This is a genomic window from Ruegeria sp. R14_0, from assembly GCF_017743975.1.
GTDB lineage: Bacteria > Pseudomonadota > Alphaproteobacteria > Rhodobacterales > Rhodobacteraceae > Ruegeria.
In genome coordinates, this window is record NZ_JAGHRC010000004.1 from 346,030 (window position 1) to 403,700 (window position 57,671).

The 57,671-nt window shown below is 57.8% G+C and carries 49 protein-coding genes and 1 pseudogene (2 of these 50 only partly in view); 36 read left to right on the plus strand and 14 right to left on the minus strand.

Translation table 11 applies throughout. The annotated features are described in order from the left end of the window. The 4 genes in view from J7416_RS13900 to J7416_RS13915 are tightly spaced (at most 4 nt apart) and all read left to right on the plus strand, a layout consistent with a single transcriptional unit that may run on beyond the window. On the plus strand, positions 1-754 hold the 3' portion of the coding sequence (locus J7416_RS13900) for an aminotransferase class III-fold pyridoxal phosphate-dependent enzyme (RefSeq protein WP_209225523.1). Its footprint begins 536 nt before the window's first position; 754 of the gene's 1,290 nt are visible here — the last part of the coding sequence; the start codon falls outside the window, past its left edge; it ends in the stop codon at positions 752-754. After that, a complete protein-coding gene (locus J7416_RS13905; protein WP_209225525.1) occupies positions 751-3,147 on the plus strand; it encodes an FAD-dependent oxidoreductase in 2,397 nt (798 codons plus the stop codon). Before J7416_RS13900 ends, J7416_RS13905 begins: the two co-directional genes overlap by 4 nt. Then, positions 3,147-5,558 (plus strand): FAD-dependent oxidoreductase, encoded by a 2,412-nt coding sequence (locus J7416_RS13910; protein WP_209225526.1) that lies wholly within the window; start codon positions 3,147-3,149, stop codon positions 5,556-5,558. The genes J7416_RS13905 and J7416_RS13910 overlap by 1 nt, the downstream gene beginning before the upstream one ends. 4 nt (positions 5,559-5,562) lie before the next feature. Next, positions 5,563-7,233: a thiamine pyrophosphate-binding protein gene (locus J7416_RS13915; protein ID WP_209225527.1), complete on the plus strand. Its 1,671-nt coding sequence runs from the start codon at positions 5,563-5,565 to the stop codon at positions 7,231-7,233. A 13-nt stretch (positions 7,234-7,246) separates the two neighbouring features. Here the strand turns inward: J7416_RS13915 and J7416_RS13920 are convergent, their stop codons facing one another. Continuing rightward, on the minus strand, positions 7,247-8,257 hold the full coding sequence (locus tag J7416_RS13920; RefSeq protein ID WP_209225529.1) for an AraC family transcriptional regulator: 1,011 nt from the start codon (positions 8,255-8,257) through the stop codon (positions 7,247-7,249). Between the two features lie 142 nt (positions 8,258-8,399). Between J7416_RS13920 and J7416_RS13925 the strand changes: the two genes are divergently transcribed. From J7416_RS13925 to J7416_RS13935, 3 genes are read left to right on the plus strand one after another with little or no spacing between them, the layout of a single operon-like run. Next, positions 8,400-9,797, plus strand: a complete 1,398-nt coding sequence (locus tag J7416_RS13925; protein ID WP_209225530.1) for an amidohydrolase family protein — start codon at positions 8,400-8,402, stop codon at positions 9,795-9,797. A gap of 26 nt (positions 9,798-9,823) precedes the next feature. Continuing rightward, complete coding sequence (locus J7416_RS13930; RefSeq protein WP_209225532.1) at positions 9,824-10,588, plus strand: DUF3299 domain-containing protein; 765 nt, start codon at positions 9,824-9,826, stop codon at positions 10,586-10,588. Further along, positions 10,585-11,766 carry a carbohydrate porin gene (locus J7416_RS13935; protein WP_209225534.1) on the plus strand — a complete coding sequence of 394 codons (1,182 nt, stop codon included), beginning with the start codon at positions 10,585-10,587 and terminating at the stop codon, positions 11,764-11,766. Before J7416_RS13930 ends, J7416_RS13935 begins: the two co-directional genes overlap by 4 nt. A 22-nt stretch (positions 11,767-11,788) precedes the next feature. Here J7416_RS13935 and J7416_RS13940 read toward each other — a convergent pair. Next, a pseudogene (locus J7416_RS13940) lies at positions 11,789-12,307 on the minus strand (SLC13 family permease); the annotation flags it as partial. 74 nt (positions 12,308-12,381) lie between these two features. Here J7416_RS13940 and J7416_RS13945 point away from each other — a divergent pair. After that, the gene (locus J7416_RS13945; protein WP_209225537.1) at positions 12,382-13,020 is read left to right on the plus strand and encodes a cupin domain-containing protein; all 639 of its coding nucleotides are present in this window, start codon (positions 12,382-12,384) and stop codon (positions 13,018-13,020) included. A gap of 6 nt (positions 13,021-13,026) precedes the next feature. On the opposite strand, the gene J7416_RS13950 is transcribed toward J7416_RS13945, so the two are convergent. Then, complete coding sequence (locus tag J7416_RS13950) at positions 13,027-14,229, minus strand: aromatic ring-hydroxylating dioxygenase subunit alpha (RefSeq protein WP_209225539.1); 1,203 nt, start codon at positions 14,227-14,229, stop codon at positions 13,027-13,029. A 107-nt stretch (positions 14,230-14,336) separates the two neighbouring features. On the opposite strand from J7416_RS13950, the gene J7416_RS13955 reads away from it, so the two are divergent. Both J7416_RS13955 and J7416_RS13960 read left to right on the plus strand, forming a co-directional pair. Beyond that, positions 14,337-16,766 carry an FAD-dependent oxidoreductase gene (locus tag J7416_RS13955; RefSeq protein WP_209225541.1) on the plus strand — a complete coding sequence of 810 codons (2,430 nt, stop codon included), beginning with the start codon at positions 14,337-14,339 and terminating at the stop codon, positions 16,764-16,766. Positions 16,767-16,777: 11 nt separating this feature from the next. Next, positions 16,778-17,989, plus strand: a complete 1,212-nt coding sequence (locus tag J7416_RS13960; RefSeq protein WP_209225542.1) for a Xaa-Pro peptidase family protein — start codon at positions 16,778-16,780, stop codon at positions 17,987-17,989. A 58-nt stretch (positions 17,990-18,047) separates the two neighbouring features. Here J7416_RS13960 and J7416_RS13965 read toward each other — a convergent pair whose 3' ends face one another. The 4 genes from J7416_RS13965 to J7416_RS13980 all read right to left on the minus strand — a co-directional run bounded on the left by J7416_RS13965 (position 18,048) and on the right by J7416_RS13980 (position 22,643). After that, entirely contained in the window at positions 18,048-19,232 is a 1,185-nt protein-coding gene (locus J7416_RS13965) for an SRPBCC family protein (protein ID WP_209225544.1), read from the minus strand. Between the two features lie 329 nt (positions 19,233-19,561). Next, positions 19,562-20,221 (minus strand): hypothetical protein, encoded by a 660-nt coding sequence (locus J7416_RS13970; RefSeq protein WP_209225546.1) that lies wholly within the window; start codon positions 20,219-20,221, stop codon positions 19,562-19,564. Between the two features lie 3 nt (positions 20,222-20,224). Next, positions 20,225-21,625, minus strand: coding sequence for a selenium-binding protein SBP56-related protein (locus J7416_RS13975; RefSeq protein WP_209225548.1), 1,401 nt, complete (start codon positions 21,623-21,625; stop codon positions 20,225-20,227). A gap of 148 nt (positions 21,626-21,773) precedes the next feature. Continuing rightward, positions 21,774-22,643, minus strand: coding sequence for a LysR family transcriptional regulator (locus tag J7416_RS13980; protein WP_209225549.1), 870 nt, complete (start codon positions 22,641-22,643; stop codon positions 21,774-21,776). Between the two features lie 159 nt (positions 22,644-22,802). Here J7416_RS13980 and J7416_RS13985 point away from each other — a divergent pair, with 159 nt between their 5' ends. The 3 genes from J7416_RS13985 to J7416_RS13995 are packed head-to-tail and all read left to right on the plus strand — an operon-like array spanning position 22,803 to position 26,867. Continuing rightward, complete coding sequence (locus tag J7416_RS13985) at positions 22,803-23,918, plus strand: Zn-dependent alcohol dehydrogenase (RefSeq protein ID WP_209225551.1); 1,116 nt, start codon at positions 22,803-22,805, stop codon at positions 23,916-23,918. Continuing rightward, positions 23,911-25,335: an MmgE/PrpD family protein gene (locus tag J7416_RS13990; protein ID WP_209225553.1), complete on the plus strand. Its 1,425-nt coding sequence runs from the start codon at positions 23,911-23,913 to the stop codon at positions 25,333-25,335. The genes J7416_RS13985 and J7416_RS13990 overlap by 8 nt, the downstream gene beginning before the upstream one ends. After that, complete coding sequence (locus J7416_RS13995) at positions 25,332-26,867, plus strand: trimethylamine methyltransferase family protein (protein WP_209225555.1); 1,536 nt, start codon at positions 25,332-25,334, stop codon at positions 26,865-26,867. Before J7416_RS13990 ends, J7416_RS13995 begins: the two co-directional genes overlap by 4 nt. 16 nt (positions 26,868-26,883) lie before the next feature. Here J7416_RS13995 and J7416_RS14000 read toward each other — a convergent pair whose 3' ends face one another. After that, positions 26,884-27,273 (minus strand): RidA family protein, encoded by a 390-nt coding sequence (locus J7416_RS14000; protein ID WP_209225556.1) that lies wholly within the window; start codon positions 27,271-27,273, stop codon positions 26,884-26,886. Positions 27,274-27,401: 128 nt separating this feature from the next. Here J7416_RS14000 and J7416_RS14005 point away from each other — a divergent pair, with 128 nt between their 5' ends. The 7 genes from J7416_RS14005 (at position 27,402) to J7416_RS14035 (ending at position 34,730) form a co-directional block, all read left to right on the plus strand. Next, positions 27,402-28,100: a glutamine amidotransferase gene (locus J7416_RS14005; protein WP_209225558.1), complete on the plus strand. Its 699-nt coding sequence runs from the start codon at positions 27,402-27,404 to the stop codon at positions 28,098-28,100. Then, positions 28,097-28,891 carry a creatininase family protein gene (locus tag J7416_RS14010; protein ID WP_209225560.1) on the plus strand — a complete coding sequence of 265 codons (795 nt, stop codon included), beginning with the start codon at positions 28,097-28,099 and terminating at the stop codon, positions 28,889-28,891. Before J7416_RS14005 ends, J7416_RS14010 begins: the two co-directional genes overlap by 4 nt. Then, positions 28,888-30,138, plus strand: coding sequence for an amidohydrolase family protein (locus J7416_RS14015; protein ID WP_247744286.1), 1,251 nt, complete (start codon positions 28,888-28,890; stop codon positions 30,136-30,138). Before J7416_RS14010 ends, J7416_RS14015 begins: the two co-directional genes overlap by 4 nt. Beyond that, positions 30,135-31,541 (plus strand): FAD-binding oxidoreductase, encoded by a 1,407-nt coding sequence (locus J7416_RS14020; protein ID WP_209225561.1) that lies wholly within the window; start codon positions 30,135-30,137, stop codon positions 31,539-31,541. Before J7416_RS14015 ends, J7416_RS14020 begins: the two co-directional genes overlap by 4 nt. A gap of 9 nt (positions 31,542-31,550) precedes the next feature. Then, the gene (locus J7416_RS14025; RefSeq protein WP_209225563.1) at positions 31,551-32,435 is read left to right on the plus strand and encodes a TauD/TfdA family dioxygenase; all 885 of its coding nucleotides are present in this window, start codon (positions 31,551-31,553) and stop codon (positions 32,433-32,435) included. A gap of 88 nt (positions 32,436-32,523) precedes the next feature. Next, positions 32,524-34,185, plus strand: coding sequence for an ABC transporter substrate-binding protein (locus J7416_RS14030; protein WP_209225565.1), 1,662 nt, complete (start codon positions 32,524-32,526; stop codon positions 34,183-34,185). 53 nt (positions 34,186-34,238) lie between these two features. Then, on the plus strand, positions 34,239-34,730 hold the full coding sequence (locus J7416_RS14035) for a DUF2165 family protein (RefSeq protein ID WP_209225566.1): 492 nt from the start codon (positions 34,239-34,241) through the stop codon (positions 34,728-34,730). Positions 34,731-34,750: 20 nt separating this feature from the next. Here J7416_RS14035 and J7416_RS14040 read toward each other — a convergent pair whose 3' ends face one another. Beyond that, complete coding sequence (locus tag J7416_RS14040; RefSeq protein WP_209225568.1) at positions 34,751-35,629, minus strand: LysR substrate-binding domain-containing protein; 879 nt, start codon at positions 35,627-35,629, stop codon at positions 34,751-34,753. 99 nt (positions 35,630-35,728) lie between these two features. Here J7416_RS14040 and J7416_RS14045 point away from each other — a divergent pair, with 99 nt between their 5' ends. Together J7416_RS14045 and J7416_RS14050 are read left to right on the plus strand one after the other, a co-directional pair. Further along, positions 35,729-36,478: an SDR family oxidoreductase gene (locus tag J7416_RS14045; protein ID WP_209225570.1), complete on the plus strand. Its 750-nt coding sequence runs from the start codon at positions 35,729-35,731 to the stop codon at positions 36,476-36,478. A gap of 18 nt (positions 36,479-36,496) precedes the next feature. After that, on the plus strand, positions 36,497-36,886 hold the full coding sequence (locus J7416_RS14050; RefSeq protein ID WP_209225571.1) for an ectoine synthase: 390 nt from the start codon (positions 36,497-36,499) through the stop codon (positions 36,884-36,886). Between the two features lie 49 nt (positions 36,887-36,935). Here J7416_RS14050 and J7416_RS14055 read toward each other — a convergent pair whose 3' ends face one another. Continuing rightward, entirely contained in the window at positions 36,936-37,526 is a 591-nt protein-coding gene (locus J7416_RS14055) for a TetR/AcrR family transcriptional regulator (protein WP_209225573.1), read from the minus strand. Between the two features lie 117 nt (positions 37,527-37,643). Here J7416_RS14055 and J7416_RS14060 point away from each other — a divergent pair, with 117 nt between their 5' ends. Beyond that, positions 37,644-38,591, plus strand: coding sequence for an alpha/beta hydrolase (locus tag J7416_RS14060; protein ID WP_209225575.1), 948 nt, complete (start codon positions 37,644-37,646; stop codon positions 38,589-38,591). Between the two features lie 62 nt (positions 38,592-38,653). Here the strand turns inward: J7416_RS14060 and J7416_RS14065 are convergent, their stop codons facing one another. Beyond that, positions 38,654-39,334: a GntR family transcriptional regulator gene (locus J7416_RS14065; RefSeq protein ID WP_209225577.1), complete on the minus strand. Its 681-nt coding sequence runs from the start codon at positions 39,332-39,334 to the stop codon at positions 38,654-38,656. Positions 39,335-39,457: 123 nt separating this feature from the next. Between J7416_RS14065 and J7416_RS14070 the strand changes: the two genes are divergently transcribed. The 10 genes from J7416_RS14070 (at position 39,458) to J7416_RS14115 (ending at position 47,838) form a co-directional block, all read left to right on the plus strand. Then, positions 39,458-39,964, plus strand: a complete 507-nt coding sequence (locus J7416_RS14070; RefSeq protein ID WP_209225578.1) for a TRAP transporter small permease — start codon at positions 39,458-39,460, stop codon at positions 39,962-39,964. Positions 39,965-39,967: 3 nt separating this feature from the next. After that, on the plus strand, positions 39,968-41,254 hold the full coding sequence (locus J7416_RS14075) for a TRAP transporter large permease (RefSeq protein ID WP_209225580.1): 1,287 nt from the start codon (positions 39,968-39,970) through the stop codon (positions 41,252-41,254). 19 nt (positions 41,255-41,273) lie between these two features. Continuing rightward, positions 41,274-42,284, plus strand: a complete 1,011-nt coding sequence (locus J7416_RS14080; RefSeq protein ID WP_209225582.1) for a DctP family TRAP transporter solute-binding subunit — start codon at positions 41,274-41,276, stop codon at positions 42,282-42,284. A gap of 21 nt (positions 42,285-42,305) precedes the next feature. Continuing rightward, complete coding sequence (locus J7416_RS14085) at positions 42,306-43,274, plus strand: C-terminal binding protein (RefSeq protein WP_209225583.1); 969 nt, start codon at positions 42,306-42,308, stop codon at positions 43,272-43,274. A 43-nt stretch (positions 43,275-43,317) separates the two neighbouring features. Next, positions 43,318-43,968, plus strand: coding sequence for an RraA family protein (locus J7416_RS14090; RefSeq protein ID WP_209225585.1), 651 nt, complete (start codon positions 43,318-43,320; stop codon positions 43,966-43,968). A 65-nt stretch (positions 43,969-44,033) separates the two neighbouring features. After that, the gene (locus J7416_RS14095) at positions 44,034-45,224 is read left to right on the plus strand and encodes an L-dopachrome tautomerase-related protein (RefSeq protein ID WP_209225587.1); all 1,191 of its coding nucleotides are present in this window, start codon (positions 44,034-44,036) and stop codon (positions 45,222-45,224) included. Positions 45,225-45,285: 61 nt separating this feature from the next. Further along, on the plus strand, positions 45,286-46,203 hold the full coding sequence (locus tag J7416_RS14100) for a sugar kinase (RefSeq protein WP_209225588.1): 918 nt from the start codon (positions 45,286-45,288) through the stop codon (positions 46,201-46,203). 3 nt (positions 46,204-46,206) lie between these two features. Continuing rightward, the gene (locus J7416_RS14105; RefSeq protein ID WP_209225590.1) at positions 46,207-46,911 is read left to right on the plus strand and encodes an SDR family oxidoreductase; all 705 of its coding nucleotides are present in this window, start codon (positions 46,207-46,209) and stop codon (positions 46,909-46,911) included. 14 nt (positions 46,912-46,925) lie between these two features. Continuing rightward, positions 46,926-47,453: a 2,4'-dihydroxyacetophenone dioxygenase family protein gene (locus J7416_RS14110; protein WP_247744287.1), complete on the plus strand. Its 528-nt coding sequence runs from the start codon at positions 46,926-46,928 to the stop codon at positions 47,451-47,453. Next, entirely contained in the window at positions 47,431-47,838 is a 408-nt protein-coding gene (locus J7416_RS14115; RefSeq protein ID WP_209225592.1) for a methylglyoxal synthase, read from the plus strand. Before J7416_RS14110 ends, J7416_RS14115 begins: the two co-directional genes overlap by 23 nt. 169 nt (positions 47,839-48,007) lie before the next feature. Here the strand turns inward: J7416_RS14115 and J7416_RS14120 are convergent, their stop codons facing one another. Beyond that, positions 48,008-51,328 (minus strand): adenylate/guanylate cyclase domain-containing protein, encoded by a 3,321-nt coding sequence (locus J7416_RS14120; protein WP_209225593.1) that lies wholly within the window; start codon positions 51,326-51,328, stop codon positions 48,008-48,010. A gap of 507 nt (positions 51,329-51,835) precedes the next feature. Here J7416_RS14120 and J7416_RS14125 point away from each other — a divergent pair. Next, positions 51,836-52,582 (plus strand): methyltransferase domain-containing protein, encoded by a 747-nt coding sequence (locus J7416_RS14125; RefSeq protein ID WP_209225595.1) that lies wholly within the window; start codon positions 51,836-51,838, stop codon positions 52,580-52,582. 40 nt (positions 52,583-52,622) lie between these two features. Here the strand turns inward: J7416_RS14125 and J7416_RS14130 are convergent, their stop codons facing one another. Then, positions 52,623-53,594: a helix-turn-helix domain-containing protein gene (locus tag J7416_RS14130; RefSeq protein WP_209225597.1), complete on the minus strand. Its 972-nt coding sequence runs from the start codon at positions 53,592-53,594 to the stop codon at positions 52,623-52,625. A gap of 270 nt (positions 53,595-53,864) precedes the next feature. Between J7416_RS14130 and J7416_RS14135 the strand changes: the two genes are divergently transcribed. Beyond that, the gene (locus tag J7416_RS14135) at positions 53,865-55,523 is read left to right on the plus strand and encodes a sulfatase-like hydrolase/transferase (protein ID WP_348540274.1); all 1,659 of its coding nucleotides are present in this window, start codon (positions 53,865-53,867) and stop codon (positions 55,521-55,523) included. Positions 55,524-55,788: 265 nt separating this feature from the next. Then, positions 55,789-56,646: a tyrosine-protein phosphatase gene (locus J7416_RS14140; protein ID WP_209225598.1), complete on the plus strand. Its 858-nt coding sequence runs from the start codon at positions 55,789-55,791 to the stop codon at positions 56,644-56,646. A 416-nt stretch (positions 56,647-57,062) separates the two neighbouring features. Here the strand turns inward: J7416_RS14140 and J7416_RS14145 are convergent, their stop codons facing one another. Next, positions 57,063-57,671, minus strand: partial view of a DUF2950 family protein gene (locus tag J7416_RS14145; protein WP_209225600.1) — the 3' portion only. Its footprint extends 282 nt past the window's final position; the window shows 609 of its 891 coding nt (coding positions 283-891); its start codon lies beyond the right edge, outside the window; the stop codon is at positions 57,063-57,065.

Here is a 57,671-nt window from a genome sequence, read left to right on the forward strand (position 1 = left end):
GGAAAGTGCGCTGCAGGACGAACGTATTGGCACGGTCATCATTGAAGTATCCGGCGCGAATTATGGCTGCGTGCCTATGTCCACCGATACGCTTCGGGCGTTGCATGACGTGGCGCGGGCGGCTGGCGTGGTGCTGATCTTCGATGAGATCATCACTGGCTTTCGCTGGTCACCCGGCGGGCGACAGGCCCGAGACGGGATTGTTCCGGACCTTACCACTCTGGCCAAGATCGTTACCGGCGGATTGCCGGGGGGTGCCCTTTGCGGTCGCGCGACGATCATGGAACTGTTGAGCAATGCCACGGTACGCAATGGGCTGGGTCCGGCTGTCAGTCACAAGGGGACGTTCAACGGCTCACCTCTGGTGGCGGCGGCGGCCTGTGCCGCGATGCCCCTCTTGGCCAGCGGCGATGCGCAGGCGCAGGCCGATGCCATGGCCACGCGAATGCGGGATGGCATAAACGCTGCGATGTCAGAGCTTGGAGTTGCTGGTATCGCTTATGGCGAAAGCTCGATCTTCCATGTCTATTTTGGTGCTGAAAGCGTGGACGGGCTCAGCCCGGCGGAAATCCGAGGGCTGCCCAAGCCAACCGTCAAGGCTTATCGCGACGGTATGCTGTCGCGCGGGGTGGATATTATGTCCTACACCTCTGGTCTGACCTCTGCCGCCCATACGCCCGAGTTGATCGACGAGGCTCTGGCTGCGTTCCACGCAACTCTTTGCGACATGATCCGCGACGGAGTAGTGCAATGACCCTTCCCTCAGCTGCGCGCACCGTTGTGATCGGTGGCGGCGTCATCGGCTGCTCAATCGCGTATCATCTGGCCCGAGAGGGGCGCAAAGACATCGTGGTGCTGGAACGCTCAAAGCTGACTTCGGGGACCACGTGGCATGCGGCCGGGCTGGTGCGACGCCTGCGGCCTTCGGCGACGCTGACCAAGCTGATCAACTACTCGATTGACCTCTATGGCGCGCTGGAAACCGAGACGGGCCAGGCCACCGGCTGGACCCAAACCGGATCGCTGACGCTGGCCACCAATCCGGACCGTCTGACCAACATCAAGCGGCAGGTCTCGCTTGGTCGTGCCTTTGGGTTAGAGGCCGAAGTGGTCGATGCCGCCCGCGCCAAACAGCTTTGGCCGTTGATCGAAACAGATGACGTGATCGGAGCGGTCTGGTCCCCTGCGGACGGTCGGGTGAACCCTTCGGATGTGGCGCTGGCGCTGTCGAAGGGTGCACGGGCACGAGGGGTTCAGATTTTCGAGGATACCGCCGTGACGGGCCTGCAAAAAAAGGGTGGGCGCATCTCGGGTGTCGAGGTCGGGGACCATGTGATTGAGGCCGACGAAGTGGTTATCGCCTGTGGTCTTTGGTCCCGCGAAGTGGCGGCGATGGCGGGCGCGCATATGCCGCTTTATGCGTGCGAACACTTCTATATCCTGACCAAACCGCTGGCCGAGGTGCAGGCGCTTGGCAAGGGCGCACATCTGCCGACACTCAACGATCAGGACGCGTTCCTCTATGCGCGCGACGATGTCGAAGGGCTGCTGGTGGGCTGTTTCGAACCCCACGCCAAAGGAATTTCCACCCGCGACCTGCCCGCAGATTTCAGCTTTGATCTGCTGGACGAGGACTGGGACCACTTCATGCCGATGATGGAAAACGCCCTGCGCCGAATTCCTGCACTGGAGCGAGCCGAGGTGCGAATGCTGCTGAATGGCCCCGAGAGTTTCACCCTCGACAGCCAGTTCATGCTGGGCGAAAGCCCCGAAGTGCCGGGCTTGTTCCTGATGGGTGGCATGAACTCGACCGGCATCGCTCTGGCCGGCGGCGCGGGCAAGGCGATGGCCGAATGGATCATCGCGGGCGAGCCGACGATGGAGCTGAACGAGGCTGACATCCGCCGCTTTAGCCCCGAAATGAACGTGTTGGACGCGTTAGAGGCCCGCATCCCCGAGGTTCTGGGCCGGCACTATGACAACCCCTATCCGGGGCGGGCAATGGAGACGGCGCGTGGTCAGAGGCGTTCGCCCATTCACGCCGGGCTTGTTGCGGCGGGCGCGCAGTTCGAAAGCCGGGGTGGCTGGGAACGGGCGGTGCATTTCGGCGGCGAGGCCGCGCATTTCCCGTTGTCATTCGGTGTGCCCGCGTGGCGCGCTCAGGTTGGGATTGAGGTCGAAGCCTGCCGCAATGGGGCGGCTATTCTGGATCTATCCGCCTTTGGCAAGATCATGGTGCAGGGCCCCGATGCCTGCTCGTTTCTCAACCATCTTTGCGCGGCGCAGATGGACATCCCCGAAGGGCGTATCGCCTATACCCAGATCCTGAACGCGCGCGGCGGGGTGGAAAGCGACCTCACAGTGCAGCGTCACGGGTCCGAGACCTATCTGCTGATCGTCGGTGCGGGCGAAGTCGTGCGCGACCTCAAGCGCATACGCGAAACCCGCGGTGATTTCCGCGTTGAGTTCACCGACGTGACCAGCGGTTATGCCATTCTGGGCTTGGCAGGTGCCAAGGCGCGTGCCGTGTTGCGAGCGACCTCGAACACACCCGTGCCTGACCTGAAGAGCTTTCACTTCGCGCCGGTGGAAATCGGGCTGGCGCGGGGCTGGGCCGGGCGACTGAGCTTTACCGGCGAAGAAGGTTTCGAACTGTACATTCCCACCGACATGGCCATGACCGCCTATGAGGCACTGCTGGACGCCGGGGCCAGTCATGCGGGGCTATATGCCAGCGGCAGTTTGCGGATCGAAAGTGGGTTCCGTGCCTTCGGCCATGAACTGACCCCCGGCACCACGCCGCATGAGGCCGGTCTGGGTGCGTTCTGCGCCATGGGCACTGGGTTTGTCGGGGAAGAGACGCTGCGCGATCACACACCCGCGCGCCGGATTGTATCGCTGCTGTTCGACGACCCGGATGCGATTCCAATCCATGACGAGCCGGTTTACTTTGGCGGTGCGGTCGTTGGGCAAATAACCTCGGCCGCGTGGAGCTACCGTTTCGGGCGCTCTGTTGCACTGGCGATGATCAACGCGCCGCTCGATCAACTGGCCGCGAACAGGGTCGTCGCAGGGTTCGAAGTCGAAATCGCCTGCACACGCTACAGCGCCCGTGCGGCGCTAAAACCCGCCAAAGAGGCGTTCTAATGACTGACACCACGCGCACCATACAGGTTGCCATCATCGGCGGCGGGATCATGGGCGTTGCGGCCCAATTCCAGCTGGCTGAAAACGGCTGGACCGATACGATCCTGTTCGAAAAGGCCGAGCTGACCTCCGGGTCGACATGGCACGCCGCAGGTCAGATCGCCCATGCCGTCGGCAGCAGGATCGCGGGCTGGATCAACAAGACCTCAATCGAGACCTACAAGCGCGTCGAGGCGGAAACCGGCCAAAGCATCGGCTGGCACGAGGTCGGCGGCTTTCGGATCGCCACCACGAATGACGAAGTCGACTGGATGAAGTCGATCATGGGTGTCGGGAAACTGCTGGACCTGCCTATGGAACTGGTCGGGCCGGACGACGTTGCCAAAGGCAATCCGTTCTACAGAACCTCTGACATCAAGGCTGCAGTTCAAACCTTTGAAGACGGCCATATCGACCCATCCGGCGTCACCGTGGCGCTGGCCGCCGCCACCCGCGCGCGCGGAGCAAAGATCGAGCGGCACAACCGCGTCATCGGAGCCTCGCGCAAGGGAGACATGTGGTTGCTGAAGACCGAAAAGGGTGATGTGCTGGCCGAACACGTGGTGATCGCCGCAGGGTCTTATGCCAATCAGGTCGGCGAGTGGTTCGGCCTGAAAATCCCGTCGGTGTCATGCCTGCATCACTATCTGGTCACGGATACGGTGCCCGAGTTTCTGGACCGCCCCGAACTGCCGGTCATGCGCGACAATGCCTTTGGCGGCTATATCCGACAGGAACAGAAATCGGGCCTGATCGGCATCTACGAGGGCCATGTCTGCCCCACGGTCTGGGAAATGCCGCAGGGCGCGCCCTGGGCGGCAGAGAATGAGCTGTTTGAGGCCGACTACGACTCGATTGGCGATTTTCTGATGGTGGCCTTCGACAAAATGCCCATTCTGGCCGATCTGGGGATCAAACGTGTGGTGCGCGGGGCAATCACCCATACGCCGGATGGCGGGATGCTGGTCGGCCCGTCCGGCGCGCCGAATGTCTGGCTGTCCTGCGGGTCGTCCATTGGCCTCGCCTGGGGCGGCGGGGCTGGCAAGGTGTTGGCCGACTGGATGGTACACGGCGAAACCCAGATCAACACCCGTGGCATGGACCCACGCCGTTACGGAGACTTCAGCACTGACACTTTCATCGTCGAGCGCACCAAAGACGAGTTCATGCGCCGCCACGACACGCCCTGCCCCGGCAAACAATTCGAAAGCCTGCGCCCGCTGAACCGCCACCCGCTCTATGACCGGCTGGCCGCCAAGGGCGCGGTATTCGGCGAAGTGGCGGGCTGGGAACGCCCGCGCTATTTCGGTCAGGTGGGTGAGGTTGAACAGATCGGATGGGGCCACCAAAACTGGCACGTCAACGCTATGGCCGAGGCCAAGGCCACGCGCGCCGCTGCCGGAGTTATCGACCTCTGCGCCTTTGCCCAGTTCGAGATCACTGGCAAGGATGCGGGCACTTTGCTTGACCGGCTGTCGGCCAACAAAATCCCGACGCGTGACGGGCGGATCAGCCTGAACCATCTGCTGACAGACAAAGGACGGTTCGAGACTGAGATCACCATCTGGCGCATCGCTGAAGATCGGTATTTCACCGGCTCAGCCATTGCGCGCGCAAACCCGGATTTCGACTGGATCAAGTCCTACATCCGCCCCGGCGAAGACGTCCAGATGACCAATCTGTCATCCAATTGGGGGATGCTCGCGCTGTCCGGCCCTGCCGCGCGCCGGATCATGGCAGAGCTGACAGAAGCGGACCTCGGCAACGCAGCTTTCCCTTGGCTGTCGGGGCAAGAGATCGCAGTAGCAGGCATCCCGTGCTATGCGTTGCGCGTGTCCTTTGTCGGTGAACTTGGGTGGGAATTGCATGCGCCGCTGGACCGGATCGCGGCACTCTATGATGCGCTGTTCGAAGCTGGCACCAAGCATGGGTTGGTCGATCTGGGCTCTTATGCGTTCAACGGAATGCGGATGGAAAAAGCCTATCGCGCAAGCGGTGAGCTGACCACCGATGTCGGCCCGTTCGACGTCGGGTTAGACCGCTTTGTGCGCGCCGAGGAGCGTGATTTTGTCGGCAAAGACGCCCTGTTGGCCCGCCGCCCGGACTGGCGGTTGTATTACGCCGAACTTCATGCCGACGACATCGATATTCACGGCGGAGAGCCTGTTTTGCTGAACGGCACGCCCGTTGGTCTGACCACTTCGGGCGGGTACGGGTACACGGTCGGAAAATCGCTTGGCTGGCTGTTCGTGCGAAACGGAACCCCGCGCGACGGGCTGAGCGTGCAGATCCTGAACCGCTCAATCCCTGTAACCGTTCATGACGACGCCATTTTTGACCCGCAGAACCTGCGCCCCCGATCCGAGGACTAAGACCATGACCAACATCACTGGCGGCGAGGCCGTCTATCGCGTGCTCAAGGCCAACGGGATCGACACAGTGTTCGGGCTGTTGGGTGGTTCAATGCTGGAACTCTATGACGCCATGTATCAGGGCGGCGAGGTTGCCTATGTCGGTGCGCGTGATGAGCGTGCTGCCGGGCATATGGCGGATGCCTGGGCGCGGATGACCGGCAAGCCCGGCGTCGTTCTGGGCGCGCAGGCCGGGCCGGGCGTGGTCAATATCGTGACGGCCGTGGCCGAGGCACAGTTGGCCTATTCCCCGCTGGTGGTCATTGCCGGGGCGGTCACGCGGGCCGATCAACACAAGGATACTTTTCAGGAGGTCGATCAGGTGGCGCTATTTGCCCCGATCTGCAAACGCTCGGTCATGGTCACCGACCCGTCGCGCCTTGCGCCCATGCTGGAAGATGCGATCCGGCTGGCCAACTCGGGCCGTCGTGGGCCGGTCGTTTTGCACGTGCCGCGCGATCTGTTTGCGGCCGAGATGCCCGCAATTGAGCCTGCGCCGGTGAACATCGCCCGCCCCGGACCTGCGTCGCCCGCAGACGTGGCCGCGATTGCGGATCTTTTGCAAGGCGCAAAACGCCCGGTGATCTTTGCAGGCGGCGGTTTCAAGTGGGGCCAGGGGCGCGACGCCCTGACTGCTTTGGCAGAGGCGTTGGAGATACCGGTCGTCGCCTCGACCGGTCATGCCGACGTAATGCGCCACGGCCATCCGTGGTTTGCGGGGCAAGCTGGGCCACGCGGCAACCGGGTCGCCAGCCGTCTGACGAAAGAAGCCGATGTGCTGGTCGTTCTGGGCGCGCGGCTGGGTTTCAACTCGACCTTCCACAGTAATGATTACGTGGGGGCCGAGACCCGCATCGCCCAAGTGGACATCGATGGATCGGCGGTCGGGCGTTACTTCCCCGCCGAGATCGCGGTGCAAGCCGATGCGCGCCTGACGGCTGAAGTATTGACCGCGGCAACGAAGCCTGATTGCGATGCTTGGCGCGCACAATTCAAGGCCGACATGGATAGTCTGCGGGCCGAACGCGCGGAAGAGGCCGCAATCGAGACTCTGCCGATGCATCCCCGCCGCGCGCTGGCCGAGCTGCGCGAGGCGCTGCCCACAAACGCGATCGTCACGCTGGATACCGGCAACACCTGCCTTCAGGCTGCCGACCGCCTTGCTCATTACGAGCCAATGTCACTGATCACGCCACTCGATTTTGGTCTGGTCGGTTTTGGCCTGTCTGCCGCGATTGGTGCCAAAGCGGCAACGCCGGATCGACCGGTTGTGGCGATCATGGGCGATGGCGCTGTGGGCTATTCAATGATAGAAATCCAAACCGCCGTTTCGAACGAATTGCCAGTGGTTATCGTAGTTCTGGACAACCAGGCCTGGGGGGCCGAGAAAGCCTATCAGCAAGAGTTCTATGGCGGCCGTCTGCTGGGCGCCGAAATTCAAAGCCCGCGCTATGACAAATTCGCAGAACTATGCGGTGGCAAAGGCATCTGGGTTGATGGTCCGGGCGGCATGGGACCGGCACTGACAGAGGCCATAGAGTCCGGGCAAACAACTGTCATTCAGGCCAAAATTGATCCCGGTGCGCTTATGACACTGCGCAAGGATCTGTTCAAATCGCCGCAGAAAGACGCCTGAGCGCATTGCGGACCTACGACTGAGAGTTTGCCCGAAAAGCCGTTGGCGTCATACCCGTCTGACGCTGAAAAAAGCGCGTGAAATGGGACTTGTCCGAGTAGCCCAGTAGCAGCCCAATATCCCCAACGGTCTTGTTTCCGTTTCTGAGGTATTCCTTGGCGACGTCGATTTTCAGGCGTTTGACCTCGCGCGGCATCGTTGTGCCCTGTTGCCTGAGTGCCTTAACAAGCCGGTCCGCCTGAATACCCAACAGGTCCGCCACAACCTGCGGTCCCAAATCCGGCTCATCCAATTTGTCGCGCAAAACGGACCTCATCGCGGCAACGACCGTGACCTGCTCGTCCGGAGGCGCGCTGACATCTGGTTTGGAAGCGGTCTCTGGCGTCAGATTGATGAACAACCAGCTGACGGGAAAAGTGATTTGCATCCCCGGGCTGGTGCCCAAGCCGACCTCGACGCCCTTGTAGTCGATCGGCAAACCATTGATGTACCTGCTTTCCCACCGCACGACCGATGCATCCCACGACTTACCAACCACGGTTTGCAGAAGACGGATGTAGATAGCCGCTCCGAAACCTGTGACTTGTATGGGCGGCACGGCAGGTTCCTGTTGCCGCTCAATCCGATAGGTCGCTTTGTCTGCATCCACGATCAGTCTGTGACGAACCGAGCTGGATTCCTGCGGGACAAGCCGAACGAAACGGGTGAAAAATTCAAAAAGCGTATTTGACGTTTGCTGAGACTGCGCAAATGGAGGCCAGCTCTGCAAATCGAATGTTTCCCCGACATGAAGACCCAGGTATCGGTCTCCTGCTAAATCTGAAAAGGCATTCAAAAGGCCGTAGACTAGTTCCGAATGCACATAGACCGACGGGTCCGACAATAGCTCGGCTTTCAGCCCAACCTGATCCAGCGCGGGCTGCGGATCTATCCTGCGCTCTGTGAGATATTGCAGGAAAGGCCCCGCCAATGCCAGTCGGACAAAGCCTTCGCTGTGGTCTTGAGGGGAGGAGTTGAACGGCATGTCAGCCACCTTCAGCTTGAACAAAGCGTCGGGCCAGTTGCCATTTTTGACCCCATAATCGGACAACGTAGTGAAAAAGTGGCAACCGGACCAGACTTTTACAAGCTAATATTAGATAAATATGAATGTAATAAGGTGTATCATGCCCGCATTGCGCAGCTCACTGTTTTCGGTGTCGTTCATTGCAGCGACTTTATCGTTTACCCTGCCCGCCTCGGCTCAGGACGAGACGGCCCCTCAAACGCTATTCACCAACGTACATGTCTTCGATGGCGTGAATGAACAACGTATCGAAAACGCTAGCGTTCTGGTCGAGGGCAACCTGATCAAGTCTGTCTCGGCGGATACGATCGAGGCCCCCAATGCGACCGTGATTGACGGAGGTGGGCGCACTTTGTCCCCGGGTTTTATTGAGAACCATGCACATCTGATGTTGCCGGGGCCAACCTTGCCCGCAATGGAGGCCAACAGCACTTGGGAAGATCTCGCTATTCATGGCACACAAATGGCCGAGATGTACCTAATGCAAGGTTTTACAACCGTCAGGGATGCAGGTGGTGCCAATGGAGGCCTTCGCCGCGCGATCGACGCGGGAACTATTGTTGGGCCGCGCTTCTATCCCGCGGCGGCCTTCCTCAGCACGCGGGGTGGCCATGCTGACTTTGCAAACTTCACCGCGCCAGTGGGGCAGTCATCGAATTTCAGCCGCCTGAACATGGCGCAAGAAGTCGACAGCGTTTCCGAGATGTACAAGTTTGCCCGTAACAACTTTCGGATGGGAGCGACACAACTGAAGTACATGCAGTCAGGTGGCGTGGTTTCGGCCTTTGATCCGTGGCAATTGCTTGCGGGATCTTCGGCCGAACTGGAAGCTGCAGTTCAAGTCGCCAACGAGTATGAAAGTTACGTCATGGCCCATTCCTACCGGAAGGAAACGATCATGGCTGCGTTGAATGCCGGGGTCCGGTCGATTGAACATGGTTTCATGTTTGATTGTGAAATTTCCGCGTTGATGTCGGAGAAAGGGGCTTACATTACAACCAACCTGACCGCGTTTGATCCAAATCTCTTTGACATCCCTGCCATCCGCGATGTCCCAGCCAGCCTAAGAAAGGCACAATCCGCAACAAAGGCTTTTGGCGATTACATCAAAAATATGAATGAATGCCCTGCCAAAAGGGGGTTCCACACGGATTGCGTGGGTTCTGTTGCTGCCTGCAATGTTCAAATTGCCTATGAGAAACACCTCAATAACGAGTTCTTTGGCTCCCATGCCTCATTGGTTGCAATGACATCAACCGGGGGCGAAATCGCCTCTTTGACTGGACCGTTCATGAACCCTTATCCCGAGGGCAAGCTTGGCGTTATCGAAGAAGGGGCCTATGCGGATATTCTGCTAATCGATGGCAACCCGCTTGAGGATTTCTCGGTCGTCGGCACGGGCGACCAGTGGTTCGGAGCTGACCCGAGACCAGAGAGCCCCGAAACCATTCGACTGATTATGAAAGATGGTGTGATATACAAAAACACGCTGGAATAATCGGGAAAGACAGCCGGAGAGTGGCTATGGGCAATTGGTTTCGTTTCGCAGTGTTCGCGGCAATGGTCTGGTACGCGCAACCCGCCTTTGCGACACCGGGAACGGTGCTTGACTGGACAGACCTGCCGGATCCGTCCGTTCAGGTCTTTGAAGACCCCTATCGCGATCTTGGTCCGGAACAGTTCGATGATCTCCTTTACGTCGTTCGCTTGCGCGGCCGGCTGCAGCAGGATGCTGGCAGCGTCGAGGACAGGCAGAAATGGCAAGAGCTTCTGACCGAGACCGAGGACGCCTTGGCGGAAGGCGGAATTGATGTCGACTGGCTGCTGGATCAGCGAGAGGTCGTGACCGAACGGCGCAGGAAAGCGGGCACCTATGGAAACCCGCAAATCGACGGTCAAACAGTCACTATGGCGGGGTTTGCCATTCCGGCCCCCGCCGACCCGGACGGGCGACCGGTGGCTTATCTGGTACCAGAGCGCGGCATGTGCAGCCATTTGCCCCCGCCCCCGCCCAACCAGATGATCCGTGTACGATTGAACGACGATTGGACACCCAGCTATTTCCACGAACCCGTACGCCTTACAGGCGTCCTGACCATCGCACCGTCCGAACAAAGCATGATGGTCGTGGATGGATATATGCCCATGCACGCGACCTTTCAGCTGGACACGGACAGCGTTGAAACGCTGGAAATGCAGGGCGACCAGCTGGAATGGAGCGACAGCGCGGCCGACCGCTTTCGCGCCGCACGACACCGTAAAACAGGTGGAGCACAAACATCCCAATGATAAGGCCCCTGATTGCTGCGCTTTTGACCTTGGCGTCCATCCAAGCGGCCTCGGCCCAAGGTCTGTCCGGGCCTTCCTCTGTCGGGGCAGAGCTTGAGCCCGGAGATGGCTTGACCGATCCGCAATATCGTTCGGATTTTCCACGCAACATCGCACCGGGTTGGTTCAACTGGAAAGACCGGCTGGCTGAAAACGGGTTCCGTTTCAACTTTGACTATCTGGCACTGGGCCAAACGTCGGATGCCGATCTTGGAACAGGCGAAGCAGCTGGCGGTATCGCAAGGTTTTACGGAAACTGGCAGGCGACCGACCACGGCTCTGTGACGTTCAAGATCGAGCACAGGCACAGTTATACGGATGTGGCCCCTCAGTTCCTTGGACTGAATGGGGGTGCGTTGTCGATCACAGGGACGGCGTTTAATGACTCCGGCTTGCTTCTCAGCAACCTGTTTTGGACGCAGAGGGCCAGCAACGGGGCCTGGACCCTTCAGATCGGGCAGATCGACGTGACGGATTTCGTTGATATCTATGGTCTTGTCAGCCCTTACAGCGGGTTTCAAAACCTTGCCTTTAACACCAACCCAACGATCAACACGCCAAATCAGGGTTTGGGTATCGCCGGGGGCCTTAAGCTCAACAGCAACCTGTACCTTGTGGCCAGTTTGGCCGACGCAAACGCTGATCCGTCAGATCCCAACTTTGACGTTTTCAGTGACGGCAACCTCTTTAAATCGCTCGAGCTTGGGTACACGTCCGGGTTTGATCGCATCTATTTTGACAACATCCATCTGACGCTCTGGCATGCCGATGCCGCCGAAGATGGCTCGCGCGCTGAAGACTATGGCGGGGCGTTCTCAGCCGCCTGGTTTATTGACAATAAGTGGATGCCGTTTTTCCGCGCTGGGGTGTCCAAGGGGACTGCAGCACTCTACCAGAGATCGGTTTCAACCGGCATAGGCTATTATGGTCGAAACACTGACCTTGCGGGGGTGGGCCTGAACTGGGCCGAAGCGCGCGGGATCAGCGGTGATCAGTTCACCGTTGAGGCTTTCTATCGTTTCTCGATCTCGCCGGGTCTGCAGATCACGCCGTCTGTGCAGTTCATCTCGAACCCGCTGCAAAACCCAGATCAGGACAGTATCGCACTCTTCGGCCTTCGAACCCGCATCGTGTTCTGAGGCCGTTTTCCTCGCGCCTTGATTATACGGCAACGACGAGGACAATCAGGAACAGCAGGGTCATGACCCCACCGACCTTGGTGAAATCCGCAACCGAGTACCCGCCCGGTCCCATGATCAGCGCGTTAACCTGATGCGTCGGGATCAGGAATGAGTTCGACGTCGCCAATGAGACTGTAATGGCAAACAGGGCGGGATCGGCCCCAAGCCCAAACGCAATGTTGACCGCCAGCGGCACCAACAGCACAGTGGAACCCACATTGGACATCAGCAGTGTAAACACCGTGGCCAGACCGGCGATGGCGGCCTGAGACACCCAGATCGGTGCGTCGCCCAACAGTTTCAAAACTTGCTGCGCGATCCATTCAGCCGTCCCGCTTGACTGTACCGCCACCCCAAGGGGGATAAGACTGGCGAGCAGGAACACCGTGGACCAGCTGACAGCATCATAGGCGTCGTCGATCGTCAGCACGCGGCTGACAATCATCCCGGTTGCTCCGACCAGCAAGCAGACCGACAGGCGCACACAACAAATTACCAGCCGCTTTTTCCGTTGCCCGATTGTTGCTGCCGAACCGCGCCCAGAATATACAAGGCGTTGTCGAGGAGTAACAAATGGCGGAAAAATCAAAGTCGGAGGCGACCGCGCGGGGGAAATTCGCTGGGCGCAACGCAGGCATCGGTCACGAAATCCGAGCAATGCGGCGCGCCATGGGAATGACGCTGAACGACTGTGCCGAGGCAGCCTCGCTTTCGGTAGGATTCCTCAGCCTTGTCGAACGGGGTCAGAAACAACCCTCGCTGGAAGCCCTGCAACGCATCAGTGCCGCCTTGGGCATCGAAATCGGCTGGTTGTTCCCGCCCTCGCCAAACGATGATCCGATCGAAAACCAGTATATTGTGCGAAAAGGGTTCAGACGCCGCATCGACTATTCGCGGTTGTCGGGCACTGATTATCTTGGCGAGGTCGACTATCTGCTGTCTCCGTCAGTCGACGGTCAACTGGCCATGTCCCTGATGCAGTTTTCCCCCGGAGGCCATTCCGGTGACAACCCCTTGTCCCATGAGGGCGAGGAAGTCGGCTATGTGCTTGCCGGTCAGCTGACCCTTGAGGTGGATGGCCATACATTCGTGTTGGAGGAAGGCGATAGTTTCGGTTTTCCCGGACACAAGCCGCATCGGTATTGCAACAAAGGAACGGCCGAATTGCAGATCATCCACACCAACACGCCGGTCATCATGAAGGCCCGTTGAACTGGGTTACGCCGGTAAATCGTCGCCGTCCGCCATCAACTCAATGATCTTTTGCGAATAGCTGAGCGTTGGTCCCTCCCAATGCGGTGAGAGACGGCCGCCATCATAGCCGGAACATCTGCGCCCCTGCTGCAGCCCTTTCAGAACAGAAATATCCTCTTTGTTCAGGTCGTCCCACATATTGATGAGATCGGTACGCTCTTTTTCGTACCTCTCACCCGTCGCTGCTTCGTCACCGATAACGAACACATGCAGTTCTTCCCGGCAATGGTCGGGCGCTTCGGGATAGGCGACAAGCACCGTGAACTGGTCCGGGTAAATCTCGACTGCGAAATGCGGCATGGTCAGGAACCATTGCCCTTTCATGCTGTCCTCTTCCGAGAGCGCGGGATAGTGCGGCAGCCCCATGCCGCGCCCTTCTTCGAGTTTCGGAAAGCGATAGCCGTTCACGAACGTACTGCGCCGCCATTCTCCGGACCAACGCACATCCATCGGCGCAAACTCGAGCAAACGGGGGTGAAGGGCGAAGACGTGGTAGCCCTCCATGTAGTTTTCGTAGACCAGCTTCCAGTTGGCCTCGACTTCGAAATCCCGTTTCCCCGCCCAACGGATAGCGGACAGGTCATACCCCCTGAGTTGGTCCAGAACGGGCTTCATCCAAACGTCCAGTGGCTCAGCCGTGCCCGAGATATTGACGAACAGGCAACCAAAGAACTCCTCAATCCGAACCGGGATCAGGTTCAGTTTGTCTCCGCCGCCATCCTTGAAAATCCCGGCTTCATTCGGGCCGTCAAAATGCGGGCGGGCGCGCAGTTTTCCATCCAGCCCATAGGCCCAACGGTGATAGGGGCATGTGAGCGTCGCCTTTTTGCAGGGTTCGGTAACCAACTGCATGCCCCTGTGGCGGCAAACGTTCTGAAACCCCCGAATGACACCGTCGCGCCCGTGGACCAGAACAATCGGCGTACCGGCGATTTCGATCGGTTTCATGGCGCCCGGTTCGGCAATCTCGGCCCGCGCGCCCGCAAACACCCAGGATCGCCGAAAGATCAGTTCCTGCTCCATCTGGAACCATTCTTCGGACCAGTAGGCTTGGTTGGGCAGGCCCGCGGCCTGATCAATGGATCGAAACAGCTGTGCGTATCCTTCTTCCCCGAGGATACGACGCATTCGGTCAAGGTTGGTCTCCTTGGGGACTGCTCCGTTCATTTTCCGTCTCCGAATCAAGTCGCCCATCCGAAAATACCCTTTTGGAAAAATTATGGACAAAAATTTTTCCTTGAGGAATGGTTTTCGCAGGATGCGGGGAGTTGAAAATGATGGATTCGGCTCGAGTGGTCGTAATTGGCGGCGGCAACATGGGGGCCAGCGTGCTGTATCATTTGGCCAAAGAGGGATGGACCGACGTTGTTCTGATCGAAAAGGCCGAACTGACCTCTGGGGCGACCTGGCATGCCGCCGGGCTGGTCAGCCGGATGACACCGGGTCACGCGTTAGGGGTTTGTCACGACTATGCGGTCGATCTGTACAAGACCATCGAGGAAGAGACCGAACAGGGTGTCAGCTGGCACAATTGCGGATCCTTGCGGGTGGCAGCAACTGAGGATCACCGCGCCTGGCTGATGCACACGCGTGATGCGGTTCTAGCGCGGGGGCAAGACTGTCACTGGGTTAGCCCGGAAGAGATCGCCGCGCTGAACCCGATCTATGACACGTCCCATATCATCGGGGGGATTTACACGTCCGATGATGGCCATGTGGACCCGTCCGGCACGTGCCAGGCCATGGCCAAGGGCGCTCGGATGCGCGGAGCCAAAGTCATACGTCACAACCGGGTGACGGATGTGCAGCAGTTGCCTTCGGGCGAGTGGAAAGTGGTGACCGAACAGGGCGATATTCTGTGCGAGCATGTGGTCAACGCGGGCGGCTACCACGCGCGCCAGATCGGTGCCTTTAGCGGGCTGGACCTGCCGATTGTTCCGATGCAGCACCACTACGTGGTCACGGATACCGTGCCCGAGTTCGAAGCGATGGGCCATGAAATACCTGTCACCCGCGACGACTATTTCACCGGCTATCTGCGCCGCGAACAGGGTGGCGCATTGATCGGGCTGTATGACACCCATGATGCACTGGCCAAATGGCGCGACGGCTGCCCATGGGACAGCGAGAATGAGCTGTTCGAGCCGGATTACGACCGGATCACGCCTTGGCTGGAGAAGTGCTTTGAACGCTATCCGGCACTAATGGAGCGCGGCATCAAGCGGATCGTCAATGGTGCGATCACCTATACCCCGGACGGGCACCCGCTGGTCGGGCCCGCGCCGGGGCTGCGCAATCACTGGCTGGCTTGCGGAGCGACGGTGGGCATTGCCTGGGGTCCGGGCCTGGGCCGGGCGTTGGCGCAGTGGATGGTGCATGGCACCGCCGATATCTCGATGCGTGGCTTTGATCCGCGCCGTTTCCATGGTCGCGTGGACGATGAGTATGCCTATCAGCGCTGTCGCGAAAACTACATGACACGCCTGTCCCTGCCCTACCCACAACTGCAGTACGAAACCTGCCGCGAGATCCGCAATTCCGGGGTTCATGGCCGCACCAAGGCCCTGCATGCGGTGTTCGAAGAAGCCGGCGGCTGGGAGCGACCCCGCGTCTATGGCAAACCCGAATGGGCGGGTAAGGAACCGCAATCGTGGAAGCGCGGTCCTTCCTGGGAGGCGGCGGTCGCCGAGGCCCGTGCCGTGCACGAGCGCGTCGGCATCGGCGACTTTTCGGCCTTCTCCAAGTTTGAGGTCACCGGGCCGGAAGCCGAAGCCTTTCTGAACCGTCTCTGCGCCAACCGAATGCCGAAAAAGTTTGGCGGCACTTGTCTGACGCTGCTCTTGAACGAACAGGGCACGATTGAAGGCGAGGCGACGATCGCTCGGTTGGGTGAGGATCGGTTCTGGTTCGTCACGGGTGGCCCGTCCGAGCGGCGGGTCTGGGACTGGATCACCGTGCATCAGCGCGGGACCGAGGATGTGACGGTCAAGAATCTGTCTGACGATTGGGGCATTCTGACCGTGGCCGGTCCGAATGCGCGTGAGGTGCTTGCCCCACTGAGCGGTGCTTCGTTGAACAATGCCGATTTCGGCTGGCTCAAGGCGCGCGAGATGACGGTCGCGGGCGTGGATTTGATCGCGCTGCGTCTGTCTTTCTCGGGCGAATTGGCGTGGGAGTTGCACGCGCCGATGGATCAGCTTGGCAAGCTCTGGGATGCACTTTGGGACGCGGGCCAACCGCATGGCATGGTGCCCTTCGGCTCAAAAGCACTTGAGATGATGCGGATGGAAAAGGCTTATCGCGGGGGTCACGAACTGACCAATGACGCCAGCCCCGTCCATACCGACCAAATGCGGTTCGTGAAGTTCGACAAGGATTTCGTAGGCAAACAGGCGCTGGCGAAGCTGGCCGAAACGGGCAGCTCTTCGGTCATTGCCTATCTCGATATCGAGATAGAGGGCACCGATGTTCTGGGCGGTGAAGCGGTCTATCTGAATGGCGCGAAGGTGGGCTCGATTTCCTCTGGCGGTTTTGGCCCGGTGACCCGGCGCAATCTGGGGTTTGCCTTCGTCAATCCCCATGCGGCCATGCCTGGCACCGAATTGAAGGTGATTGTATTTGGCCAGATGTACAAGGCAACTGTGCTGGCCGATGCGGTGTTGGACCCACAAAACCTGCGTCTGCGCGATGTGGCAGCAATCTGAAAGGCGGCGACATGACCGATCACAACTCTAGTGCCGATTTTGCCAAGGCCGTTTTACCCCCACCGCAGATCGACTGGCCAAAGCTCAACGATTACCGCATGGGCCGCATCCGCGAGGCGATGGCGGAACGGGACGTGGAACTGGCGGTCATCACCAATCCGCTGACCATGCGTTATGCCGTGAATTACCACGAATACATGCAGTTTCAGGCGCGTATCCCGCTGATGATGCTGATGGTCTTTGCCGATGGTCCTGTGGTGTTCAGCGGGGCGTTCATAAAGGATCTCGACCATGTGACCGAATACATCCCGATGTTCGGTCTGGCGCCGTTCCTTGCGGGTTTTGACCAAACGGAGAATACGCGCAAGTTCGTGGATTTCGTCAAAGGTCGGTTGCAGGGCAAAGGGCGCTGCCGTGTTGCGCTGGACCGGTTGGATGCCTCAGCCGTGCAGGGGCTCATGCAGGCGGGTTTCGAAGTGGTCGACGCCCCCGGCTTTCTGGAAAAGGCGCGCTCGATCAAATCGGCCGAAGAGGTCGAGCTGTGTCGCTATGCCATCGACGTTGCCCAGTTGGGCATTTCCCGGATGCATGAGGCGTTTCAACCCGGCATTTCGGAGAACGAACTGTGGAGCATTCTGAGCCAGGTCAATATCGCCCATGGCGGCTTGTGGTCTGAGGCGCGCATGCTGGCCTCAGGCCCGCGCACCAATCCGTGGCTGCAAGAGGCCGGAGAGCGGCGCGTTCAGCAAGGCGAACTGCTTGGGTTCGACACCGACATGGTCGGCCCGTTCGGTTATATGTCCGATATCTCGCGCACCTGGTATTGCGGCGACGGCAAAGCCCCGGATGAATTCCGCGATCTGTTCAAACGCGCGCTAGACGAGATCGAACACAACAAGGCCAATGTCCGCCCTGGCGTGACGTTCAAAGAGTTGGTGGACAAGAGCTTCCGCCACCCCGAAGAGTTCGTTGCCCACAGATACCCCTGCATCATGCATGGCGTGGGGATGTGTGATGAATACCCCTATGTCCCTTATCCCCAGGATTGGGATGACATTGGCTATGACGGGATCATTGAGGAAAACATGATGATCTGTGTCGAGGGTTATGTCGGGTCTGATCGCGGCGGAAGCGGCGTAAAGATCGAACATCAGTTTCTGGTAACGGCCGATGGGCTCGAACAGCTCGACACCTATCCCTATGACGAAAACCTGCTACGTTAACGGCGGGTATCGGGATTCCCGCCGCTCCTCGTGCCTTGCAAGAACAGGTGTTGCTCCGTCACTTCATGTATCGGGTTACGCAGCTTTGGAAGTAAGTCAGCGGAGATTCTGCTCCTGCGCCATTGGCCAGATCGGCCACACCGTACATCGGCGAATGCAGTGAACGCTGCATCTTTTCCGCGACGTAGACGTCTTCGGTTTGGAAATCGTTGGTTTCCAGCGGATGTTTGGTCCAGTGAGAGGATTTGATCATCCCGCTTTGCTTGTCATACCCCGGCATATCCTTGACCGAGCCACGCATCGACATCCACGATTTGGCCGCCCAGACACGCGCGTGCAACAATGTGACCTCAGCACTGACAGGCTCCATTATGGACACCGAGAATGACCATGGATTGGCCACGATCAGTGTTGTCGGAAACAGCATGTAAACGCCGCCATAGCCTTCCTTTTCGGCATGGGGGATCTTTTTGGACCGCCACTTGTCCATATTGCGGGTGACAAAGTTCGGCGTCCTCGACCGGGCCATTCCGTTTTCCGTGGAATACCAGACCTGATTGTCGCCATATGCATCCCAGATATTCTTGTCCTGGGTCGGACCACCAAGCGTGTTCTCATGCAGATAGGCCAGGTGGTATCCGTCGATGGCGTTCTCGAAGAAAACCTTCCAGTTGCACTGCATCTCGTAGGTGACGGTCTCGCCGAAATCCACCAATTCATTGCTGGTGATGTCGTGTGGCCAGACAACATCCTGCACACCACCCAACCAATCAGAGATGTCCTGGTCGGGCTCTGGATTGACGAAAACCAACCCTTTGAACACTCCGACTGAGGCGCGGTGCAGGCCATTGGCTTTTTTGTCCAGATCAGGGAAGCAGCTTTTCTGGTCCGGAACGCCGCGCAAAGCGCCGTCAAGGCCAAAGGTCCAGCGGTGGTAAGGACAAACAATGGTCTTGCCCGTGTTGCCGCAGCCGCGATCTACCAATTCGGTGCCCCGGTGGCGGCAAACGTTGTGAAAGGCGCGCAGCTCACCGTCATTACCGCGAATGGCCAGCAAGGTATAATTGCCGACCTTGGCGGTGAAGTAGTCGCCGGGTTTCGCGAGATCAGATTCAATCCCCGCAAAGCCCCACGTTTTGGAGAACAGATTGCGGTTTTCGCGCGCGAACCACTCTTCCGATGTGTACGCTTCGGGTTTGAGTATCTGGAATGCCTCTTCTGGCATTTTGTCTTGATCAAGCATGTCTGGTTGTCCTCGAAGTACGTTCAGATTTCATATTGTCTTTTTCGACAATTAAAGTCACTAGGCGTGGCGTAAAAACACGAAAAAAGGTGTCTGTCGCGCGAAAAAAGGGGATTGCGAGGCGTTGTTGGAGACCTTCGGATCCCGCACGGCGCAGGATCAAGTGCTGTCCTTCATACACAAAATGGATAAGCCACCGCTTGGAACTCCCTGCCCCCAGTGCTCGGCTTCTGACCCTTCGTCACGACATTTCTGAGGCAGCGCGAAAACTGTCATTCGACTGCGACGGCAACGTATCTGGCTATTGGAATGGCGCGCTCGTCCCTGCGCTAGTGAACAAACAACAACGAAATTGATCCCACAAGGATCAGGCTCAGCGCCCACACTACGTCCAGGTTAAACCACCCTTTTGAGAGAAACCGCAGGCCCAGCCAATGATACACTCCGAACGCAAGCAAGCCGCCTGAGACTGTCATGGCGAGGGTGTGGGCCAAGGCGACACCAACTGCGATTTTGGCGTTGCCAGTCATCAGATCAGCCGCGGCCGCATGGCCTGCATCAGTGGCTATCGTGCGACAGATACCCAGATAGATTGGGACCAACATCAGCCCCGCACCATGTGCCATCGCCGCCAGAAACGACCAGAGCGCAAGCCGCGACGGAGGGACCCGCGCAAGAATCCGGGGGTGACGCCGGTTGAACAACAGATAGACGCCCAGTCCGATTACGAGGCAGGCCGCAAAGATCTGAATATCACGCTGCCATTCGGCCAGAAATAGTAGCGCGGTAAAGGGAAACAAAATGGCGGCCATCGCAACAAGATGCCCGACCGCCAGCGCGATCAAAGCCTTGAACAGACTGTTGCGGCTCTTGTCCATCAGCGCCGCAGACACGGCCAGGGGCCAACCCATGCCCGGATTGACCCCGTGATAAATGCCCGAGGCGACAACAGCCCACCACAGGGCTGTTGCCGTGTCTAATCCGTCCACGCGTCAGACAGACGGGTAGCAGAAGCTGTCGGTTGAGCAGTCTCCGCCCTCCAGTCGGATCTGGTGGCTGCGATAGCCTTTGGGGAACTCGACATAGAAATCCTTGTCCAGTTCCAGGCCTCCGTTTTCTCCGACATTGGCCATGACCATTTGCCCGCCCTCATCGTCCGGGTAGAACTGATCGTCCCATGTCGAATACAGCGAGTTGGTCCAGTAGACCCGCTTGCCATCCCGGCTGATCTCAACCATCTGAGGGCCATAGGCAAAACCCTTGCCGTTCGGGTGCTTCGCTGCGCGCGCAATCCCGCCAAGCTCGACCTTGCCGGTCAGCTTGGGGTTCATCGGGTCAGACACATCATACTGATGCATTTCACCCTGACCCCAGCAGGCGACGTAGAGATACTTGTCGTCCAGACTCAGATCGATGTCGGTGACCAACGGGGGTACGGCCTCAAAGCCCTGCAACAAGGGCGGAAGGTTCTCGGCTTTCTCAGGCCGCGGATCAATTGTGATCGTCTTTTTCGCCTCAAAGGTTCCGTCATCCTTCTGCCACCAGGTGAATATCGCACCCTGAAGGTTCGTGGTGTCCACGACGACACCGCAGAATCCATAATCCTTTGCCGGGTCATGAGCGGGCCGGATTTCCAAAGCCATCTGGTGGTTCTCACCCAGGTCTATGGTTTGTACGTTTCGGCGTTCGCGCAGGTTCCAGAAATGAATCTTGTGACCGTATTTGTTGGACAGCAAATCCTCGGCCACGATCCCGTTTTCAAACTGGGGCGGCAGCCCCCATTCCGAGCTCACCATGTAGTCGCGTGGAAGGTTCCACCAGAAATCATAGTGTTTGTCCTGTTCACCGCGATCCATCTCGTAACGGCCGAGGATATCAAACGTTTCGCAATCCATGATGAAAATACCCGGAGGGCCATCCGTGCCATCGGCACCGCCACCGCCGAGCGTCGAGACATAAATCCCCTCGGGACCGCAGTGGATTGTGTGCGGGCGGGAATAGCCCGTTTTGGCGAATACCTCTTCGGGTTCGATGATCTTGTGAATCTTCGCCTTCAGCGGTTCCTTTACGTCGATCACGTAGATGCGAGAGGACCGGATGCCCGGCACGATCAGATACCTGCGTTCCAGAAAGGCGTGCCCGGTCAGGGGCGAAAGCGCAGAAGAACACGCGTTCCAGCCAAAGTGGTGAAACTCATCACCCTTATTGGGCATGATAAGCTGATGGACGATCTGGCCGTAGGTCTTCGATTTCGGATCAACATCCACAACGGCCAGGCCATCCGGCTGCGAGCCGTCGGGGCTGAGCATCAATGTGAAAGCAAGCGTTTCCGCGGGTGCCTCCATAGCAAGTTTCGGTGTTGCGTGAAAAGTCGGGTCAGGTCTCAGGTTCATATCTGGCTCCTCCCAGGCCGCGGGCACCAGACCTAAACCAAGTCTTGTCTGGAATCGCCCAGATCACAGAATGCCACATATTCAAGATTCGCAGAAACACCACGGACTCCGAGCGTCGTTTCGGCCCTTTCAAACGGCGTGCTTTTGCTTAGGCAGACACCCAATCGAGGAACGTGACAGCAGAAGGTTTGTCCGAGGCGCGCGGCATAAGGCATCCGAAATACCCGCGCAGTGTTTCAATACGTCGGTCTGTGATCGGGGCCAGCTGTCCAAGGTCGAAATGATCCTGCAACAGCGTCTCCCACCCCAGGATGACGCCATCGCCGTTCAATGCCGCCTGCAGATAGACCATGAAGCTGGTGAATTTCTGATCGGTCGTCGGCGGCTGTACCGAGATGCCAGTACCATCGAAAAAGGTTGCCCAGTCGTTGCCGTGTATACCCATCGTCAGGCACAGCAGGTTTTGCTGAGCCAGCGCCTCAAGGTCATCACCGATTGAGGCCGCAAGGGCGGGCTTTGCGACGGCGACCATGGACTCGTGAAAGATCAGGACCTTGCGCGTGCCCGGTAAGCGGTCCGGATGATTGAAGGCAATCACGACATCAGTATCTGTGTCATAGGCGTCATTCTGATCCCTTGAGATCAACTCGATCGAGATATTCGGGTGCATGGCACGAAACTCGGGCAATCGTTTCATCAGGTAACAACTGGCAAAGCCAATGGTTGTGTTGACGGACACACATGATTGGTCCGGTCTTTGGCGCACTTGTTCCAGAGCGCCGCTGACCTGCATGATGCCGCCCGCGAGAGCGCGGTAAAGGACCTCTCCCTCTCGCGTGAGAGTTGCAAAGGGTCGAGTTCGTTTTAAAAGTTTGACGCCCAGCTCGGCTTCCAACTCGGCCACGCGGCGACTGATCGCTGGCTGCTGAACATTCATCTCGCGCGCTGCACGCGTGAAGTTTCGATGCCGCGCGACTGACTCAAAAGCCGTAAGAAGTTTCCAGTTTAGTGCCGCCATTTTATTCCCCCAGGGAATGGCAATTATAAGATTTTCCGAGGTTCTTTTGATGAATAAGGCAAAATAGTCTTCTTCAAAAGTCCCATCATTCCTATTGGAGTGAACAATGAACTCTCAAAAAACGCGCGCGCCGCACATGTCATCCGAATGGTCCTCGCCATGAAGTCCCGGGCGGCCGTGATGTACAGCAAGGCCGAACCTCTTGTCGTGGAAACGTTGGACTTGGCACCACCGCGCAAGGGCGAAGTGCTGGTTCGCATGGGGGCGGCTGGGGTTTGCCATTCCGACTATCACGTGATCTCAGGTCAGGCCCAACATGAGCTGCCGGTCGTCTTGGGTCATGAAGGCGCCGGTCAGGTGGTTCGTCTGGGCGAAGAGGTGACTGACCTTGCTGTCGGTGACCATGTGGTGTTGAGCTGGATCCCCTATTGCGGCGATTGCTTCTTTTGCAGGCACGAGCAAACCCACCTGTGCAAGGCCTACGAAACGCCGCTTTGGGACGGCACGATGATGGACGGGACATGCCGGTTGTCCAATTCAGATGGTCCGGTGCGTCATCTGTCGATGCTGGCCTGCTGGGCGGACCACGTGGTGGTGCCCCAGGAAAGCTGCGTCCGCATCGACAAGTCCGTCCCGTTCGAGGTTGCCGCCCTGCTGGGTTGTGCAGTTACCACGGGCGTTGGGGCCGTGCTGAACCGCGCTCGGGTCAAGCCACGATCAACGGTTGCCGTTATTGGCGCAGGCGGTGTTGGCCTGTCGATCATCATGGGCGCAAAGCTGGCTGGTGCGGGCAGGATCATTGCAATTGACGCCTCCCCCGATGCCGAGGCCAAAGCGCGTGAACTCGGGGCCACGGACTTCGTCCTTGCTGACGAGGACGTCGGTGCCTGTATCAAAGAAATGACAGTACACGGCGCGGATCATGTGTTCGAGGCGGTCGGAAAACACGCCCTGCAACGGGCCGCTTTAGCGTACTGCCGCCCCGGTGGGCAGGTAACCTTTGTAGGACTGGATGCCAATGACGCAAGCATAGACCTGCCCACAACAGACATTACCCGGGCCGAGATCACTGTCACCGGCTCCATCTTTGGGTCGGCCTGCACAACACGCGATTTTGCGACCTATGCGCAGCACTATTTGAACGGCGACCTGCTAATCGACCGATTGATCGGGCGGCGCTATCGGCTTGATCAGATCAATGAGGCCATCGCTGATATGCTGGCTGGAAAGGCGGGGCGTGGCGTAATCATGTTTGATGAGGCCGCACATGACTGAGAAGCACGAAGGAGCTTTTTTTGCAGGCGAGATCCCGAGCATACCCGGATCGCAAACTGCTTCAGGCGCGGAACCCGCTCTGGTCAGGTTGGCCCGCTTCGTGGCACAAGACCTGCTGGACGCAGATCCCGCCACACTCGCCATATTACGCAGTGGCGTGATTGACGCCTTGGGCTGCATCCATGCGGGTGTGCAAACAGATGTCGCCCGCCTTGCGCGAGAGGGTGTTAGGGCCATGGCCTCGATAGGTCCTGCAACCGTGATCGGCACGGACATGACAACCAACCGACCTCAGGCCGCGTTCCTAAACGCGGTCGCGGGACATGCGCTAGACTTTGATGATTGGGAAATTCCCGGCAACGCGCACCCGACCGTGGTTCTATTGCCTGCCTTGCTGGCGATGGCCGGACCCCAGACCAACGGAGCGGACCTTGCGCGGGCGTACCTTGCGGGCTTCGAAGTAATCGCTCGGTTAGGCGAGGCGATGAATTTTCAACACTACGATGCTGGATGGCATTCCACTGCAACGCTGGGTGCACCTGCCACCGCCGCCGCCTGTGCACGCTTGATAGGATTGTCGGCGTCTCAAACGGCACATGCCATGTCCTTCGCCATCAGCGCCGCCAGCGGGTATACCTGCCAGTTTGGCTCTCACGCCAAACCAATCCAGGCCGGTTTTGCTGCCCGCGCCGGGGTTGAAGCAGCGTGCCTTGCACAGGCAGGCTTGACCGGCCAGCCGCATGTTTTGGACCACGCACGGGGCAGCGCTGCGTTGATGGGCGGATTGAATACTGAACGGATGAACGCCGCCCTCGATAAACTCGGCACTGGCTATGCCTTGACTGAACATGGGTTGGTTCTGAAGCCCTGGCCAAGCTGTGGCTACACGCATCGCCTCATGACCTGCGCGGTACGGATGCAAGCGAGGCTTTCGCCGGGCAGGATCAAGCAGATCGACCTGCATCTTCCGGATTTCCACGCTGCCGTGCTGCCATTTGGCCAACCGACGAACCGCCCCGAGGCCTTGTTCAGCGCGCCTTTTGTGGTGGTGATGGGGTTGCTGCATGGTGGGTTGACGCTGTCCGATCTCGAGGCCGGAGTTTGGAACGACCCCAAGGTGGCTCGTCTGATCGCGAAAACCAAAATGCGCGCCTTTGCGCCGATCCGTCCTGACCTGAACTATTCGGAAAAAGACCCCGACCGGATCGTTGTTTCGCTGACAGATGGAAGGGTTATCGAGGACGCCTGCGCCTATCCTTTGGGCGCACCGCAGGCACCTATGAGCGACGCTCAGATTTGGGAGAAGTTCCGTGCCAATGCCGGTCCGTATTCGGATGATTGGGCGGCCAAGTTGTGCGATTGGCCCGAACACCCGGATATTGCCACCCTTTTGATCCACGAAGGAGTCCAATCATGAGCAGGTCAAGATCTGGCCGCGCGGCGCGGCATGCCGAACGACAGGGCGGCGCAGGTTCCGGTGCCAGCGAAGCCATCTGGCCCGGCATCGAAGGCGGGCGGTATCGTCCGATCCCGGCCCACGGGATCGAAGCCATCCACCAGACCGCCCTGCGCATTCTGGCCGAGGTCGGGCTAGCCAGCGCAACTCCGCGCTGCATTGAAACGGTCACAACTGCGGGTGGGTCCGTTTCCGAGGCTGGCAGATTGATGTTTCCGCCAGAGCTTATCGAACGCACGCTTGAATCCGCGGGACGTGGTTTCAAGCTGTTTGGACAACGTCCGGAATACGATCTTGATCCAAGCGGGACGCGTATTCATCTGGGCACCTCGGGCGCGGCGGTTCATATCGTCGACAGCAAGACGGGTCAGATACGGGACAGCACTCTGGCCGATCTGCACGACATGGCGCGGCTGGCACAGGCGCTGCCGAACATCCACATGTTCCAACGCACGGTCGTGGCACGCGACATCGAGGATACGCATGCGATGGAGTTGAACACGGCCTATGCCTGCGCTGCCGGGACGGCCAAACCGATTGGTACGTCCTTCAGCTCCGTCGCAACCATGCAAACGGCGGTTGAGATGTTTCATATGATCGCCGGCGGTGAACAGGCATGGCGTGAAAGGCCCTTCTGTTGTGTTTCGACCTGTTTTGTCGTGCCGCCCCTGACATTCGCCGAAGAAGCGCTTGGCATCATCGAATGCGCCGCAGAAACCGGCACACCGCTGAAACTTGTCTCGGCAGGTCAGGCCGGGGCAACCAGCCCTGCCCCGCTTGCGGGTGCAGTCGCGCAGCAAACGGCCGAAGTGCTGGCCGGGCTGGCCTATGTGAACCTGCTGAACCCCGGACACCCTGCGCTTTTCGGCGCTTTGCCCTTTGTCAGCGATCTGCGCACGGGGGCCATGTCCGGGGGCAGCGCCGAGCAAGGTGTGTTGATGGCGGCCTGTGCCCAGATGGCGCAATATTACGGCATTCCTTGCGCCGTCAGCGCAGGAATGACGGACAGTAAAATGCCCGACTTTCAGGCAGGATACGAAAAGGGCATCACCGAACTTCTCAGCGCATTGGCTGGCGCGAACCTGATCTACGAGGCGGCTGGTATGTACGGGTCGCTTCTGGCAGCCAGTAAGGAAAGCTTTGTCCTCGACAACGACATGATTGGTTCGGTCATGCGAGCGGCGCGCGGTTTCGAGATAAACGAAGACGCGCTCGCCTTTGACGTCATCCGCGAGGTTTGCCTAAACGGCCCTGGCCATTTCCTGGGCAGCGGGCAGACTTTGGGGCGCATGCAGAGCGATTACTTCTACCCCGAACTTGCGGATCGTGCGACGCCGCAGGCCTGGGCGGATGCCGGCGCACCATCGACACTTGAGGCCGCGCGCACGCGGACCGAAGAAATCCTTGCTGGCGATGCCAGTCCAGTCTTCGGCGCTGAAACGACAGCAGCAATCTTTCTGAGGTTTCCTGAGATTTCGGCAAGATGGGGTTGAGGTCCCGGCGCTTGCGTTAGGGAGCTGCCGCCAGAACCTCGACTTCGACTTTGAATTCTGGTCGGGTAAAGCCGCTGACAATCAACAGGGTTGAGCTTGGCAAGCGGCTGGTCAACGCAAGAAATTCATCACGGGCGCGCATGTAATCCGGCATAAAGGACCGATCGGTGACAAAGGCGCTGACATGCGCAACGTCGCCTGCGCCCATGCCTGCTGAGCCAAGTATTTTCTCGATGTTTTGAAAGCAAATCACCGCCTGATCATAAGCGTCTTCGGGAATGGTTCCATCCAGGCGAATCCCCAATTGGCCAGAGGTTTGCACCATCCTCCAGTCGCCAGGAATTTCGACGCCATGCGCATAACGCGCGAACGGCGGCGGCATGTCTGTTGGGCTTAACGCTTTCATTTTCCATACTCTTTTTCGCTGTCAAATTAAGCTTGCGAGTTTGGATATTCTTTGCAAGTCTTAAAGACATTCTCTGGCACGGATATTCCAAGGGCCACGTAAAACCACTGTCGTTCAAGGAGGGCGATATGGGCAAACGTGTTCTTTTGGTGCGTCATGGGAATGAACCCGCCGATGATCGAATTGTCACCTGGCTTGGCCGGGAAGGCTTTGAAATTGACAGCCGAAAACCCTTTGATGGCGACCTTTTGGGTGAACCGGATGAGGATCTGGCCGGCACGGTTATCTACGGCGGAAACTTCAACGTCTATGAAACTGGCAAGCACCCGTTTTTGAACGAAGAGTACCGTTGGATCGGGGCGTGTCTGGATGCTGACATCCCAATGCTGGGTATCTGTCAGGGCGCACAGCAGATTGCCTATCATCTGGGCGCTTGGGCCGGAGCACCAGAATCCGAGTGTTTTGAGTTTGGGTATTACAGAATTGATCCGGAACCCTCGGAATCCGGATTTATGCCTGGGCCCCTTTGGGTCACGCAGGCGCATTATCATACATTCGACCTGCCGGTGGGCGCGACCCGTCTTGCCAGCAACGACAACTATGCGAACCAGGCATTTCGATACGGCGACAAAGTGTTTGGTTTTCAATTTCACCCCGAGGTTACGGTCGCTGGGTTCCAACGATGGCAGGAGGCCAAGTGGGGCGTCTACGGGAGACCCGGCGTTCAGAACCGCGAAGAACAAACCCGGCTGATGAAGCAGCACGACCCAGCGCAAGCCGCTTGGTTCCACGGCTTCCTTGGCCGCCTGTTTGGGAGGGCCGCATGAGTATTCAAGGCTATTGGTCCGATCATAAAGCGCCGGATTTTCGCAATTTACCAGAGGATACGATCGCCGTGCTGCCTGTTGGTGCAACCGAACAGCACGGGCCGCATCTGCCAGTATCTGTTGACAGCGATCTGGTGGCAGCCGTCATCGAGCGCACGTTGCCACGGCTGCGTGCCGAGCAGAACGTGCTGGTCCTTCCCGGTTTGGCCGTCACCAAAAGCGGTGAACACGATCGGCATCCCGGAACCCTCAGCCTGTCTGCGGATACGTTGCTGGCGGTCTTGCGCGACATCGGAGCCTCAGTTGCGCGGGCGAGTGTGAAGCGGCTTGTGCTGTTCAACGGCCACGGCGGAAACACAGCGGTGTTGGAAACTGCCGCGCGTGATTTGCGGATATCGCACGAGTTGATTGTCGCCACATGTTCCTGGTTTGGGTTTTCCGAGTGGGACAGCGTTCTTGATCCTGATGCGGCCGCAGTCGATTTGCACGCCGGAGAGTCCGAAACCTCAGCCATGTTGGCGGCACGACCGCATCTGGTGGATATGGGCCGGGCGCAGAACTTTATTCCCACAATCCGAGCCTGGGAAAAGCAGTTCAACCATATCGGCCTGACAGGACAAACCGCGCGGCCGGGCTGGATCATTGATGACCTGCATCCGGATGGGGCCTGCGGGGATGCCTCTGCCGCGACCGTGGAAAAGGGGGAACGCCTCTTGGACACGGCCGCCGCCAGTTTCGCGCAGTTTCTGGCCGAATTCGCCCAGTTCGATCACCGGGGGGGCGCGACATGAATCTTCTGCCCTCTTCCGATCTTCTGACCGTCGACAACGTTCTTGTGCCGTCCTCGATGATCGCCAACGCGCAAGAGTTCGGCGGTGTTGCGGTGTCGGACTGTGTGCATGGCGATTTGGTTATCCGAAACGGGCATGCCGCAGCTTTGCAGCCCTGTGCACGACAGGGCAAAGTCTCGGGTCTCGTCATACCGCGCCTGACCGAGTGCCATGTCCACCTGGATAAATGCCACACGATTTCAAGAATGGACCGCGTCGGCGGAGATTTGAGTGCCGCCATCGAGGCCCAGTACCGCGACCGCGTCCTCTGGACAAAGGATGATCTGCGTCACCGGGCGGAACGGGGTCTGAAAGAGTTGATGTCCTCGGGCTGTGGCATCGTGCGCAGCCACTTGGACTGGTCGCCGGAACCGGGCTCAGACACGCATCCGCTGGCGTGGCAGGTGCTGCGCGAGTTGGCAAAAGACTTCGAGGACAAGGTCTCGCTGCAGGTCGCGCCGCTGATCGACACGGCAGAGCTGACAGACGCCGGGCGCGCGGATGCGATGGGTAAGGAAATTGCCAGCGGCAATGGCGTTCTGGGCGTGTTTGTCTTGGATCAGTCCGATCGTCACGCGGCAATTGCAGCCGCCGTGCGCGTCGCCGAAAAATACGGGTTGGCGCTTGATTTTCACGTGGACGAAGGTCTGCATGACGGGCTGGACGGGCTCGAGATTATTGCGGACACCCTTGTCGAGACCCGGTTTCAAGGCCCTGTGCTGTGTGGTCATGCCTGCAGCCTGATCAATCTGGCAGGCGAGCCCTTGCAGGCGCTTTTGGACAAGGTCGCGCAGGCCGGGTTGACGATAGCCAGCCTGCCAACGTCCAACCTGTATCTGCAGGGGCGCAATACAGGCACACCGGACCGGCGCGGGATCACGCGGATCGGCGAACTGCGCGACGCTGGTGTGCCGGTTGTCGTTGGGACGGACAATGTGCGCGACGCCTTTTGTCCCCTTGGCCGCCACGATCCCCGCAAAAGTCTGGAGCTGGCGGCCCTGACGGCGCATCTGGATCCGCCATTTGGTGATTTGCTGCCAATGATTACAACGAACGCACAAAGGGCGCTGGGGCTTTCCCCGACCACCGTGGACGGGGCAGCGGTTGAAGACCTGCTGATATTTGATGCGGCATCCACGTCCGACTGGCTGACCGGAACCACCGAACCCAAACCTTTGGCAAATGTCCTGACAGGAGACCTTGCATGACTTCGATTTCAGGAAAATCCGACTTGGACTGGGCCGCGTTTGCTGAACGCCTGGCCCCTGTCGAGGTCATTGATGAACCCGTTCTGGTGAAAAAACGGTCTCGGGATTTCTTTTGGTACAGCCCGATCCTGAACCAACAGCTCAAACGCAGCTTTGGCGATCTTGTCGCCCTGCCAAAAACCGTTCAAGAGATGGCGCATTGCCTCAAAACCGCGCATGCAGCGGACGCCCCTGTCGTACTACGTGGAGGCGGGACAGGCAACTACGGCCAGGCCGTGCCTTTGCACGGCGGTCTGATTATCGAAACCACCGGTCTCAACCGAATTCTGGAAATCGGAGATGGCTTTGTCCGCGCCGAGGCGGGCGCGCTGATGGCTGATGTAAACGCGGCGCTGATAGCGCAAGGGTGGGAAATGGCCATGTTCCCGTCGACGCAGGATATCGCAACGATCGGCGGGTTTGTCGCAGGCGGATCCGCCGGCATTGGCTCAATTGCAAACGGTGTTCTCAGAGAGCCCGGCAACATTCTGCAACTCAAGGCGCTGTCCGTCGAAGAAGACCCACAGGAATACGTGTTCGAGGGTCAAGACGTTCTGCAGATCCACCACGCCTGGGGCTTGAACGGAGTCATTACCGAAGTGACCCTACGCACGGTCCCTCACCCAGATTGGATCGGGTGCATGGCAACATTCGACAGCTATCAGGAATGCTACGCGGCCGGGTACTCGGTTGCGACCGACGATCAGATCGGATGCAAACTGGCCAGCACGGTCGACGCGAGGATCGTCGACTATTTCCCGCGTCTGAAAGGCCATGTCCGGCCCAACAAGCACTTGCTTGTTTCGCTGGTGCCCGCGACCGACGTGCAGAAGTTTCGCGACCTCGTTGACGCTCAGGGTGGAAGCCTTGATCTGGAATTGACCGAAGACGACCGTAAGGCAGCATCGCTGCCCCATGTGTTTGAGTTTGCATACAACCACACCACTTTGCAGGTTCTGAAAGCGGACCGGTCCGCAACATACCAACAAATCGGTGTGCCTGACGCCTCTGACGCCGAAGCGATTGCACGTGTCGGTGCGGCCTTGGGCGATGACGTATGGCAGCACCACGAATTCTCGCTGCTGAACGGCGAAGTCGTGGCCTTTGATCTTCCGATTGTCTGGTTCTCTACCGAAGAACGCCTGCGCGAGATTGGGAGGATTTACGAAGAGCATGGGCACAGCGTCTACGACGCCCACAGTTTCCACGTGGAAAGCGGCGGTTTGAAAACGGCCGACTACCTGCATCTCGCCTGGAAAAAACGACTGGATCCCAAGGGGTTGCTGAACCCCGGAAAATCCCGTGCGTGGGACATGGTCAAGGATCTGCCACCTGAAGAAATCGAAGCAAAGGCAACTGTGTAAGAGGTCGCCATGTCCGCATTTGAAACACGCCCCCTGAACCCGGAATTCGGTGTCGAAGTCACCGGGATCAATCTGGCCGACGCCACGAAGGATCGGTTGTTTGGACAGGTCCGCGCCTTATTCGAAGAACATTCCGCCCTTCTGTTCCGCGATCAGGACATCTCGGACGACCAACACAAGCAACTGGCCGAGCTTTTCGGTCCCATCGAAGATCGAAAAGCCGACGAGCGCAAAAAGGGCGAGAAATTCGAGGTTCCGATGGTTTCCAATGTGCGCGATGACGGGTCAATTACCGAAGAAACGGACCTGCATACGCTGAACCTGAAGTCGAATTTCCTGTGGCATTCGGACAGCACATTTTTGCCTACCCCTGCCCTTACGAATATCCTGATCGGTCGCGTCGTGACGACCGAGGGCGGAGCGACTGAACTGGCCAGCACACGCGCGGCTTGGGCGAACATGCCCGACAGTCTGAAAGCAAAGGTGCAAGGGCGCGGGATCTGGCATCGCTATAGCCACTCACGGCGCAAAATCTCACCCGAACTGGCCGAATTACCAATGTTCAACAAATGGCCAGATCAGCATTGGAACGCGCTTTGGCGCAATCCGGTAAATGGGCGCGAGGCGCTCTATATCGCGTCGCATGCATTCAAATTGGATGGGTACGACGAAGCCGAAGGCCAAGCGATCATCGAAGAGCTCATCGACTTCTGTACGCAGCCGCAGTTTGTCTATTCCCACACCTGGCAGGTCGGCGACGTTCTGATCTGGGATCAGCGGGCAGTGCTCCATCGCGGCACGCCTTGGCCCTATGAACAGCCACGTGTGCTGTCGAGCATCTGCTCGACTGTAACCGAAGCCGACGCCATCGAAACCATGCGCATATCACAATAGAACCCGGCACACCGGCCGGGCACCACACGGCGAACACACGCCACACCCACCAAAGGGTCCACCTCACGACCAACAGAGAGGAAAACACATGACTTTCAGAACCCGTACCGGGAAAGAGCTTCCCAGAGTGATTACCGATCAGGCTAAAAAGGTCGGTAATGACGCGGTAAACCGCCGCGAGTTTCTGGCCATCGCCAGCTCATTCGGGGCAACCGCCGCAACGGCCTATGCAATGCTGGGCCTGCCGGCGCCGGCCGAGGCCGCGACCGAGCCAAAACAAGGCGGCACGGTGCGCATCCAAATGGATGTGCGTGGCCTGAAAGACCCGCGCACGTTCGATTGGAATGAAATCGCGAACTATGCCAAAGGCTGGCTGGAAAACCTTGTTAATTACGAAAACGACGGCACCTTCAAACCGGCCCTGCTGGAAAGCTGGGAAATTTCGGATGACGCAAAAACCTACACGCTGAATGTCCGACAGGGCGTGACGTGGAACAATGGTGATGCATTCACCGCCGAGGATGTGGCACGCAATATCGCCGGTTGGTGCGATAAATCGGTTGAGGGTAACTCGATGGCCGGCCGATTCTCGGTTCTGGTTGATCCTGAAACCGAGCGCGCGCTGGACGGCGCTATTGAGGTTGTGGACACGCATACAGTCCAATTGAACCTGCCGCGCCCGGACATTTCGCTGATCGCGGGCATGGCCGATTACCCGGCGGCCATCGTGCATTCATCACATGACCCGGAAAACATGCTGGGCAATCCCATTGGTACAGGTGCCTACCTGCCCGAAAGCCTTGAAGTCGGTGTTAAGGGCGTATTGGTCCGCAATGAGGACCACACCTGGTGGAATGCTGGGAACGGCGCATGGCTCGACCGTATCGAATACATTGACTTCGGAACCGACCCGTCAGCGCACCTTGCGGCTGCGGATGCGGGCGAAGTCGACATGATTTACATCTCGGAAGGTGAGTTCATTGATATCCTGAGTTCGCTGGACGGCTGGGTCGAGAATGAGGTCGTTACCATGGCGACAATCGTTATCCGTCCCAATCAGCTGGCCGAAGTCGATGGGGTCCAGCCCTACGCCGACAAGCGCGTCCGTCAGGCCATATCAATGGCCGTGGACAACGCCGTGCTGCTCGAACTCGGCTATGGCGGTCGCGGAGCAGTTGCCGCCAATCACCATGTCGGCCCCGCGCATCCGGAATACGCGGACATCGGCATGCCGACCTATGACCCCGCCCGCGCCCTTGAACTGATCAGGGAAGCAGGAATGGAGGACTATGAGCACGAGCTGCTGTCCATCGACGATGCGTGGCGCAAAGACACCACCGACGCGGTCGCCGCTCAGCTTCGGGACGCAGGCATCAAGGTCAAGCGCACGGTACTGCCGGGATCGACATTCTGGAATGATTGGGCGAAATACCCGTTCAGTTCGACCAACTGGAACCACCGTCCGCTGGGTGTCCAAATCTGGGCGCTGGCCTATCGGTCGGGTGAGCCGTGGAACGAGTTTGGTTGGGCCAGTCCTGAATTCGACGCGATCCTCGAACAAGCGCTTGCAACCCCGGATGTCGAGAAACGCCGCGAGTTGATGGCGCAAGGCGAGCAGATTGTCCGCGACGAAGGTGTGACGATCCAGCCGTATTGGCGGTCGCTATACAATCACACCCGCGAGGGACTTGGCGGAGCTGCCCAGCATATCTCGTTGGAAATACGTCCGGCGCAGATGTATTGGAGTTAAGGACGCTGCGGGGTGGCCTGTGCCACCCCGCGACACTAGCGGAGTAAGTCATATTGTTTGAACTGGTGGTCTTGGTTGCGCAATCCGCAGCCGTCTTTTTTCTTGCCGCGTGGCTGAGCACGGGTTTCATCGAAAACGTTGTGCATCCCGATCTCAATGAGACCTTCACCAACCAGGTGCTGACAATGGAACGGATGCGGGAAGAGTATCCAGAGGCGTATGAGGTCGTCGCCCATCGCCGCATCGAAAACCCCGCCATGCAAAGGTTCCTGTTCAAACTGATTGTATGCTGGGAAGGCATCGCGACCCTTACCCTCTGGGCCGGGGTCGTGTCACTGATCCTTGCCATCATCGGTGTAGTCGACCCCGCAAGCGCCCGCGCCATCGGCGTGCTGGGTGTTTTGTTTTTCACAGCCACATGGGCCGGGTTTTTGATAGTCGGAAACTGGTTCTGCTATTGGTTCTGCCACGAAGGGGCGCAGAACACCCACTACCAGATGACGCTATGGGGTATGGCGACGATAATTCTGTTGGTCATTGCTTAAAACGCAGCATATCTGTGCGGTCACGCTCGGTGAGCGATTTCATTCAGCCACGCGCGGAATGTGCTGATGGGAGAAGACCGCTCGTCACCGTCTCGGCAAACGAAGCAGAGGGCGTTATCGTCTTCAATGCTGACATCACTCAGATAGATCAGTCGCCCTGCATTCAGGTCGTCCGCGACAAGAACCTTACGCACCAGGATGGCGCCTTGCCCATCAATGGCAGCCGCAATCAAAACGGCAGAGTTCGGGAAAGCAGAACTCTTTGACTGAACATCCGGGTCGACCAACCCTGCTTTGCTCGCCCATCTGTCCCAATGCGGATGAAACCGATCATGTAACAGGGGCAGTTGGACTACGGCTTTAGGTTCAACCAAACCCTCGGCCCACGACGGCGCAGCAACAACGACAAGGCGTTCATTTACAAGGCGCTCAGAGTAGAGCCCACTTGATTGTTGGCCGCCGTACCGCAAGGCCACGTCGACTTCGCTGTCAAAGAAATCTATGATTTGATCATCGGTATCCAGTCGAATGGAAATGCCCGGATGACGTTCGCGGAACTCAGGTAGCTTTGGCACAATCCATTTGATCGCCAGGGATGAGGAAAGCGACACCGTTACCGAGCGCCGGGGTCTTGTCCGCTTTACCGAACCTATCCCCTGCTGCAAGGCCGCAAATGATTCCTGGGTGAACCGATGTAGATGGGCGCCTTCCTCGGTCAGCTGGACGCCACCCGGCAGCCTGCGCAGCAGTTGAACATCCAGATATTGCTCCAGTTGTTTGATCTGGCGGCTGACCGCGCCATGCGTCACGCCCAGATCATCGGCTGCTTTGCTGATGTTCAGGCGCGATGCGGTTGCGTCGAAGGCTTGCAAAGCGCGTAGATGTCTGATGTTCGTCATGATGTGAGTTTATCTCACACACATGCGCCGTAAAGTCGTTTGGAACGTGATTTGCCGCTGCTTATCTTTGCCAGGAAAGATCACAGCGGAGATAGCCAGATGACTGATGTCAAAGTGGCCCTGATGACCGGAACCGGCCAGGGGATCGGACGAGGATGCGCCATCGAGATGGCGAAAGCGGGCTACAAGGTCTCGCTGATGTCCCCATCGACCCGGTCCGTGGACCTGGCAGAAGAATTAGGCGGGATCGGACGCCAGGGTTCGGTTCTCGACACCGCCGATTTGCAAGCGATGGTGGATGACACGCTCAACACGTACGGCAGGATCGATGCTGTCGTCAGCAATATGGGCCATGGTGGCGGCGTGCCCGAAGCCATCAAGACGGTCGGCTTTGACCCGGATTTCGACGGGCCATTGTTGGAGTTGCCGGATGAGCTTTGGCACGAAAGCCTGGATATGTATGTCCTAAACGTAGTCAAGCTTGCCCGCATTGTGACCCCGATCATGATTGAGCAAGGCGGCGGTTCCTTCGTGAACATCTCGTCGATGAATACGGTGGAACCGCGCGCGCCCTATCCGATGAGCATGCTTCGCGGTGCATTGCACAGCTTCGCCAAGCTCTTCGGAGATCGATACGCCCGCCACAACATCAACATGAACAACCTGATGCCCGGTTTTTGCGAGAACGTGAACCTGTCCGATCTGGCAAGACGGTCCATCCCCGCGCAACGCCCGGCAACTTTCGCCGAGATCGGCCAAGCCTGTGTCTTCCTTGCCTCCGACGGCGCGCGTTACATTAACGGCCAGAACATCCTGTCGGATGGCGGAATGAACCGTGCGGTTCGATGAGTTTGGAAAGGGGAAAGCATGATCGTAAGGTCGCTTGGAGATGTCGTGGGGACAGAGCGGGACGTAACCGGACCGGGATGGAACAGCAGGCGGCTATTGCTTGCGTCTGACGGCATGGGCTTTTCGATGACCGACACTGTCATCAAACAAGACGCCGTGCTTGAGCTTGAATACACCCATCATCTGGAAGCCTGCTACTGCATCGAGGGAAGAGGTCAGATCAGACGCTTTGACGACCTGACATGGCACGCGTTGCAGCCCTTCACGCTGTATGCTCTGGATCAACACGACAGGCACCTTGTGCAAGCCCTGGACGGGGACCTTCGGCTGGTCTGTGTCTTCAATCCCCCGCTCACCGGAGGGGAGGTGCATCGCGAAGACGGAAGCTATGCGCCCATTGAGGCGTGACGAGAAACGTGAAGCAGGTTCCGGCATCGCCACCGTACCCGGTTACCAATCAAACATCTGTTTTGTAGTGCGCCATAAACATCGTGATGCAGTCATCCAGCACATCTTTGGGCATCGGGTTCTCACCAAGGAAGAACTCTGGCCAGAAGAAAAAGTTTTTAACGAGAGCCAGAAGCTGGTTGGTTGCAAATACCGGGTCAGTCTTTCGGATCACACCTGCGTCCATGGCTTCGCTGATCAGCCTCGTTATTGGGTAATCATGAGTTGCAGTTTCAGTGAAGAATTGCCGGGATCGTTCAAGGTCACGGATCAATTCTGAGATGACCATCCGGTTTAATCCGATGGCCGTTTCTTCGGTGATCACCCCAATGTAACGCCACAAGGCTTCTTTCAGTTGCTCAACGAAATCTCGATCCGGGTCGTAGGCGACCGGCTCCATGCTCTGGTTCTGCTCCAGCATAATCTGTGAGATCGCCTCAAAAAGGGCCTCCTTGCTTTCGAAGTGATTGTAGAGCGTGCGACTCGATACGTTGGCCTTTTTTGCGATTGAGGTCGTCTTCGCCCCCAAAAACCCCTGCTCTTTGAACTCATCAATGGCTGCATCGATGATATCTTTTCGTTTTTTTTCAGTACGTTTCACGATTTTAGCCTCAAAAGTAAAAAGAGGTGTTTACAAACACGCCCACCCCACCATAAGTAAACACAGCGATTTACTTTTGCAAGGCGCAGTACAACTGATCCCGAGAGGAACAAGACCATGAAAACCCAAGATTTCACCGCGGGTAAAAACGAAGTCACCTTCAAGTCCTTTGGCGTGGATTTGGCGGGCGATCTTTACCTGCCTGAAGGCTTTAATGCGTCGAAAAAATACAAAGCCATCGTGGGGGCCAGCCCATTCCCGCAGGTAAAAGATCAGATCCCCGCAACCTACGGTCCTGAAATGGCCGCACGCGGCTTTATCTATCTCGGCTTCGACTACCTCGGCATGGGCGACAGCCCTGCGTTGCCGGGCGAATTTAAGCAATCGCGCTATAATTTTCGCCTGATTGAAAACACGTGGGACGCGGTGTCTTACCTGGGCACGCTGCCCTTCGTCGACGAAATCTATGGCCTGGGCGTCTGTCAGGGCGGCCAGACCATCGCGTCGGCAGCGGTGACCGACCACCGCATCAAGAAAATCGCCATGGTGTCAGGCATGATGGCCTCGGACGCGTTCCAGTGGACCAACCGCGATATGGCGAACCAGATGATCGCCGCCGCAAACGCCTCGATGCAAAAACAATATGAAACCGGCGAACCGGACTACGTCGCTCCTTTTGGCCTGAACGACGACATGTCGCGCGAAGAGTTCACATCAGCGGCCGCCTATCCGGAAATGGCTGGCGAGACCTATGACTACTATGGCCGTGATGGTGCCAAAGGGCCGGTTGCCGTGCCAAACTACACCAACATGCATATCGGCGATCAACCCATGCAGTCCTTGTTTTCGATTTGTGAAGCTTACGCTGACAAGATCGTACAGCCTTCGCTGACCGTCTACGGCACAAACGCCTCAACCGCGATTTGCTCAACCGCATTTGTCGCAAAGCTGACCAACGATCACACAGAGCTGGCCTTTGATGAGTTCTCTCACGTGGACTTCTACTACAAGCCAGAGGCCGTGAAAGCGTCGACGGACGCAGTAGCCGAGTTTTTCAACAAGTAGATCCAAGAGGCGGGGGCATACCATGGTCCCCGTTTCTTTCCGATCGAGCGGGCTCCGACCGTTTAATTTACTGCCGCAGAAGCGCCGTCCAGATTTGTCGCGTCATCCCAATAGGAGCCCTCTTTCCTATCGATATGCAGCTTCAGGACGTCCAGTGCCTTTGTGACATTTCTGTCTTCGACGCATTGGACCAGCTCAATGTGTTCCCGATAGGACTTGGCCATGTGATCCGCGTGGTGACCCAAGCGGCTGCGCAATGCGGCCATTTTTAAGGCAATGGTCTGGTAGGCGTCATTCAGGAACCGATTGTCGGCGCAATCGAACAGGCATTGGTGAAACACGGTGTCCTGATACAGGTATTCCGCATCATCCCCGGCTTCGCGCGCCGCTTTCATTCGGTTCACACATTCACTGAGCGCCTTATGCAGCGCATCCGGATTCGACTGCATGGCCGAGGTGATCGCCGTGGTCTCGAGGCAGACACGTGCATCGCAGAGTTTGGCCAGTTCTTCGGGTCCGAGGTTGAACACAAAAGACCCGCGTTGGGGCTCAACGACCAACAGTCCTTCCATCTCAAGCCGGTTGATCGCCTCGCGAACGGGCGTGCGGCTGACCTCGAGATTCTTTGCGATTTTAGCTTCGGACAGCTGCTCGCCCAATTCGAACTCGCCTTTGATGATCCGCTCGCGAAGGTTCTCGGTCACCAATTCCGTCAATGATTTCGGTCTGTTGAATGGGCTCATCTCGCTCTCCTCATGAAGACACTAGCAGCCCTGCCTCTGGCATACAATGTGGTAGTATTGACAGATTGGCATACTGTATGCCAGTTTCGATTCTCACAAGGGACGGCATCGGGAGGGGCGTCTTTGCGAATTCTGGAAACATGGATTGTGGGATTGAACCGCGCGCTGGTCGCTCTGGCGCTGGCGACGGTCTTCGCAATCGTTTTTGCCAACGTGGTCGGGCGCTATGGCCTGGGTTCGTCTTTTGCGTGGGTCGAAGAGGTTGCCCGCCATCTGATGATCCTTGGCGCGTTCTGCGGCGCGGGCCTTGCCCTGCGCGAAGGACGGCTGGTCGCGATCACGACTGTCCCCGATCTTCTGCCAACCCCTCTGGCCCGTCTGCTGCGTTGGGGCATCGTCATCGTCATGTTCGGATTTATGGCGACGATGCTGTGGCTAGGCGTTCAGTTCGTCCAGTTCGGTTGGAACAAGGAAACCATGTCCACCGGCATTTCGCGCGGCATCCCCTACCTTGCGATCCCGATCGGATGTGCACTGTTCCTGATCCAGCTGGCCTTTTTTGCCAAGCGCTTTGTCAATCAGGATTTTGAGCATGGCGTCGACCCCGATGGCGAAGAGCCCGAGGTCTGAGCCGTGGCAAAAACCCTGATCATCCTGTTTTTTGCCACCCTGTTTCTGGGCGTGCCTGTGGCCTTCACCATGGGGATTGCCGGGCTGGCCGCGATCTTTGTCGACGGTTCGCTGAACCCACTGGTGGCGACGCAGCGTATGTTCGCCGGGATCGACAGTTTCCCATTGATGGCGGTGCCGTTCTTCATCCTCGCGTCCGAGTTGATGACTGCCTGCGGATTGACCAACGCTTTACTGCGGTTTGCCAACGCTCTGGTCGGGCATGTGCGCGGTGGTTTAGGGCATGTGAATATTCTGGTTTCGATGCTGTTTGCCGGGATCAGCGGATCTGCACTTGCAGACGCGGCCGGGCCGTCCGCCATCGTCATGCGGATGATGCGCGAGGCGGGGTATGAGAAGAACTATGCCGGAGCATTGTCCGCTGCGACGGCTACGATTGGTCCTATTATTCCGCCATCCATTCTCGCCGTCATTTTTGCGATCTCGACCAATGGGGTGACGGTTGCCGGTCTGTTTCTGGCCGGGATCGTTCCGGGCGTTCTGCTGGGCCTTGCTTTGGCCGTTGCCAACCACATCGTCTCGACCCGTTTTGGCTATCGCGGGCGCGAGCATCGCGCCACACGGTCTGAACTGGCCAGCGCGACCTTGTCAGCCATTCCGGCCCTGATCATGCCAGCGATCATTCTGGGCGGTATCCTGTTTGGGGTGTTCACGCCTACCGAGGCGGGCGCGGTAGCCTCGGCCTATGCGCTGTTTCTGGGCTTCATCCTGCGGGCCTTCACGATCCGTGCGCTCTATGCCGCCTTTGTCCGGGCTGCGGTGGTGACATCGTCGGTCTTTCTGATCGTGGCAATGGCGTCGATCTTTGCCTGGCTGCTGACCTACCTGCAAATCCCGCAGGAATTGGCAAAGCTGATCACCCAAGTCACTGACACCAAGTTGGGCATCCTGTTCATCCTTGCTGCTTTTGCCCTGATCTGCGGGTTCTTCATCGACACCCTGCCCGCGCTGATCATCCTGACGCCGATCCTAGGGCCCATCGCCTATTCCGCAGGGATCGACCCGCTGCAATTCGGCATGATGCTGGTCCTGAACCTGACCATTGGCATGATTACACCGCCGGTTGGCCCGGTGCTGTTCGTGATCGCCACAGTCGGACAACTCAAAATCGAACGCCTGTCAAAAGCGGTGCTGCCGCTGCTGCTGGCTGAACTCGTGGTGCTGCTTCTGGTCATTCTTGTGCCGGGCGTCAGCACCTCTGTCCCCAACTTCTTTGGATTTGCGAACTGACATGAAAGGGAGGAACCTCATGAAAACCATGTCGAAACTGATGACGGCCACTGCTGTTGTCGCGATGACCGCCGCTGGTGCGGCTTCGGCGAAAGAACTGAAATACGCACATTTTCAGGCCGCCGACCTAAGCTCGCCCAAACATGCCGCTGCGCTGGCATTTGAAGCCTGTGTCGAAGGCAAAACCTCAGGCTCGATCGACGTTCAGATCTTCCCGGCGTCGCAGCTGGGCGGCGGCTCTGAAATCATGGAAGGCCTGCAGCTGGGCACCGTTCAGATGGCAGCGATCCACGACGGACCGATCTCGGCCGTTTACAAACCGTTCTCGGTTCTGGCGATGCCTTACTTGTTCGACGATCAGGCGATGGCGTGGTCGGTCATGGATGGTGAATTCGGCGATGCACTGGCGGAAGATATGCTGGCCCAGACCGGCATCCGCAACTTTGGCGTGGCCGATAACGGCGTGCGCAACTTCACCAACAACGTCAAACCCGTGGCCGAGCCTGCCGATATGGAAGGCCTGAAAATGCGCGTCATGACCGCGCCGGTCTGGGTGACACTGGTCGAAAGCCTGGGCGCGTCCGCGACCCCGGTTCCGTGGCCGGAACTGCCCGGTGCGCTGCAGCAGGGCGTGGTGGACGGGCAGGAAAACGGTGTGACCAACATCGTCAACGCCTCGCTTTACCAGCATCAGAAATATGTCTCGCTGGATGGCCATGTGTTCAGCTGGCACGCTTATCTGATGTCGGATGCGTTTTTCCAAAGCCTGACCGACGACGAAAAGAAAGCGGTTGAGCAGTGCGTCGAGATCTCGAAAACGATCCATCGCGGCATGACCGCTGCGCAAGACGCCAATGCAACCGCGATCCTGTCGGAAAAGGGCATGGAAGTGGTTCCGGTCAGTCCCGAGCAGAAAGCGATGTTCCGTGAAGCCGCCCAGCCCGCGGTCCGCGAGTATATCGTCGGCGAAATTGGTGAAGATTGGCCTGCTCGCCTGGACGCTGCTGTCGAAGCGTACAAGGCCCAGTAACCCATGCCGCGAGACCGCCACATGACCCGCCAGACCATAGCAATCCTGGAACCCGGCTATGCCGCCTATGACACCGAAGCCTCGGTGCTGGCTGAGCAGGACGTTCAAATCGCACCGGTCGCACCAGAGACTGAGGCGGTCTCAGCCCTGCAGACGTTGGACCCGGTCGCCATCCTTGTACGCGAACGCGCAGTGGATGCGGCCGTAATCGACGCCTGCCCAAACCTCAAGGTCGTCGTCCGTTATGGTGTAGGCGTCGACAACATCGACTTGGATTACGCGCAGTCGCGCGGCATTTACGTCGCAAACGTCCCCGATTATGGGGCCGAGAATGAAGTCAGCGAACACGCGCTGGCGCTCTATCTTGCGTTGCAGCGGCGTATCCCATCGCGCGATCTCGAAGTGCGACAAGGCAAATGGGGCATCGGCCAGGCTGCCCTGATCCCCAGCCGCGAAAACGCCACCCTTGGCCTGATCGGGTGTGGCAAGATCGGTTTGCAAGCAGCGCAGAAGTTCCGCGCCCTGGGGTTTACGGCCGTGCTGGTTTTTGACCCTTACCTTGGAGACGAGGCAGCGGCTGCAGCCAATGTCCAAAAGGTCGATTTGGCCGAGCTTTGCAAGGCAGCCGACGTGATCAGCCTTCACGCGCCGCTAACCCCAGAGACGCGTCATATTCTGGATGCCGAGCATATCGCTTTGATGAAGCCCACGTCGATCGTGATCAACGTATCACGCGGCGGCTTGGTCGACGAACCCGCTTTGGCCAATGCCTTGAACCAAGGCCGCCTTTTTGGCGCAGGCATCGATGTGTTCGAACAGGAACCGGTCGCCCCAGACAATCCGCTGCTGCACAGCGCCAACACAATCGTGTCCGATCATGCTGCTTGGTACTCGGAACGCTCGGTTGCGGTCCTGCAGCGCAACGCCGCCGAAGAAATCACCCGCGTTCTCAACGGGGACCAGCCCAAAAGCTGGAAAAACCCGTGGTGAGACGCCCCGCTTTCTAACTATCTGACCCAAAAGGATAATACTCATGAACACTCAAGAGCTCGTTGCCGGGTTTCGCGAAGTGGCCACCGCATCCGTCGCAGACGCGGTAGACAAGATCGCAGGAAAAACCGGCTTTCTGCCTGCCTCGATCAAGCCGCGCATCAACGAAAAGAAAATCGTTGGCCCTGCCGTGACCATTCTGGAAGGCCCGACTGATGAGTTTCTGCCACCCCAGCACGCGCTGGACGCCATTGATGAATCCGAGGCCGGTTCGGTTATCGTGATCTCGACCAATGGCACCACTGACGTTGCCCTTTGGGGTGGCCTGATGACTGCGGGCGCTGTCGCCAACAAGCACGAAGGCGCGGTTCTGGACGGAGGCGTCCGCGATCTGGTCGAAATCAAGCGTGACTATGACTTCCCGGTCTATTCTCGCTGTGTCAGCCCGGGCACCACGCTGGGCCGCATCCGGACGCTGGCCTCGAATGTCGAGGTGGCGATGGGCGAGGTCATCGTTCATCCCGGCGATATCATCGTAGCCGATGTTGACGGTGCGGTAGCCGTGCCGCGTGATCATGCCGAGGCAGTCCTGGAAATGGCGCGCGAGATCGACGAGCGCGAAGCCGAACAGGCGCGCCTGATCCTCGAAACCGGCTCGCTGCGCGAAGGTCTGGCGAAATACGGTCGTATCTAAACCAAACGTTCCGCAGGCCGCGGCAACGGCCTGCGGAACACCAGAACTCAGCAAGGGAGGAATACATGCTGAAACGAATGCTCAACACGGTGGCCCTTACCGCCGTTCTGGCCACCCCGGCGCTTGCGAACGAGCCCCAGGTAGTAGCGGAATGGAACAGTCTGCCCTATGCCGTCAAGGACGAGGCGACAAAATCCGCCTGGGAGGGCAGTGAGATTTTCGGCAAAGCGTTGGTTCAGGGCGCCAAGGTCGACAGCCAGGGCAGCATCTATGTGTCCACCGCGCGCTGGGGCGGGGCAGAGATCCCCTCGACCGTCTCCAAGCTGGTCAAGAACGGCGACACGTGGGAGTTGGAGGCGTTTCCGTCTGAGGCCATGAACAGCATGACGAACCCCGATGGCCTCAAGGCCGTGCTGGGTTTTGAGATCGACCGAAACGATGTGATGTGGATCCTGGATCAGGGCCACGTGGCGGGCCCTCCGTTCGAGGATGGCGATGCGAAGCTGGTGCTTTGGGACCTGAAAGAGAACAAGGAAATCCAGCGCTATGTCTTCACGGCGGAAGAAGCGGATCGGCAGTGTTCCTTCCTGAACGATCTCGCCGTGGATAACGACACCGGCTTTGCCTATATCGCGGACAGTGGCATCTTTTGTGACCCGCTGCATGGTGGTCTGATCGTCTATGACAGCAACACCAATTCGGTGCGCCGCATTCTAGATCAGCACCGGTTCACCAATGATGAGCCGAATTTCTTCTTCAACATCGACAACCGCCCTGTTCTGAAAGAGGGCGGCATGCGCACAGGTGCCGATGGCATCGCGTTGTCGGGCGACAAGGAAACACTCTACTGGACCAACCTGACCGGCAATCACCTCTATAGCCTGCCGACCGAAATCCTGCGTGATTTCGAGACCAATGAGACGGTCATCGAAAACGCGGTTGAGGTTGCCGCAGTGCTGCCTTCGAACACCGATGGAATGACGGCGGACAACGCAGGCAATATCTACATGACCGCGCTGTCGCTGGACGGGATCATGAAGTTCGATGAATCCACGCGCGAGGTCAGTCGTTTCGTCCACCACCCGGAAATGAACTGGCCGGATACGCTGGCCTGGGGTCCGGATGGAGAAATGTATGTGGTGTCGAATCATCTGCATGTCTGGGTCGATGGCGACATGAATTTTGAAAACCCCGAAATCCCGAACTTCCGTATCTGGAAGATTCCGGGTGTCGGCCAAAGCTATACGGCCGAATAATCCTCCCATACACCTTGGTCAGCCTTTCGGGGCTGACCCCTTTTTCGGAAATGAGACACCAATGACCCCCGATATTCTGTGCCTTGGCGAACCGATGCTGGAGTTCAATCAGCAGCCCGATGGGAATTACCTGCCCGGACATGGCGGCGACACGTCGAATTGTGCCATCGCCGCTGCGCGCCAGGGTGCATCCGTTGGGTACGTGACGCATATCGGGGCGGATACTTTCGGCAACTCATTCATGGACCTTTGGCAGGCCGAAGGGGTGGATACGTCGACCGTTCGTCAGGTTACGGACGCTCATACCGGGATCTATTTTGTGACGCATGGCGCGAACGGGCACGAGTTCAGCTATTTCCGCGCAGGCTCTGCCAGCAGCCGGATGGGGCCGGATGATCTACCGGTAGCCGCGCTGCAATCGGCCAAGGTTCTGCATGTTTCAGGCATCAGTCAGGCGATATCGGATGTTGCAGCTGACGCCGTGTTTCGCGCCATCCAGATCGTGAAGGACGCCGGGGGCCTTGTGTCCTACGACACCAATCTGCGCCTAAAGCTCTGGCCGATCGAGCGCGCGCGCGCCGTAACGCATGCCGCCATGTCACAATGCGATATAGCCCTTCCCGGTCTGGACGATGCAGAGCAACTGACCGGCCTTTCCGACCCGGATGCCATCGCAGATTTCTACCTGAACCTCGGGGCAAAAATTGTTGCCCTGACGCTGGGGGCCGAAGGGACATTGGTTGCGACACCCGACAAGCGCGAGCGTGTCAAAGGCCGCCGGGTCGAAGCGCTGGATGCCACAGCCGCGGGCGATACATTTGACGGTGCCTTCCTGTCTCGTATTGTCGCTGGCGATGACCCGTTTCAGGCCGCACGCTATGCCAACGCCGCCGCCGCCCTGTCGACCCAAGGGTATGGTGCAGTCGCCCCGATGCCGCGCAGGAACGCGGTCGAGGCGTTTCTTGCGGAAGGAGACTGACCCATGAAACACGCCGTTGTCATTGGCGGCACCCGCGGCATTGGCGCTGGTATCGCAGGGGAACTTCGCCGTAAGGGATGGCACATCACCACAACCGGCGTCGGCGCGGACGAGGTTTCGGCCTATGCCGCGCAGTACCCTGACGATATGTGCGCGCAACTGGATGTGCGGGATACTCAGGCCGTAACTGCGTTCTTCGGCGGGATTGAGAACCTCGACGGTCTGGTGAATTGCGCGGGCATTCTGGCGCGTGGTGCGGAATATGAGATCGACGTTTTTGAGAAAGTGATCGATATCAACCTGACCGGTACCATGCGCTGCTGTCTGGCGGCACGACCCTTGCTGGCCGCGTCAGGCGGGGCCATCGTGAACACCGCCTCGATGCTCAGCTATTTTGGGGGGCCACTTGTCCCCGCTTATTCTGCTAGCAAAGGCGGGGTTGCCCAGTTGACCAAGGCCTTGGCCGGAAAATGGGCTGCCGATGGCGTCCGCGTCAATGCGGTGGCCCCCGGATGGATCGAAACCGAAATGACCGACGCCCTGCGCGCCGATCCGGCCCGCAACCAGCCAATCCTTGGTCGCACACCGCTGGATCGCTGGGGCAAACCCGCGGAAGTCGGCGCGCTGGCCGCATGGTTGCTGTCGGACGAGGCAGCATTTGTAACCGGAGCCGTTTACCCGGTCGATGGCGGTTATTCCGCGATGTGACAAAGGAGCAGTCAATGCCAGTACAAGAAAACGACGACGACCCGAGAATGCCGTATCAACTGCCGTTCCCCAAGGACGCGCAGGAAGAGATCGTTATCCCCGACGCCATTGCACAGGATGAGCGTATCTGGGTGCCACAAACCGAGAATGTGTCGTTCCGGCCATTATGCCTGAACCGGTCGCAGGGCTATTGGATGAACCTTCTGCGCGTTCGGAAATCGGGCGTTCTGTCCCGACATCGGCACCCACAGCCCGTTCATGGCTTTGTTCTGAAAGGCCGCTGGCACTACCTGGAACATGATTGGATCGCCCAGGAAGGCGGGTACGTGTACGAACCGCCCGGCGAGACCCATACACTTGTCGTGCCCGACGATGTCGACGAGATGATCACCTACTTTCAGGTGAACGGCGTGATGCTCTATGTTGATCCCTGGGGCAAAACCATGGGCTACGAGGACGTCTTTACCAAAATCGACATGTGCCGTAAGCACTATGAAGAGGTTGGTTTGGGGGCGGATTATGTCGAGCAGTTCATCAGATAGTCACCTGCAACTGGCGTTGGTGGCGCATGATGCCAAGAAAGACCAGATGGTCGACTGGGCCCAATCGCATGCCGAACAGTTACAAAAGGCAACACTGTTTGCCACCGGCACCACGGCCGGGCGCATCAACGCGTCGGTGCCTGATCTGCAGGTAACAGGCCTAAAGAGCGGCCCTTTGGGGGGCGATCAACAGCTGGGCGCGATGATCTGCGAGGGAAAGCTGGATGGCTTGTTTTTCTTCATAGACCCGCTGTCCCCAATGCCCCACGACGTGGATGTAAAAGCGCTGAGCCGCCTCGCGATCGTTTATGATCTGCCCTTTGCCAGCAGCCCAAGCACGGCCGACTTTATCCTGAACGGGTTGTTTGCATCCAAGGCCCGATAGGGCCAAACCTTGTTTCCCGGGCCTCCGGAAAACGCCCTCTCGCCTTGTGCTGGGGGAAAAGTGGCCTGCCCTTGCATGAACCTCGCTTCGACGTCCGGCGCCGAGGCCAAACGTGCGTCGTAGAGCATGCGCCGATCGATCGTTACAGCGCAGACTTGAGGGCGGTAGACTAGCCGACGGCGACGCCATCCAGCAGCTCAAGTGCATCGCGCACGTCAACCGTGTTCTCTCCTCCTGTGACCGCCTCAAGGGCAGATCGCAGATCGGAGCTGGCATTTTGCGCGTCTCCATATTTTCGATGTTGTTTCACACTATCTACCGCCGTTCGAAGTACGAACATCGTCGCATTCTGTTGTCGTGCGGTGCTCAATGCCTCACGAAACTCTGCTTCGGCCAATTCATTTTCGCAGCTTGCGAGTGCATAAACTCGATCCGTCTCGGCCCGAGCCCAGCCTTCATTGGTAATTTCCTGATGTTTTCGGGCTTGGGACAACAAGTCCAAAGCACCTTCCCGATCACCTGTTTTCAGAGTGAGTTCGGCAATTAAAGTAAGAAAGAAAGGTTTGTAGTTTCCCGCCCCGCTGGTCCACCAAGCTTCGGATGCGTTCTGCAATGCTTCGATCGTTTCCGGTTTCGGCGAAACATAGGCGCGCACCCAACTTCGCCAGAGGTTGGCAGTCAAAGACATGAATGTGAATGAGTGCTTGGAGGAAAGCGCGTCAAGTTGGTTGGAAAGCTCAATCACTTTGTCAGGTTCGCGGCGCAGAAGATGAAGCATGCACAGGTAGGTGAGCGACTGTGCAATGCTGTGTGCATGTTCAAGCTCATGCGCTGCAGCGACCGCTTGGTTTTGGATTTCAAGTGCCCTGTCGGGTTCCCCGCGTATCCAGATCGCCAAGCTCAGAAAGCAAGACGTGATGGCTGCGTGGTCTGATCCGTAGATAAATGCCAGATGCCCATCACGCTCGAGGCTGTAAAGCTCCAGGGCTTTGCTCAGGTGCGTGTAGGCCGCGTCCAGCTCGCCGATATGAAACAGAACCGCACCCATCGCCCGATGAGCCACCATCTGATGCTGTGTCTCATGTGTCGAACCGGCTAGATTCAGAACCTGTTCGGCGACATCTCTGGCCAAGTCATACTCGGCACGAACCAAATGAAAGGAATAAAGGCCGTTCAACACCGGGAAGAGATGTTCGGTTTCTTCCACTCCCTCGCACAGGTCCCGTATTCTTGAGTACACAGCTCCGGTTTCATCTGCTGCGATGCCCGCCGTCGATCGCAAAACACCAGCTCTGAGAACCTGAATTTTTATTTCCTTACGGTCCCGTCCGACACTCTGCGCCAGTTCGCTCAACTGCTCTATCGCCAGGGACAGCTGGGTGTCGGCCTCGATATTCGCAGACCGCTGGACAGCGCGCTGGCCGGCAATATAGCGATGATCTATGGCCTCATCGCTCATGCCAGCCATGGTGTAGTGATGCGCCAATATCTCAGGGCTGGCATCCCCGATAGCTTCAGTTTCGTCACTAAGTGTCTTGGCTACACGAGCATGCAAAACCCGTCGCTCGCTTTTTAACAGGCTGTTATAGGCGGTGTCGCGAATAAGGGCGTGGCGATAGCTGAAGGTTTCCAGATTTTCCTCTTCAGACCTTGTGACAACGCCCGCCTCGGTCAACAGTTCCAATCCTGCACGCAACGCTTTGTCACCAATACCCGCAACTCCAGCGATCAACGGATAGGAAAACTGGGGTCCGATCACTGCTCCGATCTGCGCCACCTCTTTAGCGGAACTCAGGCGATCCAGGCGCGCCATCAGGGCATCGTGCAACGTGCTGGGAACCGAGCTTGCCGGGGACGTCGCGCCCATGGCGTGAGGGGCGCTTGTGTCACTTAAGGCACCGGATTCCAGAAGGTCCTTTGTCACTTCCTCAACGTATAACGGCACGCCGTCAGATCTGGCGGCGACGGTGTTGTACACTTCTTCCGAAATCGACTGTCCTTTGGCCACATCGTCCACAATGCTTTTGACCTGGTGAAAGTCTAATTGCTTCAAAACCAGTTTTGAAAGGTTGGATTGCAGCGCCCAACCTGGGTCGAACTCCGGTCTGAATGTCATCACAACTAGAACCGGCAGGTCGTGAATCCGGTCGGCAATCCGGTCAAGCAACAGCTTTGTTGTCGGATCAATCCAATGCGCATCTTCAAACAAAAGCAGCACGGGTTTTTTCGCGGTTTTTGACGCCAGATTGTTTAGCAACAACTCTAACGTCTGCTCCATAAGTTGCTGCGGTGTCAGCTCTAATGGCCCCAACTGGTCTTCAAATGGAACAGAAAGAAGCGACGCGGCAAGCTTCAGGGCTTGGTCAGACTTGTCGTCCAAAACGGAAGAAATCTTCCGTAGCTTTTCTTCGTTTGTATCATCGGAATGAAAATCCGCGGCATTCTCGAATTGACGAATTGCCGGGTAGAAAGCACTCGCGTAATGGTACGGAGAGCACTGGTAGCGGATTTGTGTATGAGAGGCCGCGGGGACGTTCTGTCTTAGCTCTTCCACCAGTCGAGACTTTCCAATTCCCGGTTCGCCCGACACCAGCACAACCTGACCTTGGCCAAGGGTTGCAAGGTTCCACTTTTCGTTCAGGGTTTCATATTCACCGGCACGGCCGACCAAGGGGCTTAGCTGCACGTTATGCATCGCCATAAAGCGGCTGTCGGTATCGCGCGCCCTCGTCACTTGCCAGGCTTCGACTTCCTTGGCGAAACCTTTGAGTTTGAACGCGCCGCGTAAAACGTATTCGAAAGTATCGCCAGCCAACTGATGTGTGCTCGGGGCGACGATCAGGGTTCCAGGGTCGGCCATTGCCTGCAGACGGGCGGCCAGGTTTGGCGTCTCGCCCATCGCCGTTCCGTCCTCAAACATTTTTTCGCCGCGTAGGTCGCCGACAACGACCAGACCCGTCGCTATGCCAATGCGGACGTTCAGTTTCGCATGCGTGCGGATTCTGGGAATCTCCTCAATGATGCGAAGGCCTGCGCGAATGGCGCGTTCGGGATCATCCTCATGCGCATGGGGAAACCCGAAGAAGACCATGATGCCATCGCCGTAGTAGCTTGCGATGTGCCCATCGAAAGCCGCAACCGACGCGGCACATGTCTCTTTGAAAAGCCTCAGAACTTCGGCCAAATCCTCGGGATCGACGCGCTGAGCTATTTCAGTCGATCCCACTAAATCGATGAACATAACAGTAAGCTGTCGGCGCTCTGCCACGATGGCGGGACCCAATGTCGTGTTGGGTGGTCGGTGCTCCCCGGTCGTATCTGCCCGAACCGCTTTCCTAAAACGCCGTCTTGGCCCCAGAGGGAGCCCGATTGTAACAAGGTCTTCGTCCGTTAACTCGGTAAGATCACCGAGTTCGACTTCATGCTCAGCAAAGGCCGCAGAATATTTGGCCAAACCGTGTTTCTCAAGCCAGAGCGCAAGATCAGACATTTGTAATTTCGCATGCCATCGCGTAGAACCTGTATCTGCGCACCGCGGGCAAGCATCTCCTTGGCTGTTAACTGACCGGAACGGGCGTTAGTGATCGTCGAAGTGTCTCGTCGACATATTCCTCATTGAAGAACACAGATTTACATTCGGTCAAGAACTTCATTGCCTTGCCTGGACTCCGGATCGCCAAAAAGAGACTTTGTTTGGTACCGATTTTGAATGTGGCAGGACAACGCTCTCTTTCCTGGATGATCTGGCATTCTGGGTCAGACTGAAGAACCATTTTGGACATCTATCGGTCTTTCCCACTGTGTCATGCGAACGTCTTCATTGCGGACTGAAGCAGTCGTTCGATCAGCTTGCCCAACGGTCCGGTTTTTTGATTTCGTGGAGAAGTGTGTTTAGCATGTCGTGGCATGTGCAACGTCAAAGAGCGAAGACATGTCTGATCCATATTCTAATCTAGGAGCACAGGATTCCGCGCTTCAAGAAAGGATTGCGGCAGCGATGGAAGCCCGCTGCCTTGAGCCTGCACAGGTCGAAATTCGCAAGGCCTACTTGAGTAACTTGAAGCTGCCCAGCAATGCAAGCGCATTGGAACTTGGGTCCGGCACAGGCCACGTCACCAAAGACCTGTTGGACCTTGCTGGTGCCGAAACCGCACACGGAGTCGAGCCTTCACCAGTAATGGTAGAACGGGCCAAAAAGAGCTTTGGAAGTGAAGCGCGGCTTAGTTTTGAGATCGGCGATGCCAAGAATACTGGTTTTGAAGACGCCTCATTCGATCTTGTTTTGATGCACACTTTGCTGTGCCATGTGCCTGGCCCCGAAGACGTTGTTCACGAGGCCTTCCGCATCCTGAAGCCGGGTGGTGTGTTGGCGATCTGTGACGGCGACTACGATACCGCGACGGCGCAGATTGCAGATTTCGACCCGCTGGATCAACTCATCCGGTTCATGATCAATCAAAACGTCACCAACCTTTGGATCATGCGACAAATCTCTGGCATGCTTGCCAAGACTGGCTTTCAGCTTGGGGCGCGCAGAGGGCACGGATACGTTGCCGAAGGAGAAGCGACCTACTTCCTGACCGTCATTGACCGGGGCGCGGACCGCATGGTCGAAGAGCGCCTGTTGTTTCCTGAAACAGCAGAGGCATTGAAGACAGAGGCAAGACGTCGGGTCGCGGAAAAGACCTTTTTTGGGTATATGTCTTACGTGAGCCAGATTGCGACAAAACCAGCCAGCAGATGAAGCTGCTACAATTCGTGAAGTAGAAATTTGGGGGATATGTCTACCAACCCCTTGTTTCAGACGGCAACTCACGAAAAAACAGCCTGTAGTCCCTTGCGAACTGACCCATATGCCAAAATCCATGACGGTTGGCAGCGTCGTTTATTGTTCCACTGAATGAACCTGCAAGAAGGTCCTCTCGGACGCGGCTTAATCGAAGTCGCATGTAATACGACTTTGGGCCATGCCCGAAGTGTTCTTTGAACGCGCGATCCAGGGTTCGCCAAGATGCGCCACTTTCTTTACAAATCTCTTCTATCGAAACCGGATCTTCCAGATTGGCAGCCATGAGGTCCATTGCACGATCAAGGGCACGCCGTCTGGTATCCGCCTGACTTCTGTCAAAATGCACTTCGTCGTCTGTCAGAATACTCAGCGCTTCAAGCATCAGAGTTTCCTCTGCTTCCTCAGACCACTGCGCATCAGCACTGGTCAGCAGCTCGGATACGCGCTGCTCTAATTGCGCCATGCTGGCCAAACCTGATTTGGACCTCAGCTTGTGTGCGTCCGGATTGTCGTGGTCCAGATGAAACCCACAGGTTTCGGCCAACTTCTCCAATCGATCGGTTTCAAACGAAATGACGTTACCGGTAAAACCAGCCGTCGAAATACCATCAAACCCATCGCGGTCCCCGAAGGACAGAAATGCGTTTTCGGTTACGTCCCTTGCTTGCCACTTGTCGACTGCACCATTTGACGGGATCCCGAACGTCACCCAGCCCTTTGGCGAAACACCACGTTGGTGAACACGTTGGTTCATTGCGATGTTTAAGGCGGACACCGAGTGCCCCGAGCGCACTGTTATTCTCGTCGACAATCGACCCGGATCGAGCTGTCGAAAATCAATCTCCCAAGGCGTAAATTCCCCGATCATATTGGGATGGTCGAAATTCAGCACGACTGCAGGCATCACCCCATCCGCTATGGCGGGGTCAGCCTTTTGCAAATTTGGCGAATTCTTGATGTGGTCCATTCCCAGAGCCTGACACTTTACCGGTAATGTAGCGAATTCGAACCGCAGGGAGTCAAGTGTCAGCAAAAACTCCAAACCTTGCCACTATGGGCCGACCGCGGCTCCCAGAGGCCGATGCTCGATCAGAGCGCGTGGTTACGTTCCTGACGCCACCAGAACACCAACGACTTTCTGAACTGGCACATCAGTCAGATCAATCGATTTCAGCAAAATGCCACGAACTGATTGTTCAGGCGATGAACTTTACGGACACAAAAGGGGGAAAGAAGAGTGACTAGTGTTATTTGTAAGACTGGGGCTGCAGCCTGTTTGCTTGCTCTGCTCGGCACCACGTCTGCGGTCGCACAACAAGACGCAATTGTGCATGACGGTGAGTTCGAGTTCTTGCGCGCCCAATTTGGCGAGCAATGGGACGCGCAGGATGTCGAAATTGAAGCGAGGTTGACCGAAATACGGGAAGCCAACGGCGGCAAACCCCCTAATTTCCTGTACATCCTGATCGATGACATCAGCTTTGGCCAGATGGGAGAGCGCAAGCTCAACTATGTGATGGGCATTGAAACCCCGAACATCAATGACTTTGCCAGCGAAGGTCTGTCGTTGATGCGTATGTACACCGAACCCTCTTGCACACCCACGCGCACGGCCATGCTTACGGGTCGGCATCCAATCAGGGCTGGCGTGGAAGAGGTAAAAGTTGCTTTGGTGGGCGAAGGACTGCCTGCCGACGAAGTGACTCTGCCAGAGATCCTGAAACAGGCAGGCTATAACACCTCACACGTCGGCAAATGGCACCAGGGCGATATCGAAGAGGCCTACCCGCACAATCAGGGCTTCGACTGGGCGGCGTTCCCGCTGCATCAACAGGTACAGCTGAGCCTGATGACCCGCGAGGCGATGCAGGCGAACAACATGCTGGGATACCACGCGTCGGGACAGAACAACGCGCTTTTGCTGGATGAACGGTTCAAGCCCTATGGATTGGTAACAGGTGTTGAAGCCGAAGCAGGTGGGCCAGCGCGCGAGGTCGAAATGGCCGCGGGCGAAGAATGGACACAAGCCAAATACGAAGAGATGAACGAGCGCTATCAGGCGCAGGCAATTGAACAGCTTGAGCGCGTTGCAGCATTGGATGAGCCGTTCTTCCTGCAGTACTGGCCGCTTTATCCGTTGAACTTTGCCTATCCCGATCAGGCGCTGTCACGGAATGGCGGGTTCCACGCTGACAAATTGCAGCTTCTGGACGGTTGGATCGGCGAAGTCTTGGCTGCACTGGAAGACACCGGCGAGGCCGACAATACCATCGTCATGATCATGGCCGATAATGGGTTGATGTACCATTACGAGGGGACATCCGGGCTGAATCAACTGATTTATCGGGGCGGCAAAACCCAACACCTCGAAGGGGGCGTGCGCACCGATGCGTTCATTCGCTGGCCCGGCGTGATTGAAGCCGACAGTGCCGCCGGTGACATTTTCCACGTCTCGGATATCTACACCACAATCGCGCGTATTGCCGGCGCCACAGACTTTATCCCACGTGATCGGGTGATCGATGGAATCGACCAAACGGCACTGTTACTGGAAGGAGAGGGCAACGGACGACGCGACTATGTTTATGTGTATGAGGGCCCGGTTCTGCGCTCGGTCGTTAAACAGGAATTCAAGATGCACCTGCCTGCGCCGGGTGCACCCGGAGCGGCGGCGCCCACTTACAACATCTATCGCGACCCGCGCGAGCAGCATCCATTGATTGGGTACTCTCTATGGGCCGGAGCCTCGTTTCAGGACATGATCAAGCGCCATCAGAAGATGATTGCCAAATATCCAAACTCGGAAATCGGTAAAGACATCCCCTACGGCGGCATCGAGAACCTACGACCCGAAAGTGAAGAGGCCCGGCAGGTCTTCACAAGCTGGCAAGAGTAAAGCCTGAATGGCGCGCGGGCCCTGTCTGCGCGCCTTCCTCACGAACAAAAAAACGCGATGCACTGAGGTTTCATCTTAACGACGTCTTGATTGAAAACCCGCTTCTGACCATCGGCAACCCTTGGGTGCTATCCGATCTAACCCTTCAGGGACCGCTCATTGAACGAAGGTTCGGGTTTTGAACTCCGCAATTTGGCGTGGGTCACCGGGTTTGGGACGTGCCGCAAATTTCAGGCCGAAATCCGCCACAAGAAAGGTGAAAGAAATGAACCTGCTTAGATCAATTGGTACTCCCCTCCTTCTTTTGATGGTTGGCGTGTGTCCCGGCATCGCGGCTGAGGAGCGGGCTGTGCCCCTTGAAGGTGTCCTCAACACCCGAGACCTCGGCGGCTTGAAAACTGAAGACGGCCGGACTGTTCGCGCGAAGCAGCTCATCAGGTCCGGCGAGATAGACGAGATCAGCAACGGCGGCATGCAGCGCCTGGACGACATGGGCGTCAGCGTAATTGTCGATTTGAGAACCACAGCCGAGGCGACAGCCCATCCCGCGCAGTGGCCCGACGGTCAGGGACCCGCGCGGCATAACTTCCCGGTGATGGAAAATGAAAGCCAGATGATTGACGACATGCGCGCCAGCATCAAGTCAGGTACAGCGAAGGCTGAGGAAACAGACGCTTTGTTCGCAGGCGCCTTCGGCTATATCGCAACAGACTACACGGACGAATTTCGTGATCTGTTCGACGTCTTGCTTGGTCAGCCGGAAGGCGAGGCGGTTCTTTTTCACTGCTCGGGCGGGAAAGACCGCACCGGAGTCGCGACAGCTTTGATCCTGACCGCACTTGGCGTCTCCCAAAAGGACATTCAAGCGGATTTCATGATGAGCAACATACTGAAGGATGCTGACCAAAAGGCTGAGCAGATCGCGGCGGAAGTCAATGCGGTTCATGGTACAAGTATGACCGCAGAAGCTGTTTGGCCTTCGCTGGGGGTGCGAGAGTCTTACCTCGATGAGTTCTACACTAGCGTTGAAGAGAGTTATGGTTCGGTCGATGGCTACCTTCGCCAAGGCCTTGGTCTTACGAACGAGGACTTGGACACTTTACGCGACAGATACCTTCAATGAAGCGAACGCAGCACCTGCAAATTTTGCAGCGCAAAGGCGGACCAATACAGAGTGTCGAGGTTATCGGGTACCGCAATGCGTTCCAGCTGCAAATGAGAACCATATGTGACCTTCTGATGCCGACCTCTGCATTCAGTCAGTCCCAGACAGTTCAGATGGAGAGGGGCGCTGCAACCGTATGATTTTGTTGATCTCGACACAGGCACCTCGAACCCCTCGCCAGTTCCTTGGAAGAAGGGACAAATTGCAGCCCAAAACCGCTTGCTGCCTTTCCCATTCATGTCGTGCTTTTGCATAGGTGGGATCAAAAAGCACCCCTTCTGCGAAGTCATCGACAAATGGGAACGTCCTGCCCTTCTGCTTTTGCTGAGACACGACAACACAAATGGCCGGGCGGGGTTTTCAAGTCTCCAAAGCTACTCGACGGGTGACCAATCTGGGCCCGGATCATAGGCAGAAATTTCACTGGTACGTTCCAGGGTTTCCGGGCCAAAATCCGCCTCGTAGACGATACCGTTCTCTCCAACCAAAAAGGAATGAACCCCGGTTTCGCCGTAGTCGGACGGTACTGCCAACAAGGCATGACCCGAGACGAAATGGTCCCCGACAAAATAGGAGTATTCTCCGCCGGGCGCATTCGGCCCCTGCCCCTGCAGGATCGTGTAGTAGTATCCCAGGAAGGGTTCGGCTTCATAGTCGGCCTCACCATCGCTCCACCCGGTTGCGGCCGCTCGGGCGAGTGCCGCACCGACAAAGCTGTCCTCGTCCGGCCAGAAAAGCCCGTCGCGCTCTCCGGGATCCGAGATGATCGTTCGGGCGAACTCCATGACGCCATCGCCATTGTGATCCACAAGACGAAATGCCGCTTGCAGGTCAACATAGGCCTCAAGCAGATCAATCACCTCCAACTCATTCAATCCGATTTCGCGGGCCGAAAGCTCTTCGATCCCGGCTTCAATATCGAAGCGCCACCCGTCTTCTGATCGTAATATCGGTATCGGGAAAGGCCAGCCGTCTTCACCAAG

Bases quoted from the DNA above. Each gene is read 5' to 3' on its own strand.
- J7416_RS13905 (WP_209225525.1), top strand. From the start codon at position 751: ATGACCCTTCCCTCAGCTGCGCGCACCGTTGTGATCGGTGGCGGCGTC.
- J7416_RS13910 (WP_209225526.1), top strand. From the start codon at position 3,147: ATGACTGACACCACGCGCACCATACAGGTTGCCATCATCGGCGGCGGG.
- J7416_RS13915 (WP_209225527.1), top strand. From the start codon at position 5,563: ATGACCAACATCACTGGCGGCGAGGCCGTCTATCGCGTGCTCAAGGCC.
- J7416_RS13920 (WP_209225529.1), bottom strand. From the start codon at position 8,257: ATGCCGTTCAACTCCTCCCCTCAAGACCACAGCGAAGGCTTTGTCCGA.
- J7416_RS13925 (WP_209225530.1), top strand. From the start codon at position 8,400: ATGCCCGCATTGCGCAGCTCACTGTTTTCGGTGTCGTTCATTGCAGCG.
- J7416_RS13930 (WP_209225532.1), top strand. From the start codon at position 9,824: ATGGGCAATTGGTTTCGTTTCGCAGTGTTCGCGGCAATGGTCTGGTAC.
- J7416_RS13935 (WP_209225534.1), top strand. From the start codon at position 10,585: ATGATAAGGCCCCTGATTGCTGCGCTTTTGACCTTGGCGTCCATCCAA.
- J7416_RS13945 (WP_209225537.1), top strand. From the start codon at position 12,382: ATGGCGGAAAAATCAAAGTCGGAGGCGACCGCGCGGGGGAAATTCGCT.
- J7416_RS13950 (WP_209225539.1), bottom strand. From the start codon at position 14,229: ATGAACGGAGCAGTCCCCAAGGAGACCAACCTTGACCGAATGCGTCGT.
- J7416_RS13955 (WP_209225541.1), top strand. From the start codon at position 14,337: ATGATGGATTCGGCTCGAGTGGTCGTAATTGGCGGCGGCAACATGGGG.
- J7416_RS13960 (WP_209225542.1), top strand. From the start codon at position 16,778: ATGACCGATCACAACTCTAGTGCCGATTTTGCCAAGGCCGTTTTACCC.
- J7416_RS13965 (WP_209225544.1), bottom strand. From the start codon at position 19,232: ATGCTTGATCAAGACAAAATGCCAGAAGAGGCATTCCAGATACTCAAA.
- J7416_RS13975 (WP_209225548.1), bottom strand. From the start codon at position 21,625: ATGAACCTGAGACCTGACCCGACTTTTCACGCAACACCGAAACTTGCT.
- J7416_RS13980 (WP_209225549.1), bottom strand. From the start codon at position 22,643: ATGGCGGCACTAAACTGGAAACTTCTTACGGCTTTTGAGTCAGTCGCG.
- J7416_RS13985 (WP_209225551.1), top strand. From the start codon at position 22,803: ATGAAGTCCCGGGCGGCCGTGATGTACAGCAAGGCCGAACCTCTTGTC.
- J7416_RS13990 (WP_209225553.1), top strand. From the start codon at position 23,911: ATGACTGAGAAGCACGAAGGAGCTTTTTTTGCAGGCGAGATCCCGAGC.
- J7416_RS13995 (WP_209225555.1), top strand. From the start codon at position 25,332: ATGAGCAGGTCAAGATCTGGCCGCGCGGCGCGGCATGCCGAACGACAG.
- J7416_RS14000 (WP_209225556.1), bottom strand. From the start codon at position 27,273: ATGAAAGCGTTAAGCCCAACAGACATGCCGCCGCCGTTCGCGCGTTAT.
- J7416_RS14005 (WP_209225558.1), top strand. From the start codon at position 27,402: ATGGGCAAACGTGTTCTTTTGGTGCGTCATGGGAATGAACCCGCCGAT.
- J7416_RS14010 (WP_209225560.1), top strand. From the start codon at position 28,097: ATGAGTATTCAAGGCTATTGGTCCGATCATAAAGCGCCGGATTTTCGC.
- J7416_RS14015 (WP_247744286.1), top strand. From the start codon at position 28,888: ATGAATCTTCTGCCCTCTTCCGATCTTCTGACCGTCGACAACGTTCTT.
- J7416_RS14020 (WP_209225561.1), top strand. From the start codon at position 30,135: ATGACTTCGATTTCAGGAAAATCCGACTTGGACTGGGCCGCGTTTGCT.
- J7416_RS14025 (WP_209225563.1), top strand. From the start codon at position 31,551: ATGTCCGCATTTGAAACACGCCCCCTGAACCCGGAATTCGGTGTCGAA.
- J7416_RS14030 (WP_209225565.1), top strand. From the start codon at position 32,524: ATGACTTTCAGAACCCGTACCGGGAAAGAGCTTCCCAGAGTGATTACC.
- J7416_RS14040 (WP_209225568.1), bottom strand. From the start codon at position 35,629: ATGACGAACATCAGACATCTACGCGCTTTGCAAGCCTTCGACGCAACC.
- J7416_RS14045 (WP_209225570.1), top strand. From the start codon at position 35,729: ATGACTGATGTCAAAGTGGCCCTGATGACCGGAACCGGCCAGGGGATC.
- J7416_RS14050 (WP_209225571.1), top strand. From the start codon at position 36,497: ATGATCGTAAGGTCGCTTGGAGATGTCGTGGGGACAGAGCGGGACGTA.
- J7416_RS14060 (WP_209225575.1), top strand. From the start codon at position 37,644: ATGAAAACCCAAGATTTCACCGCGGGTAAAAACGAAGTCACCTTCAAG.
- J7416_RS14065 (WP_209225577.1), bottom strand. From the start codon at position 39,334: ATGAGCCCATTCAACAGACCGAAATCATTGACGGAATTGGTGACCGAG.
- J7416_RS14080 (WP_209225582.1), top strand. From the start codon at position 41,274: ATGAAAACCATGTCGAAACTGATGACGGCCACTGCTGTTGTCGCGATG.
- J7416_RS14085 (WP_209225583.1), top strand. From the start codon at position 42,306: ATGACCCGCCAGACCATAGCAATCCTGGAACCCGGCTATGCCGCCTAT.
- J7416_RS14090 (WP_209225585.1), top strand. From the start codon at position 43,318: ATGAACACTCAAGAGCTCGTTGCCGGGTTTCGCGAAGTGGCCACCGCA.
- J7416_RS14095 (WP_209225587.1), top strand. From the start codon at position 44,034: ATGCTGAAACGAATGCTCAACACGGTGGCCCTTACCGCCGTTCTGGCC.
- J7416_RS14100 (WP_209225588.1), top strand. From the start codon at position 45,286: ATGACCCCCGATATTCTGTGCCTTGGCGAACCGATGCTGGAGTTCAAT.
- J7416_RS14105 (WP_209225590.1), top strand. From the start codon at position 46,207: ATGAAACACGCCGTTGTCATTGGCGGCACCCGCGGCATTGGCGCTGGT.
- J7416_RS14110 (WP_247744287.1), top strand. From the start codon at position 46,926: ATGCCAGTACAAGAAAACGACGACGACCCGAGAATGCCGTATCAACTG.
- J7416_RS14115 (WP_209225592.1), top strand. From the start codon at position 47,431: ATGTCGAGCAGTTCATCAGATAGTCACCTGCAACTGGCGTTGGTGGCG.
- J7416_RS14120 (WP_209225593.1), bottom strand. From the start codon at position 51,328: ATGTCTGATCTTGCGCTCTGGCTTGAGAAACACGGTTTGGCCAAATAT.
- J7416_RS14125 (WP_209225595.1), top strand. From the start codon at position 51,836: ATGGAAGCCCGCTGCCTTGAGCCTGCACAGGTCGAAATTCGCAAGGCC.
- J7416_RS14130 (WP_209225597.1), bottom strand. From the start codon at position 53,594: ATGGACCACATCAAGAATTCGCCAAATTTGCAAAAGGCTGACCCCGCC.
- J7416_RS14140 (WP_209225598.1), top strand. From the start codon at position 55,789: ATGAACCTGCTTAGATCAATTGGTACTCCCCTCCTTCTTTTGATGGTT.